The organism is Fundidesulfovibrio agrisoli, from assembly GCF_022808715.1.
GTDB classification, from domain to species: Bacteria; Desulfobacterota; Desulfovibrionia; order Desulfovibrionales; family Desulfovibrionaceae; genus Fundidesulfovibrio; species Fundidesulfovibrio agrisoli.
This window is the reverse complement of the sequence record NZ_JAKZKX010000002.1, coordinates 248,586-293,898: the sequence shown is the minus strand read 5'-3', so window position 1 is coordinate 293,898 and position 45,313 is coordinate 248,586. Positions and strand designations below refer to the sequence as shown.

Here is a 45,313-nt window from a genome sequence, read left to right as displayed (position 1 = left end):
CCCCCCCCGCGCCCCCCCCCCCCCCCCCCCCCCCCCCCCCCCCCCCCCCCCCCCCCCCCCCCCCCCCCCCCCCCCCCCCCCCCCCCCCCCCCCCCCCCCCCCCCGCCGGAGGCCTCTTTCTCTTCCGCTTCCCGGCTTTAAGATGCCTCCGGCGGCCAAAGGGAGTTCCTCCCTTTGGAATCCCGTATAGCTTCGCGTCAGGGGCGCGGGAGTTCCGTTCTCTTGGGTCTGTCGGAAAACGAGCGGGCAAGGCGCAAGAAAAGGCCAAGCCCGATGCGCGGTCGTCCCGCGCGGAGGCTTGGCCTTCTCGAAGCAACGAAGCTGAGGCGTTGGCGGCGGGCCGCTAGGCCCTCTCCAGGCCCGCGTCCAGGAAGGTCTTGGCGTAGCGCTTGTCCTGCTTGCAGATGTGGGTGACGAGCCACTCCTTGAGGAACTCCATCAGTTCCATGGAGACGTTGGCCTGGCCGGACTTCACCTTGCCGATGTAGTCCACCACCTGGCCGGTCAGTTCCGCGTGCATCTTCTTGTGCGCGGCCGTCTCGGCGTAGCGGAACTGGTCGAAGTACTTCTCCTCGGTGCCGAAGTGGTAGACCGTGTACTCCGCCAGGCCGTCCAGCAGCTTCTCCAGCACCGAGCGGCCCTTGCCCGCCTTCATGGCGGCGTAGAGGTCGTTGATGAGATCCAGAAGCTTGCGGTGCTGCTCGTCGATGATCTTCACCCCGGTGGCCAGGTCGCTGGTCCAGGCCATGAGCACGCCGGTCTGCATGCCGCTCTTGAGGTCCTCGATGAGCACGGAGAGCTCGCGGGAGAGGTCGGAGAGCTCGATCACGGACTGCGCGGAGTCGTGGATGCCGTCGGCGATCTCGCCGGCCACCTGTTCCACCTCGTCGATGGCCCTGTTGATGTGCTGGGAGCTGGCCGACTGCTCCTCGGAGGCCGCCGCGATGGAGAGGATCATGCTGGTGTTGGCCTCGGTGTGCGTCAGGATGGCCCCGGCGGACTGCCCGGCGCGCTGGGCCATGTCCGAGGCTTCGTCGGCCCGGGAGACGGCAAGGTCCATGTGCTCCACGTTCTGGTGGATGGCGCTCTGGATGGACTTGATGGAATCGCCCACCTCCTTGGTGGCGTGCATGGTCTTCTCGGCCAGCTTGCGCACCTCGTCGGCCACCACCGCGAAGCCGCGCCCGGCCTCGCCCGCGCGTGCGGCCTCGATGGCGGCGTTCAAGGCCAGGAGGTTGGTCTGGTCGGCGATGTCGTTGATGACGTTGATGATGCGGTCGATGCTGCGGGCCTGCTCGCCCAGGCTGCCCATGTTCTCCTTGAGCACCCCGGTGGCCTCGTTGACCTTGGCGATGGCCGAGAGCGTCTCCGCGGCTATGCGCGCGCTGGCCGCGGCCTCCTCCTTGGAGTTCTCCACGCGCACGGATGCGTCGGAGGAGCTGCGGGAGATGTCGGTGATGGCCATGTTCATCTCGCCCATGGCCGTGGCCGTCTCCATCATGCGCTGCTTCTGCAGGTCGGCTCCCTCTGAGATGCGCTCCATCCGGTTGGAGAGCGCCCCGGCCGAGGCCATGACGCGGCGCACCACGTTCTCCAGCTTGCCCGCCGCGCCCATGAGGTTGGCCGCGCGGGATTCCTCGGCCAGGCGGGAGGCCTCCTGGGCCTGGCGGATGGCGTCCTCGCAGGAGACGTTCTTGACGGCCATCTCTTCCTCCAGGCGGGCGTGGGTGGCCTGGGCGTCCTTGAGGCAGCGGGAAAGTTCACGGAAAGCGTTGGCGAAAATCTTGAACTCGCCATGGAGGTTGATGTGCTCCATGGCGGGGAGCTTCATGTCCATGGCCTGCTTGGCCAGGTTTTCCAGTTCGCTGAGAGGGCCGGCCATCAGGGCCATGTGGATGGCCGCCGCGACGATCACAGCCAGGGCCGCAAATACGGCGAGCCACGTGGAGACGCCCCCCCCGGAAACCGATATGGCCGCCAGGGAGGCGGCCAGCAGGGACGCAACGATCAACAAGCAAGACTGGAGCGTTCTTACAGACATACATGCACCTCATCGCATTGATGCTTTCACCTGTATTCAATGTCAATGCGGGCTGCAAGTCTGACACTTTACAATTTGGCAATAATTCTACAAAAAACAACGCCACGCGATGCCTGGTTGGACGGGCATCCGATTCGTCAGGGACACGAACAATATTCAATCCTATTCATAAGCAGGAATTACAATGGAAAAGCAGGAAGCGCCCCGCGGGGCTATCCTTCAGCGTGACGGCCAGACCTGGGCGATCGTGCCCCGCACCCCCGTGGGCCTCATCACCCCCGAGGTGCTCGACGCCCTGAACACGGTGGTGAAGAAGTACTCAATCCCCATCGTCAAGATCACCTCGGGCCAGCGCATCGCCCTGGTGGGCATGAAGGCCGAGCAGGTGGAGCCCATCTGGGCGGACCTGGGCACCCTGGTGGGCCAGGCCATCGAGCTGTGCGTCCACTTCGTGCAGGCCTGCCCCGGCACCAGCGTCTGCCGTTTCGGCGTGCAGAACTCGCTGGGCCTGGGCCTGGAGCTGGAGAAGCTCTACGTGGGCATGGAGCTGCCCGCCAAGGTCAAGATGGGCGTCTCGGGCTGCCCGCTGTGCTGCGCCAGCTCCCTGGTGCGCGACATCGGCGTGATCGGCAAGAAGGACGGCTTCACCGTGGCCTTCGGCGGCCACTCCGGCGGCAAGCCCCGCGCGGCCGACATCGTGGCCGAAGGCCTGGATCAGGACCATGTCGTGGCCCTGGTGAAGAAGCTCCTGGACTTCTACCGCGACAACGCCAAGAAGAAGGAACGCTGCGCGCGCTTCGCGGAGCGCGTGGGCATCGAGGCCATCAAGGCCGCGGTGTTGTAAGCCGAAGGGCCGCTCCGTACGGGGCGGCCCTTTTTCATTCCCTCCATGATGATATCCGTGCTGCTCCCCGTGCGCGACGCCGCCGCGCACCTCCCCGCCTGCCTGGACAGCCTCCTGGCCCAGACCTTGCCCGATTTCGAGATCATCGCCGTGGACGACGGCTCCCGGGACCAGGGCCGCACACTGGGCCTTCTTCACGCCTATGCCGCCAGAGACGGCAGAGTGCGCGTGCTGGCCGGGGAGCACCAGGGCATCGCCTCCGCGCTCAACCTCGCGGCCTCGCAGGCCGGCGGGCGCTTTCTGGCGCGCATGGACGCGGACGACGTATGCCACCCGGAGCGCTTCGTCAGACAGGCCGCGGCCCTGGACGCCAGCCCGGAACTGGACGCAGTGGGCTGCCTGGTGCGCTACGGGGGCGACCCCCAGGCCTGCGGCGGCTACGCCCGGCACGTGGACTGGCTCAACACCCTGCACAGCCATGAGCAGATGCGCCTGGGCGTCTTCCGGGACGCCCCCCTGGCCCATCCTTCGGCCATGTTCCGGGCCTCGTCCTTCCTCCGCCTGGGCGGCTACAGGCAAGGCCCGTTCCCCGAGGACTACGAGCTCTGGCTGCGCTGGCTGGAGGCCGGGGCGCGCCTGGGCAAGGTGCCCGAAACCCTGCTGACCTGGAACGATCCGCCCCTCAGGCTCTCACGCACGGACCCGCGCTACGGGCAGGACAGCTTCCACCGGCTCAAGGCCGAATACCTGGCCCGCTGGCTGGCGCGGCACAACCCGCACCACCCGGAGGTCTGGGTGGTGGGGGCGGGCAGGGTGACCCGGCGCAGGGTGGAGCACCTGCAGGCCCAGGGCGTTCGCGTGCGGGCTTTCCTGGATATCGATCCCCGCAAGATCGGCAACCGGATCGGGGGGATACCAGTGTTGCACCACAGGGATCTGCCCTCCGTGGGGCAGGCTTTCGCGCTCAGCTATGTGAGCAATCCGGGCGCGCCCGAACTGATTGCGGATTTCCTCAATTCCAGGGGCTACCGGAAGGGGCGGGACTATCTCCAGGCAGGTTGAGGGTTTGGGTGTATGTGCCGAAAAAACGCCGAAAATAAGGAAAAACGACCATTTTGGTCTTGACTCGCCTTCGGGGTGGCTCGGGTTACGTTCGCGTGGCAATTCTTTGCCATAATTTTTAATGCAATGTTATCAAGGTGTTGTTTCTGTATTGAACGGAGGGCTCCGAAGCGGGGATGTCTCGGGAAGGCCCGCAGCAAGCGACAATCCGAGAAAATGGCGCGAAACCAAAAAAGAAAGCGGGTGAAAAAGAAATTAAACTTGGAAAATCGCGCAAAAATCGATTCAGTGCCTGTGGAAAACTTTTTTAACACATGTTGATAAAAATGCGGCCTCCAGGTCGCCAAGCCTTGTCCTCCGGTGCTTCCCGACCTGTTTCCCGTCGTGGTCCCTGAAGCGGCTTTTTGCAAACTGGATAGTGAAATCAAGAGGTTATGTTTTGGATAACCCCTGGCGGCCGTGAAGAGCACAGGGCGTTTATCCGGGTTGAGAAAAAAAGCCAGGAGAAGCATCAACTTCTCCATGACGCATCCGACCTGGAACCACATCCTCCATCTACTCGAACGCAGCCTGAATCCCGGTCTGTATCAAGTGTGGATCAAGCCCCTCTCGGCCGCCGTGGCCGACGGGCGCATATGTCTTACGGCCCCCAACGAGTTCGTGGCGGCCTGGGTGCGCGACCGCCTCTCAGGGCAGATCGCGGAAGCCGCGGCCCAGGTCATGGGCGGGGCTCCCGCCATCACCGTGACGGCCCGCGACGCATCCGTCACACCCCTGATCGAAACCGCTGCCGTCCTGCCAGCGCCCAAGCCTGAAGCGCCCGCTCCCGCCAACGACTGCGTTGACCCGGCGTTCCGCTTCTCCTTCGACCAGTTCGTGGTGGGGCCTTCCAACGCCCTGGCCTACGAGGCCTCCCTGGGCCTGTGCAGGCGCAACCTGCCCGCCAACCAGCTGTTCATCAGCGCGGGGCCGGGCCTGGGCAAGACCCACCTGAGCCAGGCCATCGGCCGCATGATGCTGGCGGACATGAAGCAGGCCAAGCCCAAGGTGCGCTATCTTTCGGCCGAGGAGTTCTCCTCCCGGCTGATCCTGTCCATCAAGATGCGCGAGATGGACCGCTTCAAGGCCAGGTTCCGCGAGAATGTGGACATCCTGATCCTCGAAGACATCCATTTCTTCCAGGGCAAGCTCAAGTTGCAGGATGAACTGCTCAACACAATCAACACACTGGAGTCCCGGGGCTGCCGGGTGGTGTTCACCAGCTCCTTCCTGCCCAAGGAGCTCTCCGGGCTGGACAGCCAGCTCGCCTCCAGGCTCGGCGCGGGCTTCCTGGCCACCATCGACCAGCCCGACTACGCCACGCGCCTGAACATCCTGCGCCGCAAGGCCGGGCTGCACCAGGTGCTGCTCCCCGAGGACGTGGCCGGGCTGCTGGCCGACAAGCTGCGCACGGACATCCGCCAGCTCGAATCCTGCCTGCAGAACCTGGCGCTCAAGGCCCGCATCCTGGGGCAGGGCATCTGCATGGACATGGCCTGGGACGTGCTGCGCAACTACGACCTGGAGCAGCCCAACATCAACCTGGACCAGATCGTGGATTACGTGTGCACGGTCTACAACATCCAGCGCGAGCACCTCGTCTCCAAGAGCCGCAAGCGCCAGCACGTGATCGCCCGCAACACCGCCTTCTTCCTGGCGCGCAAGCACACGCCCCTCTCCCTGCAGGACATCGGGCAGCGCTTCAACCGCAGGCACTCCACCGTGGTCAAGGGCATCACGGCCGTTGAGCGGCAGCTGACCCTGCAGACCCCGCTGGGCAGGCAGCTCGAGACCGCCATCGACCGGCTGGCCCAGTAGCTTCGGCCGGATAATTTGACAGAGACGCTTGGGGAGGCGCTGCCTCCCCAAACCCCTCCGGCAGGGGCGTGATGCCCCTGCACCCCCAATAGCTTCGCGTTTTCGGGGCGCGGGTTGTTATCGAAGGGTAAATGAATAAATCCGGGAAGGCGCAGCCTTCCCGGATTTTATTTGCGGGGTCCAGGGGGATCATCCCCCTGGCGGGGTGTGGGGCAGCGCCCCACTCTTACTCATGGCTCACAGCTCAGCCTCAATCCTGCCCATCCTCCAGCACGGCCAGCTCCATGTCGCCCCAGACGCCCACCTGGCCGGCCACCTGCGCGAACACGCCCAGCACGCCCACGGCGGCCATCCCCTGGGCGCGCTCCAGAACAAGGGGCAGGTGCTCCGGGCTGCGGGCCAGGTTGCCCAGGGTGGTGGCGGCCGCGTCGGCCAGGGCGCCTGAGCGGGCCTTGACCGTCACCAGGTCGGCGGCCCCGAAGGAGAGCGAATGCCCGATGGTGGCCGAGGAGCCGCACAGGGCCAGGGGGCTCTCCCCGGGCTCCACGCGCAGGGCCAGCCGCGCGCCCTGCACGGGCTTGGCCAGCAGGGCCACGAGCCTGGGCCGGGTGGTGTGGATGTAGATGTCGCCGCCGTTCTCCACCAGGATGTCGGGCGACAGGGGAGAGAACCTGTCCGCCACGGCCTGGGCCACGGCTCCGGCCACGGCGGCCATCGGCCCCACCTGGCAGAGCCTGGAGGCCTCCAGCATGGCCCGGACCACGGGTGGGAACAACTCCTCGCCGGGCTCCACCGGCAGCGGGGTGAGGGAGTGCCGGAATTCGGGGCGCAGCAGGATGTGGTTGGTGAGCCCGGCGCGCACCTCGGCCAGGTAGGCCCCGACCTCTATGGAAAGGTCGCGCCGGGCCGTGATGCGCAGGTCGGACTCCCCGGCGACGACCTGGAAGAATGTCTCGCCCGGGGCGGGGCGCAGGGCCTGCCGGTAGGCCCTGTTGGGGTCCGTGTGGATCATCCGCTCCCTCCGGTTGTGGCGTGAAATCGCGCGGGCCGTGGCCCGGCGGGGCGAGACTGCCACGGGCGCACGCGGCGGACAAGGCCTTTGCTTGCCCCAATCGCGCTTCGGGGGTAGCCCTGGCAAGGAGCCCTCAGCTTTCCCGGCCTAATGGAAATCACTGTTGCGGCCGATGTGACGGCAAGACCCGCGCGGTCCCCAAAGGAGAAGCAGCCCAGCATGCCCAGGTTGTCACAACTCGTCGACCAACTGCCCCAGATGGCCCATCCCCGGCTCGCGGCCCCGGGGATCGGGGTCTGGCTGGTCTGGGAGGGGCAGCTCTCAACCATTGTCGGCCAGATATTCAACGACTTCGGCGGGTTCCTGCAAGCCGAGGAGGATCACCAGAGCCTCTGGTTCTTCTTCGGGGACGAGTCGATCAAGGCTCTCGGCAGGCTCTCCGGCTTCGCCCGGGTCAACCGGCTGCCGCTGCTCATCCAGCTTTTCCCGGCCTCGCTGCTGATCGGCTACAAGTTCGAACGGAGCTTCACCTGCGCCGAGGAGTTCCTCAACCAGGAGGCGAACCCCCCGCAGGACCTGGAGATGCTGGTCCACCCCGCGTTCGAGGCCCTGGTGCGGCCCCTGCCGGGCATGAACCTCAAGCCCGCGCCCCCGGTGCCCGGCCTCTCGGCGACGCAGTACGGGCAGCTCACGGCGGACATCGCCCTGGCACAGGATTCGCCGCTGGGCTGGTACTTCATGCTGCGCCCGCTGGGCGACCCCCTGGACAAGAACTCGGCCGAGGGCTGGCGGTCCATCTTCTCCGAGCTTCAATCCCTGCTGGAGCGCATCGCCGCGAAGTATATCTCCAACGAGGGGTACCTGATCTTCGGCGTGGACAATGTGCGCTCGTTCCGCAACGTGGTGCGCGAGCTGCTCACCCTGGAGGAGAACATCCGGTCCGCGGAGTCCGGCAGGAAGTACTGGCCGTGCGTCATGGCCTGCACCCTCAAGCTGGGCCAGCACCTCAACAAGGATCTGCCCCGGCGCATCAACCTGGACTGGGCGGACATCTCGCCCGACTACCCGCACATGAGCTTCCGCTCGGCCCTGTATCTGGGGCCTGGTTTCAGGGTCAACGACGTGCGGCGGACGTCGAGCACCCCCTCCATCGACGACTGGTGCAGCATCTCCCTGGTCGAGGAGGACGGCGAGCCCGACATCCAGGACGAGGTCCCCTTCAAGCCCCCGGCGAACCTGCTGGCGGGCAGCCTGGCCCCGTGCTTCTACTGCGGGCTCGCCAGCCACGAGCCCATGGACTGCCCCTCCAAGACCTTGCAGGAGGCCGACCCGGGCGTGTGGGACCGGCTGGGCCTCATCGACATGGCCAAGCTGGAGGAAGCCGGGATGGGCATCAACCAGCTCATCGCCTCCGAAGGCCCCGGGGCGCTCCGAGGGCTGCTGGACGCCCAGGACGAGCGCGAGACCATCGTGCGGGGAATCTTCGAGATCGGCTATTTCAACCAGCTCCGCTGCGTGGACCGCATCTGGCGCAGCACCGGAAAGGAGCTGCCCGGCGGCCTGGATACGCTCAACGCCCCCACGGACGGCGTGTACCTCTGGGACGCCCTCAACCTGGCCAAGACCGGGGACCACGAGAATTTCGAGCAGGAGATCACGGCCAACTTGGCGGCCTACGGGCGGGGTTTCCAGCCGCGCAGCGTGCAGGGCTTCGTGGCCATGGAGCAGGCCGACTGGAGCCGGGCAGGCTATTTCTGGCAGGAGGCGGGCCGCAGCGCCTACACGCCCTTGCAGCGCGGCTGGCTCTATTTTCTCGAAGCGCGCGGGTTCGAGGTGCAGGGCGACTATTTTGCCGCAGCCGGGCTTTACCGCCAGGCCCGCTCGGAATGTCCGCGCTGGCTGGAGCCCGGCTACCGGTTGGGGGTCTGCCTGGTGAAACAGGGCTTCACCGACAGGGGCATGAACGAGATCGCCGACCTGCTCCGGCTGGAACCCAACATCTTCAACCGCGTGCTGATCGACCCCGAACTGGAGCGCGGGCGCATCCACATCCTCTCGGCCCTCAAGACCCCCTGGAGCGAGGCCAAGGCAGCCCGGGACGAGAAACTCGATGCGGTCAAATGCCTGCCGGACTACCTCAAGAGCTGGTTCCGGGAAGACCACCCCTTCCTGCAGGAGGGCATCCGCCACGCCGAGGAGCTCGGCGGCATGTGCGCCATCAGCAACTACGTCTGCTTCATCTGCGTGGTGCGCCAGTACGAAGCCCTTCAGCTCGACCTGCGTAAGGCCGTGGAGCAGGCCACCAAGGCGCTGGGCAAAACCCTGGACTCGCTCCACGAGGAGCTCAAGGCCATCCATCACGAGGCCGCCTGGTTCCCGTTCGGCAAGCTGCTGCGGGAATTCAACAAGGACTACAACTCCTGCGCGGCCAAGCTCAACTGGATGCGCACGGCCTCCATGCAGGTGGCCGCGAACTTCCGAAAAAGTCAGGACTACGTGGAGGAGATCGAATCCACCATCACCCTGCTCAAGGCCAGGCTGGTGACGCTACGCATCGTGCGCGACTCCACGCTGTTCGTGCTGCTGCTGGGCAAGAGCTTCATGTGGCTGGAGCTGGTTGGCATGGTGCTCTCCCTGATCGCTGTGCCGGGGATCATCTTCCTCTCGCAGAAGTTCGGCCAGGCCTGGATAGGGGACATGCTCTCCAGCCAGAAATGGCAGGTGCAGAAGGGGCTCATCATCATCGTGAGCATCGTGGCCATGGGGCTGGCCTCCGTGAAGACCGCCCTCACGTTCGAGAAAAAGCGCGCTGAGCTTTTCAAGGAGGGCGAAGCGCGGGAAGCCAAGGCTGCCGGGGGCAAAGGGAAGGGCGCGGCGAAATCCGCCCCGGCGAAAGGCTCCTCCAAGGCGTTGCCCCCAAGCAAGGGCGAGGCCAAGGGCGGCAAGAAGAAGTAGCAGGGATTTCACGGGCCAAACGGCCCCAGGCGCCAAATTCCGGGTGCCAAACAGCCGGGGCAACACGCGGGCCGGGACGCCGATTGGCCGCAGGCTCCGATAGGCCGGTGGCCCGGATGGCCACAGCCGCCAAACGGCTTCAGACACGAACGACCATGGCCGCGTCCCGGCGCAAGGGCGCAAAAAAAAAACGGGCCTCCGAAAGGAGGCCCGCTTCTACGTCAGTGAAGTCTGTAAGGACTACACGCAGCCGGTGGGCTTGGGCAGGCCGGCCATTTTGCAGGCGCCTTTGCCGGGGCCGGAGGGGAACAGCTCATAGATGTGCTTCAGCTTGTACCCGGTGACCTTCGAGAGGATGCGGACCATCGGAGCGATGCCGTTCTTCTTGTAGTAGTCCTGCAGGAACTCGATGACCTTGTTGTGCTCATCGTTGAGGTCCTTAATGCCCTCGGACTCCTTCACGTACTCGACCCAGTCAGGGTTCCAGTCCTCGAAGCGCTGCAGGAAACCGTCCTCGTCAACCTCGAAGGTCTTGCCCTTGAATTCAACAGTGGCCATTCTCCATCCTCCTTGGCGTTGCTTGAACAATCTATCGGTTGCCTTGAGTTGCCGTGGATGCCTCACAAGAGGAATCCGAACCGTAAACAGCTACCCGCTGTCTTGGTACCATCATGGACGCATGGCTCTTATCTGAAGACGGTGCTTCGCGCAAGGGCGGATGCGTCTGGGTGTGGTCCCCACCTGAATTCGTGACGTCTTAAAGGCGAATTCCGAGTGTTGTCAATTCATTTCGATAACAGATCATTCCGGTATGATTTGCGCGAGATGGGTCCGGGCGAATTCCAGGCTCGGGTCCATCTCCAGGGCCTTGCTGAGGAACGTGACGGCCGCGTCCGTATGACCTAGGAATTTATGGCAAAGCCCAAGATTGGCCAGATCCATGACCGAACCCGAATCCAGGGCGAGGGCGGCCTCGAAATCCCCGGCCGCGTCGGCGTAGTTGGCGGCCTTGAAACGGCAGACCCCGCGCAGGTTGTGGTATTCCTTCACCTCGGGGCTGATGCCGATGGCCCTGGTCAGGATGGGCGCGGCCTCGGCCCACTGCTCGAGCTGGGTCAGGGAATAGGCCTGGTAGAACAAGGCCAGGGCCTCGTCCTCCTGCTCGGGCTGGAGCCCGGAAGCCTGCTCGAACAGTTCGACCGCCTCCAGCACGTCGCCCTGGCGCAGGGCCAGCAGGCCCCGGAAGAAGGGCAGGCAGGGCGCGTCCGGGCAGGCCCCGGCCAGCACGTCCAGGCCCGCGGCGGCCTCGCCCTCGGGGCTCTCCTCGGCCAGGATGCGCCCCACGAACAGGGCCACGCTGGCCCTGGGGGTGCGTTCACGGAAGAGGAAACCCGGCACGAAGCTGTAGTTGGTGGAGACGCCCAGATCCTCCTGGGTGGTCTCCACGGTGTAGAGGGTGTAGCCCTGGGCGTTCAGGCCCTTGCAGAAGGCTTCGAGCTCGTCGAGCATGTCCTGGCGCTCCACGCCCGGCATGCGGTCGATGCTGGTGGAGGGGCCTTCGGCCAGCCAGCCCAGCTCGCCCAGGTCGGTGAACTTGCGCAGGCCCGAGGCCTCGTAGTTGCTGCCGGTCTCGAAATCGCCAGCCAGTTGCGCCACCTCGGTGATGGCCCGCACGGCCGCCTTCACCGGCGAGGTGGCCGTGCCCGCCGTGAACACGATCTCGCTCCTGATGCCCAGGGTGGAGGGGTCGTAGGCCAGGGCCCCGACCGTGGGCACGGGCATGTTCAGGCTGAAGTCCTTGAGCCAGAGCGTGACGCCGTTGCGTTTGAAGGCGTCAACAAGCCCGGCCAGCACGGGGTCTTCCAGATTGACCAGGTCGATGTTGGGCAGATGGGGCTGCTCCCTGTCGATGACGGCGCTCACGTGGCGCTCCACCAACTCGCAGGCCCCCTGGAGGATGGACTCCTCCAGGCAGTTGCCCGCCGAGGAGCCGTTGAACTCGTTGAGCTTCTTGAACCAGTCCAGGGGCACCATGACCTCCTGGCCGTCCTGCACGCGGGTGGCGGGGTGGAAGCGCCAGGGCACCAGGTCCATGAGGGAGGCGGCCTGGTCCGGGGTGATGGTGTCGTGCACGGAGTGGATGATCTCCTCGATGGGGATCACCTTTCCGGGCCACAAAGCCTGCGCCTGGGACCAGGTGGCCAGGGTGAAGTTGGATTCGTCGGCCCAGAAGCTGAAGTAGCTGTAGCGCTCGGCCAGCTCCATCAGGGCGGAGGCCTCGGCCTGCGCCGGGGAGGCGCCCTTGCCCATCTGCTTGCGGGTGGGCATCACGCCGCGGGCCTGGGCCCCGCAGATGCTCAGGTATACGGGAATGCCCAGCCGCCCGGTGTCGGTGCGGCGCAGCTCGGCCAGGATGCCGCCGTGTCCGGCGAAGAGGGCCTTGACGCGCTCCACGGTGCTCTCGGGGGAGCAGAGCTTGTCGGAATCGCAGGTGTACCCTTTGGGGGTTCTTTGCAGTTTACGCATCGGTACGTCTCGTCATGCGGTAGAGCACGCAGGTTTGTGAATCCCCCGAATCGTCGCGGCAGGTGGTCTGCGTGCGCTGGATGCGGAAGTTCTGTTGGGCTTGGGCGAAAAAGGTCGCGGCCTCGCGGCAGTGGTCGCAGGAGAGCAGAACCTGCGCGTCGGGCCGGGGGGCCATCCGGCGCAGCAGCAGCTCCAGCAGGGGGGCGTGCAGCGAGGGGATGTAGAGCGCCTCGGAGGCCAGGATGACGTCGAAGGCCTCATCCATGCTGTCCTTGCCGATGTCCAGGAGGGCGGCCCGGGCCTTTGCCTCCAGGCCATTCTTGAGGATGCTGGCCCGGATGAACAGCAGCGCCTCGGGCTCGATGTCGGTGATGGTGGCCTCGCAGCCGCTCACGGCGGCGGCCAGGCCGCACAGGCCAAGACCAGCGCCTACCTCCAGCACCTTGCGGCCCGGCCGGGCGGAAAGCCCGGCGGCGAGCATGGCCAAGGGCAGCGACGCCGGCCAGAGCTTGGCCCAGAAGGGCAGCACGAGCTTCTCCCCCGGGGCGGAGCGGGCTGCCAGGCGGTCGATGTAGGCGGGCAGGTCCGTAATCTGGAGGATGTCGATGGAGAGCGGCCCCAGGGCCACCGTCTCGAACCCTACGGGATAGAGCGAAGAAGCCAGGGCCAGGATGTCGTCCAGACGGGAGTCGGCGGACACGGCCAGTTCCAGGATGCGGGGATCGGTCATGGAGAGCGCTCCTCATGGGCATCCGAAGATGCAACAAAAAAGGCCGAACCCGCAGGTTCGGCCTTGTTCGATCCAGTGGAGCGGGAGACGGGATTTGAACCCGCGACTTCAACCTTGGCAAGGTTGCACTCTACCACTGAGTTACTCCCGCGATCTGGAGGCGGCATCCGGATTTGAACCGGAGAATGGAGGTTTTGCAGACCTCTGCCTTACCACTTGGCTATGCCGCCTCGCGCAAAGGGAAGCTGTGTCTAGGGAAAAACATCTACCTTGTCAACAGCTTCCAAAACATCCATTCCGAAAATTCCCCTGCCGGTGGGGAAGTGGAGCGGGAGACGGGATTTGAACCCGCGACTTCAACCTTGGCAAGGTTGCACTCTACCACTGAGTTACTCCCGCTCGGTGGCGAGAGGCGTGTTTAAAGAGATGGGGGGGCAAAGTCAAGCGCGAAAAACAGGAAAATCATCATGCTTTTCAATGTGCCAATGGTTCTGAGCGGATAGCGGCGCATATTTTTGCCCGCGCCGCCAGGCTCGTCCGGGCGGGGCGGCCGGAAAACCGCCCGAATGGGGTTTGTGGCTCCAAGAAAGCATGATTTCAGGCTGTTACGTGTGCTGGCGCTCCGTGCGACCCAGGCGGCCGCCTCCGCAGGGCGCCGGAAACAGCCCCTCCATGCGGCCCCAGGCAGGAACATGTGGCAAGCCTCTTTACCTCCGCCCGCAAATCCTTTAGAGGGACTCACTTCGTTGCCTTGGGTTTCAGTTACTTCGGAGGCTCCATATGGATCAGAAGGATCTCGATTTCTTCCGGACGTACCTCAACGACTCGCTACAAGATATCCTCAAGAAAGGTGAAGAGACCATTGAGGATATGACCGATACCGTCGAAGTCTACGCCGACCCGGCGGACAGGGCCACCGCCGAGTCCGACCGTGCCTTCACCCTTCGCCTGCGCGACCGCGAGCGCAAGCTGATCCGCAAGATCAAGGAGGCGCTGGAGCGCATCGACGACGGCACCTACGGCATCTGCGAGGAGTGCGGGGAGGACATCAGCGTACCCCGCCTGAAGGCCCGCCCCGTGACCACGTTGTGCATCAAGTGCAAGGCCCGCCAGGAAGCCGACGAGGATATCAGGGGCGAATAGCCCGCCGATGGACTCCTGCTTCTTCAGGTTTCTTGCGCCCGAGCTTGCCGACGCCCTCGCGGGCGTCCGCTTCGATACCGTCTACGGCCCGGCCCCGGGCTTCTGGACGTTCGCTTTCACGCCACCCGTCTCACCCACGGCGGCCCTTCAGGGCTGCCGTTTTCTTCTGTTGCGCGCCCACAGCCAGCACGGCGCCTTGCTGCTTTCCCCTGAGAAGCCGGTCAATCCGCCAAGCCCCCCGGCCAAGGCCATGTGGCTGCGCAAACGCCTGCGCGGCCGCAAGGTGACCGGCTTCCGGCAGGATTGGCCCCGCAGGCGGCTCGCCCTGGAGCTCACCTCCGGCGAGTGCGGCTGGCTGCTGCTCTCCATGGAGGAGGACCCGGTGGTGCTGGAGCGGCTGCCCGACGGCTTCGGCGACGCCCCCGGCTGGCCGGGCGCGGACGACGCCCTGGCCGATCCCGCCTGCCCGCGCAGCCTGCGCCGCGCCCTGGAGAAGGAGGACCCCGAGGACCGCGACGCCCTGCTGAGCCGCTTCCTGAAGGGTTCCGCCGCCGGTTTCTACACGGGGCGCGGCCCCAAGGGGCCGGAAGGTCCGCTGCCCTGGCCCGCCTGGAGGGAGTCGGAGCGCTTCGGGGCCGCGCTGGAGGCCGCCCTGGCCCATGGGCGCGGCGCGGTTTTCGAGGCGCTCGCGCCCAAGGCGGAGGACCCAAAGCGCCTGAACGTCCGGCGCGACAAGCGCCTGGAGACCCTGGAGAAGGACCGCAAACGGCTCCAGGCGTTGGAATCGCAGCACGCCTACGGCGAGGCCCTGGCCGCCAATCTTTCCGCCCTGGAGCCGCGCGCCAAGATCGGGCCGCTCACCCTGGAGCACCCGGAGCATGGCCCCATGGAGATACCCATGGACCCGGCGCTCACGGTGCTCGAGAACATGGAGCGCTTCTTCCGCAAGGCGGCCAAGGGGCGGCGCGGCCAGCAGCACGTGGAGCGGCTGCGCGCCCAGGCGGAGCGGGGGGAGCTGCCCCCGCCCAGGCCGCGCGGCCCGCAGGCGGCCCCCGAACCCGAGAGGAAAGGCCGCGTGCGCGACGCGGACCTGCACCGCTTCCGCTCCTCCGACGGCTTCGTCATCCTGCGGGGTCGCAACAGCGCCGCCAACCACCGCCTGGTGACCGAGGTGGCCAGCCCCTTCGACATCTGGCTCCACGCCGAGGGCGGGCCAGGCGCGCACGTGCTCATCAAGCGCGACCACCCCGGACAGCATATTCCCGAACGCACCCTGCTGGAGGCCGCGGCCATCGCGGGGCTGGCCAGCTGGCAGACTGGGGACGCCAAGGCCAGGGTGATGTACGCCCCGGCGGGCGAGGTCAGGAAAATCAAGGGCGCGGCCCTGGGCCGGGTGCGCCTGGACAGCGCGGCCAGCGTGGTGGTCGCCATGGACCCGGAAGTCGAAGACAGGCTGCGCATTTCCAGTTGACTTTTACAATTTTGTCTATCACTTAAAGGCACTCCTGCCTGCCTATCTCACTTTGAGGTGAAGTATGACCTTGATGCGGAAGATGCAGGTTTTTTCCCTCGTATCGGCTTTGTTCACGGTCGCGGTCTGGCTTGTAGCCTGGCTGGGCCTTTCCGGCGCAACCGAAGCCGCCTCCGGCTCCGGGCAAGCCTTCTCCCACGCGCTGTCCTCCCTCAAGGACACGGTCTTCTGGTGCGGCCTCGCGGCGGTGGCGCTCTCGCTCGGGCTTGGCGCGGCGTTCACCCTGGGCCTGGGCTCGCGCCTGCGCGCTCTTGGCGCGCTGCTCGGCGGCGCTGGCGAATCCCTGGACGGCGACGAACTGGCGGGCATGGAGCGCGCCCTGGGGAGGCTCTCGGCCGAACGCCGGGAGGGGCTCACGAGAATTTCGGCCCTGGAGGCCCAGGCCTCCGGCCTTTCCGAAGAGAGGGACATCGCCCTGGCGCAGGCCGCCCAGGCCAAACGCAGCGCGGAAAACTCCCGCAAGCACGGCATGTCCGGCGCGGCGGGCACCATCCGCTCCGTTGTCGGGGCCATCCAGGAGGTGGCTGGCAGCCTCTCCGGCGAGGTGGACAAGGCCGGGCGGGGTGCGCGCATCCAGGCGGACATGGTGGCGGAGGCCTCCAGCGCCGTGGAGCAGCTCGACGCCACCGTGCTGGACGCCGCCCGCAACGCGGCCCGCGCGGCCGACCTGGCCGCCCAGGCCCGGGGCCGGGCCGAAAACGGGGCGCAGGTGGTGGAGGGCGTCGTCTCCTCCATTTCCCACGCCTACGGCCGCACCCAGGAGCTCAAGGGCGTCGTGGAGGACCTGGGCGGGCAAGCCCAGGCCATCGGCCGGATCATGACCGTCATTTCCGACATCGCCGACCAAACCAACCTGCTGGCGCTCAACGCCGCCATCGAGGCCGCCCGCGCTGGCGAGGCCGGGCGCGGTTTCGCCGTGGTGGCCGACGAGGTGCGCAAGCTGGCCGAGAAGACCATGCTGGCCACCCGGGAGGTGGGCTCCGTCATCGACGCCATCCAGACCGGGGCCAAGGGCGCGGTCTCCGGCATGGAGGGCGCGGCCACCGAGGTGGAGAAGGCCACGCAGGAGGCCAAGCGCTCGGGCGCGGCCCTGGCGGACATCGTCTCCATAGTGGAGGAGACCGCCGACCAGGTCCGGGCCATCGCCACGGCCGCGGAGCAGCAGTCCGCCATGAGCACCCAGATCGGGCGCACCGTGAGCCACGTGCGCGAAACCTCCGCCGAAACCCTTGACGGCATGACCCGTTGCGAGCAAGGGATCGAAAGTCTGCTGGCGCAGGTGGGCGAACTTGCCAACCTCAACAGCGTGTTTACACTGCTCGGCCGAGGGGTGATCCAGGAGCTCGTGGAGCGGCTGGCCACCTCGGAGGAGATGGCCTCGCTGGAGAGGCCCCGCATGGAGGCCCTGCTGGCGCGGGCCATGCGCGAGCATCCCTTCCTGGAGCTGGCCTACATGACCGACGCCTCGGGCGTGCAAGTGGTGGCCAACATCGGGCAGGGGGGAGCCCTGGACGGCTCCGCCGTGGGCAAATCCTGGAGTACGCGGCCCTGGTACCTGGGGGCCATGCGCGACAAGGACATCAATATTTCCGAGGTGTACACGTCGTCGGCGTCCAACGCCCCGTGCATCACCGTGAGCCGCCCGGTGACAACCGCACGGGGGGAGATCGTCGGCGTCCTGGCTTTGGACGTCAATTTGAGGTGACGCCTTAACACATGAGCAAACCCAACGCAGTCGAGCGCAGGCTCGAATTCGACGACTCCGGCCTCGCCCGGGAGCTCTTCGGGCCGCACAACGCCCACCTGGACCTCGTGAGGGAGCTCACGGGCGTCCGGGCGGACTCCCGTGGCAACGCGCTCACGCTCCGCGGCGGCAGCGCCGAAGCCCTGGATCGGGTGGCCGAGGTCATGGTGGAGCTCTACGGCGCGCTGCGCAAGGGCGGCGGCGTCTCCCCCGAGAGCATCAAGCCGTTGCTCCTTGGCCTGGAGGGCGCTGTGCAGCCCACCTCCCGCAGGTATTTCGAGCAGGATGTCTTCGTCGTCTCCCCCAAGAAATCCATCACCCCGCGCACCCTGACCCAGCGCGAATACCTGGGCACCATCCGCGCCGGGGACATGGTCTTCGGCGTTGGCCCGGCTGGCACCGGCAAGACCTACCTGGCCGTGGCCGTGGCCGTGGCCGAACTGCTGGCCAGGCGCGTCAAGCGGATCGTGCTCACGCGCCCGGCCGTGGAGGCGGGCGAGAAGCTGGGCTTCCTGCCCGGGGACATGATGGAGAAGGTGAACCCCTACCTGCGCCCGCTCTACGACGCCCTGCACGACATGCTGGACTTCCAGCGCGTGAGCGAGATGATCGAGGAAGGCGTCATCGAGATCGCGCCCCTGGCCTTCATGCGCGGGCGCACCCTCAACGACGCCTTCATCATTCTGGACGAGGCCCAGAACACCACGCCCGAACAGATGAAGATGTTCTTGACGCGCCTGGGCTTCGGGTCCAAAGCGATAGTCACCGGCGACGTGACCCAGGTGGATCTTCCGCGCGGGGCTCCGTCCGGCCTGATTGATGCCGTCTCCGTCCTTGAGGGCGTGGAGGGCATCGGCATTGTCTATTTCAGCGAGGAGGACGTCATCCGCCACCCCCTGGTGGGGCGGATCGTGAAAGCCTATGAGCGGCATACTCAGCCGTCTTCGTAAAACCAGCCCGCCGCCCAAGGCCTCCGTGCCGTGCCAGCAGTGCGCCCAGCGCCCCATGCTGTGCTGGGGCCTCGGGGTGCTGCTGGCCGTTATTTTGGGCGCGAGCATCCTTTCGGCGGTGCGCTTCGAATCGGACGTGAAGGTCTTCCTGGCGGGCGACATCGCCAGCCAGGACGTCACCGCGGATCAGAACCTGCGCATCGAGGACCGCGAGGCCACCCTGCGCAAGCGCGACCAGGTCTCCGAAAACCAGCCCCCCGTCTTCGACCTGAGCCCCGCCCCCTACGAGGCCCTGAAGAAGCACGTGACCGACATCCTGGCCCTTTCCCGCAAGCCCGACGAGGACGCGGAGAAGGTGCGCGCCTCCCTCTCGGAGGACTTGAACGTCGAGATCAGCCGGGACATGCTCCAGCTGTGGCGCACCCAGGATTTCCAGGACATGATGCAGCTCCAGCTGCTGCCCTGGCTCAGGGAGGTCTACTCCCGGGGGGTGACGGCCCATCCCGGGGTGTTCACCACCTACAAGCAGGGCGTGCTGCTGCGCGAGCTGCCCTCGGGCATGGAGACCCTCTACCTCGACAGCCCCGGCACCATCGACTTGGACCGCTGCAAGGACGACCTGGACCAGCTCCTGCGCAAGGACCTCAAGAAGACCATCCGCACCCGCAAGGCCGTGTTCACCCTGCTGAGCCCGTACCTGCTGCCAAACCTCGTCTTCAACCAGGAGACCACCCTGGCACGCAAGCGCGAGATCGTGGGCGCCATGGAGCCGGTCTACACCAGCATCTACCGGGGCGAGGTCATCGTCCGCCAGGGCGAGCGCGTCACCCCCGAGCAGCAGACCAAGCTCCAGGCCCTCTACGCCCACCGCACCAGCTCGGTGCGGCCCCTGGCCATCCCGGGGATGTTCCTGCTCTCCTGCCTGTTCTTCGTGCTGCTGCACCTCTCCCAGGGCAAGAAATCCGGCATACGCTGCGTGGGCAACCGCGAGTGGCTGGCCCTGGCCCTGGTCACGGGCTTCTTCGTGCTGCTGGCCAAGTTCGTGGAGCTGGCCCGCCTCTCCGACGCGCACCTGCCGCTGTTCCTGAAATCGAGCCAGGTGGCCTTCGGGCTGCCCATCGCCGGGGCCGCCGGCGTGCTGGCCATGTTCCTGCCCCAGGCGCTGTGCTCCTTCGCGGTGCTGCTCATCTCCTACCTGGTGGCCAGCGAGGTGGGCGGCGGCCTGCAACTGTTCAGCTACTATCTGCTGGGCGGCTTCGTGTACGCCTCCATCATCAAGAACTGCGACACCCGGCAGGACGTGCTGCGCTCCATCCTGCCGCTGGCCGGGCTGTGCGTGGTCTCCTGGCTGGGCATCGTGCTGGTGCAGCAGGGCGGGGCGGAGATGACCCTGGCCGGCGGCGTGTACGCGGCCTTCAACGCCATCTTCTCGCTGCTCTTGGTGCTGGGCATGAGCCCGGTGCTGGAGCTGATGTTCGGCTTCACCTCCCGCTTCAGGATGATGGAGCTCATGAGCCTGGAGCAGCCCCTGCTCCAGGAGCTGATGGTCAAGGCGCCCGGCACCTACCACCACTCGCTCATCGTGGCCAACATGGCCGAGGCCGCGGCGCGCGCCGTCGGGGCCAACGCCCTGCTGGCCAAGGTGGCGGCCCTGTATCACGACATCGGCAAGCTCAAGAACCCCAGCTACTTCATCGAGAACCTCTTCGGGAAGGAGAACAAGCACAACAAGCTCTCCCCCTCCATGAGCGCGCTCATACTGATCTCCCACGTCAAGAAAGGCGTGGAGCTGGCCAACGAGCACAAGCTGGGCGAGGAGATCGCGGACCTCATCGGCCAGCATCACGGCATGACGCTCATCACCTACTTCTACCACAAAGCCCAGGAGCAGGCCGAGGCCAAAGGCGAGGAGCCCGTGCGCGAGGACGAGTTCCGCTACCCCGGCCCCAAGCCCCAGACCAAGGAGGCGGGCATCATCATGCTCGCCGACGCCATCGAGGCCTCCAGCCGCACCCTGGTGGACCCCACCCCCAGCCGCATCAAGGGGCACATCCAGTCCATCGTGCGCAAGCTCTACAACGAGGGCGAGCTGGACGGCTCCGAACTGACCCTCAGGGACCTGACGCAGGCCTCGGAGTCTTTCCACCGCATCCTCACGGGCATCTTCCACCACCGCATCGAGTACCCCAACCTGGACCGCGGCAAGGACAAGGCCAAAGAGGCCCCCGCTGCCGCCGCCAACGGGAACGGTTCGCCCGAGAAAGCGGCCTGAGTTCACCCCGAGGCGGAGCGGGGCAGGGCGCTGCCCTTGCCCCCGCCAAGGGGATGATCCCCGGAGAAGTCAGGCAGGACCGGGGAAATGCCAAGAGCAGGGCGCTGCCCTGCACCCGCCAGGGGGATGATCCCCCTGGACCCCGCGACGGCTTCGCTGGTGATCCGGCGGGCTGTTCGCCAACGGCGTTCCATGCGGACGCCAGAAAAAGGAGTGGCACATGCTCGTGGACTGGAAGAACCTGGTCAATAACTCCATGAAGGCTTTCGGGGAGCTTATCAAAGGCAACCCCAAGATCGGCGAGGCCATGAAGGCCCTGGACGAGGCGGGCTCCGCGCACGGCGCGCTGGACGCCAAGACCAGGGAGCTGATCGCGCTGGCCGTGGCGGCCTCCACCCGTTGCGACACCTGCATCGGAGTGCACGCCAAGGCCGCGGCCGCCGCCGGGGCCACCCGGGAGGAACTGCTGGAGGCCCTGGCCGTGGCCGTGGGGCTCAACGCCGGGGCGGCCTTCGTCTATTCGGCCCGCATCCTGGAAGCCTTCGACGCCGAGAAATAGCCCGCATTCCCCGGGGCCGGGCGCGCCCGGCCCCGTTTGACACCAGAACTGCCATCCTTCCGCGCCCGACGCGAAGCGGTAAAGGATTCCAAAGGAACGAAGTTCCTTTGGCCGCCGGAGGCATCTTCCCTCTTATGACTTCCTCTTCCCCGACCCTCTGGATAGAACCCGGCGCGGCCCTGGACCCGACCCTGCCGCTCTCCCGCCGCGAGGCCGAGCCCCTGCTGTTCGACCTGCTGGACGCCCTGGGCCTGACCGGCGGCGAACTGGAGGTCCGCTTCGTGGACGACGTGGAGATCGCCCGTCTGAACCGGGAGTTCCTGGGCCTCACCGGGCCGACCAACGTGCTCTCCTTCCCCTCGGAGGACGCGGAGCGCCCGGCCTACCTGGGCGAGATAGCGCTCTCAGTGGACGCCCTCAGGCGCGAGGCCGCGCTCTACGGCCAGAACCCTCGCGAACACCTGGTGCGGCTGCTGGCGCACGGCATCCTGCACCTGGCCGGGTACGACCACGGCGAGGCCATGGAGGCCATGACGGACCTCGCCGTGGAAACCCTGCGCTAGCCCGGCAGCATGCTGAAAAATCCTCGCTGGCTGCGTTGCTTCGAACAAGTCGAACCCTCACGTATGCCGAAATACGCATCGGGCTCGACGTGTTCTCGCGCCTTGCCCTCGAGTTTTTTGAGCAGGCTGCGAAAACAGGCTTTACCATTGGCTGCCTAGCCCGGCTGCCTCTTTACATCCTCCCTCTCTGCCGCTAGAAATCTTCTTTTCGCCGCATTCCATACTGGAGGCTCACATGCCCAGAAGATTCCTCGAAATACACGACATGACCCGCCAGGAAGCCCACGGCGTCGTCAACAGGGCCATCGAGATGAAGCAGTCGCGCTTCCGCTCCGAGTTGCTCGCGGGCAGAACCCTGGCGCTGATCTTCGAGAAGGCGTCCACGCGCACCCGCGTCTCCTTCGAGATGGCCGTGCGCCACCTGGGCGGCTCCACAATCTACATGACCCAGAACGACTCCCAGCTGGGCCGCTCCGAGCCCGTGGAGGACACCATCCGCGTGCTCTCCCGCTACGTGGACGGCGTGGTCATGCGCACCTTCGAGCACTCCAAGCTCACCCGCATGTGGGCCAAGACCTCCATCCCCATCGTCAACGCCCTCTCGGACGATTTCCACCCCTGCCAGGTCATGGGCGATGTGATGACCATGGTGGAGCGCGGCGCGGACCTGGCCAAGACCAAGGTCGCCTGGGTGGGCGACGGCAACAACATGGCCCACTCCTGGATCAACGCCGCCACCTATTTCCCGTTCGAGCTGGTGCTGGCCTGCCCCGAGGGCTACACCCCCAACAAGGACATCCTCGACGCCGGGATCAAGGCCGGGGGCAAGATCCGCCTGGTCACCGACCCGCTGGAGGCCATCCGGGGCGCGCACTTCGTCAACACCGACGTCTGGGCATCCATGGGGCAGGAGAGCGAAGCCGGGGAGCGCATGGGCGTTTTCCAGAACTACCAGGTGGACGCCAAGGCCATGGCCCTGGCCGCGCCCGGAGCCAAATTCATGCACTGCCTGCCCGCTCACCAGGGCGAGGAAGTGACCACCGAGGTCTTCGAGTCCGAGGCCTCCATCGTGTGGGACCAGGCGGAAAACCGCCTGCACATCCAGAAAGCCATCCTGGAATGGGTCTACTCCGGCGGAGAAGGCACCCTTCCGTACACCCTCGCGGAGATATAGCATGAGCAGCATCCAGAAAGTGGTCCTGGCCTATTCCGGCGGCCTGGACACCTCCGTCATCCTGAAGTGGATCAAGAAGACCTACGATTGCGAGGTCATCACCATGACCGCCGACCTGGGCCAAGACGAGGAGCTCGACGGCCTGGAGGAGAAGGCCCTGCGCACCGGCGCGACCAAGGCCTACATCGACGACCTGCGCGAGGAGTTCGCCAAGGATTTCGTGTTCCCCATCCTGCGCGCCGGGGCCGTGTACGAGGGCCGCTACCTGCTGGGCACCTCCATCGCCAGGCCGCTGATCGCCAAGCGCATGGTCGAAATCGCCCTGAAGGAGGGCGCGCAGGCCGTGTCCCACGGCGCCACGGGCAAGGGCAACGACCAGGTCCGCTTCGAGCTGGCCGCCATGTCCCTGGCCCCGCAGCTCAAGACCATCGCCCCCTGGCGCGAGTGGGACTTCAAGGGCCGCGCCGACCTGCTGGCCTTCGCCAAGGAGAACGGCATCCCCGTGCCCGTCACCAAGGAGAAGCCCTACAGCTGCGACCGCAACCTCATGCACCTCTCCTTCGAGGGCGGCGAACTGGAGGACCCGGCCAACGAGCCCGGCCCCCACAGCTACCTGCTCTGCGTGCGCCCCGAGGACGCCCCCAACGAACCCGAATACGTGACCATCGACTTCGAAGCGGGCAACCCCGTGGCCGTGGGCGGCGAAAAGATGAGCCCCGCCTCCATCATCCGCACCCTGAACAAGCTGGGCGGCAAGCACGGCGTGGGCAGGCTGGACATGGTGGAGAACCGCTTCGTGGGCATGAAGTCGCGCGGGGTGTACGAGACCCCGGGCTGCACCATCATCCACGCCGCGCACCGCGACCTGGAAGGCATCACCATGGACCGCGAGGTCATGCATCTGCGCGACAGCCTGATCCCGCGCTACGCCGAGATGGTCTACTACGGCTTCTGGTTCGCCCCCGAGCGCGAGGCCATCCAGGCCCTCATCGACAAGAGCCAGGAGCGCGTCACAGGCCAGGTGCGCGTGAAGCTGTACAAGGGCCAGGCCACCCCGGTGAGCCGCGTGTCGCCCAACAGCCTCTACAACATGGAGCTGGTGACCTTCGAGGAAGACTCCGTGTACGACCAGTCCGACGCCACCGGCTTCATCCGGCTGCAGGGGCTGCGCCTGCGCGGCTACAAGAAGATGTAGTTCGTTTTTTGATGGTCCGCCGTCCGACGGGACTTGCCCGGCGGGCGGCGGACCGTTTGCATTCGACCCGGGTGGAGACGGCCTTGGCGGTTTTCGCTCGAAGCAGTTTTTACCGGCTGCGCGCCGCGACACGGTAAGCCGGCATGTCCGGCCCTGCCCGCCAGCGCCCCCGGCACAACGATATTCTTCAAATATATCGGGGTGCCGGGGGCGCTGGCGGGCAGGGCTGGATGTGACGGCGGCCGGAGCAGCCCGCAATCCCACCCAGCCACCGGAGGCACTTCATGTCCGCATCGTCCAAGCCCTGGGGCGGCCGCTTCGCCGAACCCACCTCCAAGATAGTCGAGCGCTACACGGGCTCCGTCCGCTACGACAAGGCCCTCTACGCCCAGGACGTGGCCGGCTCCAAGGCCCACGCCCGCATGCTGGCCAAGCAGGGCGTCATCAGCGATGCCGAGGCCGCGCAGATCGTGGACGGCCTGGACGCCATCCTCAAGGACATCGAGTCCGGCGCGTTCGTCTGGAAGGACGAGCTTGAGGACGTGCACATGAACATCGAGGCCCGGCTCACCGAGATGATCGGCGACGCGGGCCGCAAGCTGCACACCGGGCGCAGCCGCAACGACCAGGTCTGCCTGGACTTCCGCCTCTTCGTCAGCGCCCGGCTGGAGGTCTGGTCCGAGCTGCTGGCCGCGCTGATCGGCGTGCTGGCCGACCGCGCCGCCGAGCACACCCGGACCATGCTGCCGGGCTACACCCACATGCAGCCCGCCCAGCCCGTGAGCCTGGGCCACCACCTGATGGCCTACGCCTGGATGTTCAAGCGCGACTTCGAGCGCTGCCGAGACGCCCTGAAGCGCTCCGCCGTGTCGCCCCTGGGCGCGGCTGCCCTGGCGGGCACCACCTTCCCGCTGGACCCGGCGGCCGTGGCCGGGGAGCTTGGCCTGAACGGCACCTTCAACAACAGCCTGGACGCCGTGTCGGACCGTGATTTCGCCCTGGAGGCCCTCTTCACCGGCTCCACGGCCATGATGCACCTCTCGCGCCTCTGCGAGGAGCTCATCATCTGGTCCAACCCCAATTTCGGCTACGTGGCCCTGCCGGACGCCTACGCCACCGGCTCCTCCATCATGCCCCAGAAGAAGAACCCGGACGTGGCCGAGCTCATGCGCGGCAAGACGGGCAGGGTCTACGGCTCGCTCTTCAACCTGCTGACCCTGATGAAGGGCCTGCCCCTGGCCTACAACCGGGACATGCAGGAGGACAAGGAGCCCTTCTTCGACGCCGACCGCACCGTGAGCGACTCCCTGGCCATCATGGCGGAGATGATGAAGGTCATGGGCTTCAGGCCGGAGCGCATGCGCCAGGCCCTGAAGCTGGGCTTCCTGAACGCCACGGAGCTGGCGGACTACCTGGCGGCCAAGGGAGTGCCCTTCCGCGAGGCGCACCATGTGGCCGGATCGGCGGTGGCCCTGGCCGAGCGCAAGGGCTGCGGCCTGGAGGACCTCACCCTGGCCGAACTGCAGGCCCTGAGCGCCTCCATCGGCCCGGATGTGGCCGAGATACTGACCTACGAGGCGGCCATGAACCGCCGCAACACCCACGGCGGCACCTCCCCCGCCCGCGTGGAGGACCAGATCGCCGCCATGCGCGCCTGGCTGGCCCAGACGGCGGGGTAGGCCGGTTGCGCCGGCAAAGAAAAAGGACGCCGCGAGGCGGCGTCCTTCGGAAATCCGGCGCTGGCGGAAGCGTATAGGGGTCGAACCTACCGACGGGGATGAGCCGTCCACTGGATTTGAAGTCCAGGCGCCACACCGGTGACGATACGCTTCCGAAGAGTGGGGCTTGTACACCTTCCAGCCGCCAACATCAACAGGCAGCGCATGGACAGCCCATGCCGGCTGTGTTACCTATCCCGCTGGAGGAAACCCTCCACGGAGGAATCCAATTGAATAATCTTACGAAGAACTTGGGTATCTGGGCGGTCATTTGTCTGGTCATGATCGTCCTTTTCAATCTTCTGAATCAGCAGCCCCCCCAGTCCAGCAAGCTGGCCTATTCGGAATTCCTGAAGAAGGCCACCGCGGGCCAGGTCGAGGCCGTGAAGATCCAGGGCCACCGCATCGAGGGCATCACCACCGACAATCAGCGCTTCGCCACCTACTCCCCCAACGACCCCACCCTGGTGCAGACGCTCATCGCCAACAAGGTCCAGGTGCGCGCCGAACCCGAGGAGGAGTCCCCCTGGTACGTTTCGCTGATGGTCTCGTGGTTCCCCATGCTCCTGCTCATCGGCGTGTGGATCTTCTTCATGCGCCAGATGCAGGGCGGCGGGGGCAAGGCCATGTCCTTCGGGCGCTCGCGGGCGCGGCTCATCAATCAGGACACGCAGCGCGTCACCTTCCAGGACGTGGCCGGTGTCGACGAGGCCAAGGAGGAGCTCAACGAGATCGTGCAGTTCCTCTCCGACCCCAAGAAGTTCACCCGCCTGGGCGGGCGCATCCCCAAGGGCGTGCTGCTCGTGGGCTCGCCCGGCACCGGCAAGACCCTGCTGGCCCGCGCCGTGGCGGGCGAGGCGGGCGTGCCCTTCTTCTCCATCTCCGGCTCCGACTTCGTTGAGATGTTCGTGGGCGTGGGCGCGGCCCGCGTGCGCGACCTGTTCGTGCAGGGCAAGAAGAACGCCCCCTGCCTCATCTTCATCGACGAGATCGACGCCGTGGGCCGCCAGCGCGGCGCCGGCCTGGGCGGCGGCCACGACGAACGCGAGCAGACCCTGAACCAGCTCCTGGTGGAGATGGACGGCTTCGAATCCAACGAGGGCGTCATCCTCATCGCGGCCACCAACCGCCCCGACGTGCTCGACCCGGCGCTCCTGCGCCCCGGCCGCTTCGACCGCCAGGTGGTGGTCCCCGCGCCGGACCTGCGCGGCCGCAGGCGCATCCTGGAGGTGCACACCCGGCGCACCCCCATCGACAGCTCGGTTGACCTGGACATCCTGGCCAAGGGCACGCCCGGCTTCTCCGGCGCCGACCTGGAGAACCTGGTCAACGAGGCGGCCCTCTCCGCGGCCAAGCTCAACCGCGACCGCGTGACCATGGACGACTTCGAGATGGCCAAGGACAAGGTGCTCATGGGCAAGGAGCGGCGCAGCCTGATACTCTCCGACGAGGAGAAGCGCACCACCGCCTACCACGAGGCCGGCCACGCCCTGGTGGCCAAGCTCATGAAGGACTCCGACCCGGTGCACAAGGTCTCCATCATTCCGCGCGGCCGCGCCCTGGGCATCACCATGCAGCTGCCCGAGGACGACCGCCATACCTACTCCAAGACCTACCTGACCACCAGGATCGTCATGCTCTTGGGCGGGCGCGTGGCCGAGGAGGTCGTGCTGGACCAGCTGACCACCGGCGCCGGCAACGACATCGAGCGCGCCACGGACATGGCCCGCAAGATGGTCTGCAAGTGGGGCATGAGCGAGAAGCTGGGCCCGCTCTCCTACGGCGAAAAGGACGAGGAGATCTTCCTTGGCCGCGAGCTGATGCACCACAAGAACTTCAGCGAGGACACCTCCCGCCAGATCGACGCCGAGGTGCGCAACATCGTGGAAGGCTGCCACGCCAAGGCCAAGGAACTGCTCACCGCCAACATCAAGTACCTGCACTCCATCGCCAAGGCGCTTCTGGACCGCGAGACCATCAGCGGGGCCGACATCGACCTGCTGCTCAAGGATCAGGAACTGCCTCCCCTGGAGCCCGCCGCCAAGGCCGATCCCGGCAAGGACGAAGCGAAACCCGAGGCCGAGCCCGCTCCTTCGGCATCCGTCCAGGCTGAATCCGGGCAGGCCGCGAAATCCGGCAGCGAGGCCGGAGAGGGCTCAGCCCAAGAATCCGAAAAGAAAGCCTCCGGGGGCGACTGATTCCTTCCCCGAGTAAATCCAGCAAGGATCCGGGCGCGTATGCGCCCGGGTCCGCCAACCTTCTGAGCGGAGCGGCCCACCGGTGAACCACGCAGACGTATCTCCCGGCATTGCCGCGTGGACGGTGACACAGGGGCGGGTGTTGAAGCCTGCCCCTTTTCTCGTGATGGGCATCGTCAACGTCACCCCTGACTCCTTCTCCGACGGCGGCCGCAACTTCGAGGCCACCGCCGCCTGCGGGCACGCCTCCCGGCTGCTGTCCGAGGGCGCGGCCATCGTGGACGTGGGCGGCGAATCCACGCGCCCCTTCGCCGAGGAAGTGGACCAGGACGAGGAGCTGCGCCGGGTGATCCCCGTGATCCGGGGCATCCTGGAGCGCCACCCCGAGGCGATCGTCTCGGTGGACACCTACAAGGCCGAGGTGGCCCGCCAGGCCCTGGAGGCCGGGGCGGCCATCGTCAACGACGTCTCCGCCTGCTCCTTCGAGCCCGCCCTGCTGGAGGTGGTGGCGAGCCGCAAGCCCGGCTACGTGCTCATGCACTCCCTGGGCAAGCCCGGAACCATGCAGGTGGCCCCCCGCTACGACGACGTGCTCTCCGAGGTGCGGGCCTTCTTCGAACGGGGGCTGGAAACCCTTACCCGGGCCGGGCTGCCCGAGGACAGGGTCGCGCTGGACCCGGGCATCGGCTTCGGCAAGACCCTGGAGCACAACCTGACCCTGCTGCGCGGCCTGGGAACCTTCCTGGGCCTGGGCAGGCCCATCCTCATGGGGCTCTCCAACAAATCGTTTCTGGGCAAGCTCCTGGGGCTGGATGTGCACGAGCGCGGCCCCGCCACCCAGGTGGCCACGGCCCTGGCCCAGCTCGCTGGGGCGCGCATCCACCGGGTGCACCAGGCCGCCCAGGCGGTGCAGGCCCTGACACTCGCGGAGGCCATGCGTCCATGACACCCTGGCTCGACAACATCCACGTGGGCTGGCGCGAAGCCCTGGACGTCACCCTGGTGGGGCTGCTGTTCTACCGCATGATCCTCTTGGTGCGCGGCACGCGGGCCGTATCCGTGATCCACGGGGTCATCGTGGTGCTGGTGGCCAACTACCTCTCCGGGGAATTCGGCCTCTACACCCTGCATTGGCTGCTGACCAACTTCCTGAACTCCTTCTTCCTGGTCATGGTCATCCTTTTCCAGGCGGACATCCGCAAGGCCCTGGCCCAGGTGGGCCTGCGCTGGTTCGGCGGCCGCAAACACACCACGCGCGGGCGCGAGGCGGCGGCCCAATTGGCTGCCAGCCTGCTGGGGCTGGCCGAACGCAAGGTCGGCGCGCTGGTGGTGCTGGAGCGCGGCGTGCCCCTGGGCGACATCATGGACAGGGGCATCGCCCTGGCCACGGACATCCGCCCGGAGGTGCTCCAGGCGGTGTTCCACCATGAGAGCCCCCTGCACGACGGGGCCGTGATCGTGCGCGGGGCCAAGGTGGCGGCGGTGGGCTGCATCCTGCCCCTGGCCTCGCACAGCGCCCTCTCCACGGCCTTCGGCACGCGCCACCGGGCTGCCGTCGGCGTCACCGAGGAGACCGACGCCCTGGCCCTGGTGGTCTCGGAGGAGCGCGGCGAGATCCGCGCGGCCCAGGCGGGCACGCTCTCCGGCGTGCTGGAACCCGCCGCCCTGGAGGAACTGCTGCTGACGCAGTGGGCGGAGCGCCGATGAACTCCCTGTGGTACTCCAGAATACTCGCGCTTTTGCTCGCGGTGCTTTCATGGTATCTCGTGACCGGCAGGGAGCGGGTGGACTCCTGGGTGCGCGTGCGCGTCGAGATGTCCGGCCTGGCCGACGGCCTGGTGCTGCTGGGGGCCCCCCGCGACCACCTGGACGTGCTGGTGCGCGGCCCCAAGGGGCTGGTGCGCAGCGTGGACCCGGCCGAGCTCGTCTACACCCTGGACGCCTCCAAGCTCGTGCCCGGGCGCAACACCGTGGTGGTGGGGCCGGACGCCGTGGCCCTCTCCCGGCTGTTCGAGGTGGTCGAGGTCAGGCCCGCAAACCTGGAATTCTTCGTCGAGCGTCGCGTCACCCGGACGGTGCCGGTGCTCGGGGCCTTCAAGGACGCCTCCGCCCGGGACTACACCATCGTCAGCCAGCTCGACCCGCCGAAGGTGGCGCTCTCAGGGCCTGAATCCGTATTGCAGGACGTGGACGAGGTGCTGGTGGAGCCCATGGCCCTGCCCGATGCGCCCTCCGGCGCCTTCGAGGCCTATGTCCGGCTGGTCCTGCCCGACCAGGTGGAGGCCAATCCCCGGACCGTGAAGGCCAGGGTGCAGTTCCGGCAGAACGTGCGCGAAGCAGTTGCCGAAGCGCCTGTGCGCGTGGCCTACCAGGGCCCGGCCTCCATCCGCGTCGCGCCCGAGAACGTGACCCTGCGCCTGCGCGTGCCCGTGCCCCTGCTGCGCGAGGGCGGCTGGCGCGGGCTGGTGGACGCCTACGTGGAGGTGCCCCCCGCGACGCCGCCGGGACGCCACGAATATGCCTACAAAGTGACGCTGCCCCAGGGCTGCGAGCTGATACAGGCGAAGCCGGAGCGCGTCTCCGTTTTCGTCAAATGACAGGAGTATCGATGAACAAGCGCCTCTTCGGAACCGACGGCCTGCGCGGCCAGGTGAACATCCATCCCATGACCCCCGAAGTGGCCCTGCGCCTGGGCCTGGCGGCCGGCGTGCACTTCCGCAACGGCAAGGGCAGGCACAAGGTCGTCATCGGCAAGGATACGCGGCTCTCCGGCTATATCTTCGAATACGCGCTGGCCTCGGGTTTTTGCGCCTCGGGCATGGACGTCTTCCTGGTGGGTCCGCTGCCCACCCCGGCCATCGCCTTCCTGACGCGCTCCATGCGGGCGGACGTGGGCGTGGTGATCTCCGCCTCCCACAACCCCTACATGGACAACGGCATCAAGTTCTTCGACCGCCAGGGCTGCAAGCTGCCCGACGACGCCGAAGACCGCATCGCCGAGCGCGTGACCGGCTGCGACGAGTCCTGCTGGGAGTTCCCCGCCCCCGAGGACGTGGGCCGGGCCTTCAAGATCGAGGACAGCCCCGGGCGATACAACGTCTACCTCAAGTCCACCATCCCCTCGGAGCTGACCTTCGACGGCCTCAAGGTGGTCATCGACTGCGCCAACGGCGCGGCCTACCGCGTCTCGCCCCTGATCCTGGAGGAGCTGGGGGCCAAGGTGATCCGCGCGGGCGTGGAGCCCGACGGCAAGAACATCAACCGCCAGGTGGGCTCGCTCTATCCCTCCGTGGCGGCCCAGATGGTCCGGGAGACGGGGGCCGACATCGGCATCGCCCTGGACGGCGACGCGGACCGCGTGATCGTGGTGGACGAGAAGGGAACCGTGCTCGACGGCGACCAGATCATGGCCATCTGCGCCCTGGACATGATGGAGCGGGGCGAACTGCCCGGCAACCTGCTGGTGGCCACCGTGATGAGCAACATGGCCCTGGAGGTGTTCATGAACGAGCGCGGCGGCAGGCTGCTGCGCACCCCCGTGGGCGACCGCTACGTCTTCGAGGCCATGCAGCGCGAAGGCGCCACCCTGGGCGGGGAGCAGTCCGGCCACATTATCTTCAGGCGCCACGCCACCACCGGCGACGGCACCCTGGCCGCCCTGCAGCTGATCCGCATCATGCTGGAGCGGGGCAAGCCCCTCTCCGAGCTGGCCAACCTGCTCAGGCCCTACCCGCAATTGCTCATCAACGTGCACGTGGAGCGCAAGATCCCCTTCGACCGCGTCCCGGCGGTAACCAAGGCCGTGGCCGAGTGCGAGGCCGCCCTGGCGGGCAAGGGCCGCGTGCTCCTGCGCTATTCCGGCACGGAGTCGGTGGCCAGGGTCATGGTGGAGGGGTCGGACGACGCCCTGGTGCGCTCCCTGGCGGAGGGCCTGGCGGGCACCCTCAAGGAGCACCTGCGCTGAGCAGGCCGTTTTCACTGGACTTTCTAGGCGATTCCCATAGAAAATCGCTAGAGGAATAAAGGCGCGAGCCTGGAGGTTGAGTCCGATGGAGATCAAGAAAGTCGTCGTTCCCGTGGCGGGCTGGGGCACGCGCTCACTGCCGGCCACCAAGAACGTTCCCAAGGAGATGCTGCCCATCTTCAAGAAGCCGGTGGTGCAGTACGTGGTGGAGGAGGCCCAGGCGGCCGGGCTCACGGACGTGGTGTTCATCACCAACCGCAACAAGACCATCATCGAGGACCACTTCGACTACAACCTGGCCTTGGAGAACATCCTGGAGCGCTCCGGCAAGCTCGACCTGCTGGAGACCGTGCGCCAGACCGCCGAGATGGCCAACATCATCACCGTGCGCCAGAAGAAGCAGCTGGGCCTTGGCCACGCCGTGCTCTGCGCCAAGGAAGTGGTCAAGAACGAGCCCTTCGCGGTCATGGTGGGCGACGACCTGATGTTCAGCATGGAGCCGGGCATCAAGCAGCTCATGGCCGTGGCCCAGTCCGAGCACATGTCCGTGGTGGGCGTGATGGAGGTCCCGGCGGACAAGGTCTCCAGCTACGGCATCATCGAGGCCGACGAGTTCTCCTCCGGCCTGTACCGCGTGCGCGACCTGGTGGAGAAGCCCAAGCCCAGCGAGGCCCCCTCCAAGCTGGCCATGGTGGGCCGCTACGTGCTCTTCCCCGAGATCTTCGAGCACCTGGAAGCCCTGACCCCCAACAAGGAGGGCGAGTACCAGCTCACCGACGCCCTGCGCGGCCAGGCCAAGAAGGGCCGCCTGCTGGCGGTGAAGCTTCGGGGCCAGCGCTTCGACGCGGGCGACTGGGTGGACTACCTGGCCGCCAACATCTACTTCGCCCTGCAGGACGAGGAGCTGCGCTACCCGCTCATCTCCAAGCTGCGGGACTTCATGCCCGTTTAACCGCACCCCCGGCCGGGCCGCCCTGCGCGGCCCGGCCTTTCCCACCGCCATGTCCACCCTTGTGCGCGTAGCGCTGCTCTCACCGCCGTTCGCCTCGCTGACCTACGGCGTCCCCCCGCATTTCGCGGGCTGGGATCTGCCGCCCGGCCTGCGCGTGGCCGTGCCCATGGGCCGTTCCCTGCGCGCCGGGGTGGTGCTCGGCCCGGGCGAACCCCTGCCCGAGGGCGTGGCCCTGCGCGATTTCGTCTGGCCCCTGGAGCTGTCGCCCCTGCTTGCGCCGGGCTATGTGACCCTGGTGGAGAACCTGGCCGCCCGCCAGATGGCCCACCCCGGCCAGGTGCTGGCCACGCTGCTTCCGGCGGGGCTGCGTTCGGCCAAGGCCAGCCTGACCGTGCGCCAGGGCGGGCGCAGACAGAAGGTGCCGCTCTCCAAGGTTGAAGACTGCCCTGTGCCTCTGGCGGATTTGGCCGTGGCCTGGCGCGGGGGCGAGGCCGTGCTCTCCGTCTCCGCCGCCGAGCCGGAGCCCGCCTACCGCCTGCTGGTGGACCCGCCCTGGCCCGTGCGCCCGGCGGCCTCCGTGCAGATCGCCGTGCTGGAGATGCTCTTCGCCAGGGGCCAGGCCACCCCGTCGCAGCTGCGCGATTCCCTGGGGCCGGGCGTGGGTGCCGCGCTCAAGACTTTGGAGGGCAAGGGCTGCATCGTGCTCGGCCCGCCGCCGGAGGAGCCCGACGAACCCTGCGACCCCTGCGAACCCGAAGACCGCCCCCCCCTGACCGCCGAGCAGGCCGCCGCGCTTGAGGAGCTTGCGCCCCAGCTGCCCCCCGGCCCCGGCGGGGAGCGGCTGGTGCACGGGGTCACGGGCAGCGGCAAGACGCGCCTGTATTTCGAGCTGGCCCTGGAGACGCTTCGCCGGGGCAGGTCCGTAATGCTGCTCGCGCCCGAGGTGGCCCTGGCCTCGGCACTGCGAGCAAGAGCTCGGGCCTGGTTCGGGTTCGAGCCGGTGTTCTCACACGGCTACCAGACCCCGGTGCGCCGCGAGCGCGTCTTCCGCGAGGCGGCCCAGGCCCGCTCCCCCCATCTGTACGTGGGGACGCGCTCCGCGTTGTTCCTGCCCGTTGCGGACCTTGGCCTGATCGTCCTCGACGAGGAGCACGACGCCTCTTTCAAGCAGGACGAGCGCCTGCCCTACCAGGCCAAGGAAGTGGCCTTCTTCCGCGCCCGCCAGGCCGGGGCCTTGCTGCTGCTGGGCTCGGCCACGCCGGACGTGAAGACCTACCAGTCCGCGCTGGACGGCGCGACGCCCAAGGTGGTCATGGCCGGGCGCGCCGGGGCGGGGCGGCTCCCGGATGTGGAGCTGGTGGACATGTCCACCCGGGACAAGGCCGTGCACCTGGACGCCTGCCTGGGCCGGGAGGGCGCGGGCCTGCTGGCCCCGCAGACGCTCGCGGCCCTGGCCGAGACGGTGGAGAAGGGCGAGCAGGCCATGATCCTGCTGAACAGGCGCGGCTACGCCCCGCTGATCTTCTGCCTGGATTGCGAGCAGGTGCAGCGCTGCCCCAGTTGCGAGGTCTCCCTGACCTACCACAAGGGCCGGGAGCGCCTGGTCTGCCATTACTGCGGCCTGAGCCTGGGCTTTCCGCGCCCGTGCTCCGCGTGCGGGGGGTGCAACTTCCTGCCCATGGGCGAGGGCACGGAGATGCTGGCCGAGCAGCTCCAGGCCGTGCTGCCCGCGGACGCCGCGGTGGCCCGGCTGGACCGCGACGTGGCCCGCCGCGCGGGCAGGGCCGAGGCCATCCTGGATGATTTCGGGCAGGGCCGCTCCCAGGTGCTGGTGGGCACGCAGATGCTCTCCAAGGGGCACGATTTCCCGGATGTGACCTTGGTGGTGGTGGCCGACGGGGACATGGGGCGCAACATGCCCGACTACCGCGCCGAGGAGCGCAGCTTCCAGATGCTGGTGCAGGTGGCGGGGCGCGCCGGGCGCGGCGGCAAGGCGGGCAGGGTGCTCATCCAGACGCGCACCCCCGGCGACCCCTTCTGGGAGCTGGTGCGCAACGCCGATTACGAGGGCTTCTTCGCCCAGCAGATCGAGAAGCGCCGCAAGTACGGCTATCCGCCGTTCGTGAAGCTGGGCCTTGTGCGGGCCAGCTACCCACGGGACTGGGAGCAGGGGCCGGAGGCCATCACGGAGCTTTCGCGCGCGCTGCGGGGCGTGGCCGGGGTGCGCGTGCTCGGGCCGTCGCCCGCGCCCATCGCCGTGCTGCGCGACCGCAGGCGCTTCAACTGCCTGCTCAAGGCGCAGGACTGGCCGTCCATCCGCCAGAGCTACGCCCAGGCCCTGCGGGCCATGACCGGCAACGGGAAGCTCAGGCTACAGCTGGATCTGGATCCGGTGGATATGATGTAACACTCACTTCCTGGAAAATCACTCCCGGCTGGACAACCTGCCCGAAAGCGCTATGATACCCCCATGACTCAACATCCCGGGGGTTCCATGTCCGTATTTTTGAAGAACGACGACAACGTCCTGCTGGCCACCTCCGAGGCCATCATCCAGGAGCGTCGCAAGCTTGGCCTGGAGGGCCTGGTGGGCGGCCTGGAGGCCGTGGTGATCTCCACCGAGCAGGATCATTTCCAGCCAGCCGTCCTGCAACTGCTCTCCACCACGGGGCACCAGCTCAAGTACGCCTTCTCCGACGGTGACCGCGACGTGGCCGTGCTGGCCCTGGAAGGCTCAGCCGACCTCATCGTGCAGACCCGCACCGGCGCCGACAACCCCTTCCGCGAGGCCAACCGCGGGGCCAAGACCGCCGCCATGCCCAACACCCGGCTGGAGACGTTCGTCTTCAAGTGCCGGGACGTTCGTGAATACACTCGAATCCAGCGCGAACGCGGGGTGTTCTTCCTGAAGGACCACGTGTTCGACAACTCCCGCTATCGCTACGCCCAGACCATGCCTTCGCGCTTCACCGGCAACGCCATCGGCCTGGTGGAGTGGAAAACCCGTGAGTCCGACTACCTGACGGACGACTGCAGGCCCCTGGCCCTGCCCGTGACCAAACCCGCCAAAGCCTACCTGGCCAACATCGGCGAACTGGACCACGTGGCCACCCGCGTGCGCGCCGAGGAGCGCGACGCCGCCATCCTGGAGTTCATGCAGCTCACCGGCTACAATTTCACCTTCTCGGTCTACGTGGAGCCGCTCAACTCCATCACCAACGTGGCCCGGCTCACCCCGGAAGACTACGCCCAGGTGTTCACCTCGGGCATCGAGCCCTTCCAGAGCGTGGAGACCTCCGGCCCCACGGAGCTGTTCATCCACAACTACGGGCCGCGCAGCCACCACATGGCCTTCAACACCGCCAACATCGAGAGCACGGTGGAGGCCCTGCGCGCCGACGGGCTGGGCTTCCTTTCCGAGCTGGTCGGCTCCCGCGAGGAGGGGCTCAAGCAGATTTTCAGCAAGATGAGCCCGCACACGTTGCTGGTGAACGAATACATCCAGCGCTACGACGGGTTCGACGGATTCTTCACCAAGTCCAACGTAACGTTGCTTACCGAATCAACTAGAAATCAGTAACCAAGGAGGTACGGTGTGGCGATTTGCAGGACGATCCTACTGACGGCGATGGTCGCCGTCGTCGCTCTGTTCGCATGCGGCGCGGCCCAGGCCCAGGCCATGGCCCAGGACAAGACCACCTTCCCGGTCATCACGGGCGAGAACTGGGTCAACGCCACCGACGGCGAGCGCCTGGCCTTCATCGCCGGGCTCACGACCATGGTGGAGCTGGAAAAGGAAGTCCAGGGCGACAGTCTCCCCCCTGTCCAGAAGAGCCTTGTCCCGAGTTGGGTGCGCGGCCTGTCGCGCTACACCCTCAAGGAGATCGTCGCGGCCATGGACAAGGCCTTCGCCACAAAGCCCGAGCTCAAGTCCAAGCCGGTGGTCGAGGTTCTGTGGTACGAAGTGGCCATCCCTGAGACTCCAGCCAAATAGCGGGTGAAACCATGAGCAGAACTCTCACCACGGGTGTCCTTGTCCTTTCGTTGTTGTTGGGCGCCGGATGCACCAACATGACCAAAACCCAGCAGGGCGCGTTGAGCGGCGGCGTCATCGGCGCTGGCGCCGGCGCTGGCATCGCGGCCATCGCCGGCGGCTATGTGGGCGTGGGCGCGGCCGTGGGCGGCGCGCTCGGCGCGGTGGCGGGCGGCCTCTACGGCCACGAGCAGGAGAAAAAGGCCGCGCCCAGCACCTACAAGAAGAAAAAGCAAGCTCCCCCCCCTCCGGCCGAAACCTATTGAGTGCCGAAGTTGCGGGATGATCCCTCCCGGGCCTTCGTGACCGGCGGGCGCGCCAAGCGCGGCGGCCGTCTGACGGAGGCCTCCCGGGCCTGATGCAGCTAAAAGCCCCCGCGCATCGCCGATGCGCGGGGGCTTTGTCATTGCGGTATGGCCGCCTGGAGTGTTCCAGGGCGGCTAGCGCCGCTCGGCGAAGTCCTTCTCCAGGTAGTTCATGATGGCCTCGGCCGGCTGCGGCCTGGAGAACAGGAACCCCTGGGCCATCTGGCAGCCCAGCGTCCTGATGACGGCGAGTTGGGCTTCGGTCTCCACGCCTTCGGCGATGAGGCCCAGGCCCAGGTTGCGCCCCAGGCCCACGATGGCCCGCACGATCTCCGCGTGGCCGCCGGTGGCGTCGATCTCCCGGATGAAGGAGCGGTCGATCTTGAGCATGTCGATGGGGAAGCGGTGCAGGTACGACAGCGAGGAGTAGCCCGTGCCGAAGTCGTCCACGAAAAGGCGCAGGCCCAGGGCCTTGAGCTCCTCCAGGCGTTCGATGGAAGCTTCGCCGCGATCCATGATGACGCTCTCGGTGATCTCCAGTTCCAGGCTGCCCGGAGCGATCTCCGCCGTCTGGAGCAGGCCCGCCAGCTTCTGGCCCAGGTCCGTCTGGGAGAACTGCTTGGCCGAAATGTTGACGGTCATGGAGAGGGGCGTGGGCAGCGGGAAGCGCTTCTGGATGAGGGCCAGCATGCGGCAGGCCTCTTCCAGTACCCACCAGCCCAGCGGCACGATGAGCCCGTTCTCCTCGGCCAGGGGAATGAACTCAAGGGGCGGGATGTAGCCCCGCTCGGGGTGCTTCCAGCGCAGCAGGGCCTCCAGGCTCACTGTCGCGCCGGTGTTCACGTCCACGATGGGCTGGTAGTGCAGCTCGAATTCGTTCTTGGCCAGGGCCCTGCGGAACTCGTTCTCCATGGTGAGCAGGCGGATGGTCTGCTCGTGCAGGGCGTTGTCGAACACCTCGTAGCGCGACTTGCCCATGCTCTTGGCGCGGTACATGGTCAGGTCCGCGTCGCGCAGCACTTCCTCGGCGGTGCCGCAGTAGCCCGTGCAGCAGATGATGCCGATGGAGACGGTGCTGTAGATCTCCTGCCCGTCGATGTTGAAGGGCGCGCTCAATTCCTCGAGGATGCGCTCCGCCACCAGCGTGGCCCCGGAGAGGCTGCGCACCTGCTCCGAGATGACGGCGAACTCGTCGCCGCCCATGCGGGCCAGGGTGTCGGCCTCGCGGGTGACGGTCTTCAGGCGCTCGGCCAGCTTGATGAGGAACTGGTCGCCCAGGGCGTGGCCGAGGCTGTCGTTGATGACCTTGAAGCGGTCCACGTCAAGGTAGAGCAGGGCGAAGAAGCTGTTGTGCCGGGCGCAGCGCGTGATGGCCTGGGAGAGGCGGTCCATGAACAGGGCGCGGTTGGGCAGGCCGGTGAGGGCGTCGTGCAGCGACTGGTGCAGCAGCTGCTCCTCGAAGCGCTTGTGCTCGCTGATGTCCTCCAGGGTTCCCTCGTAGCGCACGTTCTCGCCGGTGGGGCCGTGCACGAGGTGGGCGTTGATGGAGGCCCACAGGGGGCTGCCGTCCTGGCGCACGGTCTGCACCTCGAAGGCCTGGATGCTGCCGTGGTCGCTCATGACGCGCTGGAATATCTCGCGCTTGCTGGGGTCGCTGCAGATGCGCTCCGCCAGGTCGCTGACCGAACCGGCCATCTCCTCCAGGGAGGCGTAGCCCAGGATGCGGGCCATGGCCGGGTTGGCGCTCACCATGCGGCCCTGGTGGTCCACCTGGAAGATGCCCTCGATGGCGTTCTCGAAGATGGAGCGGTATTTGGCCTCGGCGGCGTTGCGCTCGTTGATCTCGGTCTGGAGGCGCTTGTTGGTCTCCTCCAGTTGGAGGGTGCGGTCGTGGAGCTCGACGGTCCTGCGGCGGACCTGTTTTTCCAGGTTCTCGCGGTGGGCCTTGTTCTCCTTGAGGAGCTTGGCCCGCTCCAGGGCGCGGCGCACGCAGTGCTCCAGGATGCCCAGGTCCTCCACGGGCTTGAGCACGTAGTCCCAGGCGCCGAGGCGCAGGGCCTCGATGGCGTCCTGGATCATGCCGGTGCCGGAGACCACGATGATGGGCACGTCCGGGGCCTCGCGAACCACGGTGGCCAGCACTTCGAGGCCGTCCATCTCGGGCATGCGCAGGTCAACAAGGATGATGTCGGGGTGTTCGGCGCGGAAGACTTCAAGGCCGAGGCGGCCGTTGGAGGCCTGGAGCACCTTGAAACCGCTGTCTTCGAGGTAGGCCTGGAAGGAGCGCCGGATGACATCTTCATCGTCGATGGTCAGCAGCGTGGCCAAGGGCTCATATGTCATGGGGTCATTCCTGGAGGAGAGTCGTGATTTTGCGCACCATTTCCCCCATGTCCAGCACGGGCTTGAAGAAGACGTGGCTGTCGTCGAGCCCTGCGGACTTGAGGTCCTCCGAGAGGCTGAACTTGGTGGAGCCGGTGTGGATGAGGAACTTCATGCCCGGATGGTCGCGGGCAAGCTCGAGAATCAGGGCCGCGCCGTCCATTCCGGGCAGGCGCAGGTCCACGACGGCCAGATGCGGCGGGTTCGAGCGCGCGACGTCGATCGCCTGTTCGGCTGAATCGGCGGTGCGGACCATGAAGCCTTCGTCCTCGAGGTATGCGGCCAGACTGAGCCGCACGGGGGCTTCGTCGTCAACTACCAGAAGTTCGGCTTCATCGGTGCGCATTGTGTGTCGCTTGCAAACGTTGGACGTCGTAACTCCACGGCATAAGTCACGTCATCGATACGCGAAAACAAGGCTCAGGCCAATTCATTTTTATCTCGGAGCGCCACGGTAGGGATTGTTCTGGCGACGGACGGTGCGAAATGCCCGCCCGTCCCCCCGCGGAGGGGCCGGGCGGGCAAAAATCGTCCGCAGGCGGCTGGTGCGGGGCCTAGTGCGTTATGGCCCTGCGGATGGCGGTCCTGGCCTGGGCGGTCTTGTCCAGGGTGATGGCGGTGCCGTAGCAGCTGAAGAACTTGGAGCCGTCGGGATGGAAGGCCACGGCCTCCTGATAGCCCACGATGGCTTCCGCGCCGATCTCCATGGCGGATGCGGCCAGGGAGAGCATGGCGCACTCGGCGTCGTAGCCGCGCCCGTGGACCAGGCCCAGCACGCTTTTGGCGCGGCGGCCCTTGATGCTCGGTGTGGTGACCATCAGGAACTTGCCGGAGTAGAACATCTCCTTGGCGTGCTGGAGGCGCTTGCCCTGCTTGAGTTCCTCGTTGGGATCCTTCGCTTTGCGGTCCGAACCGGTGAAGATCGAGAGCATGGCTCCTCCTTGCGGCTTAGAGAGTATGTCGCTCCGGCCTGGGCCGGTGTGTGTCGTCCCAAAAGCATAGCAGTATCCATGCCATGTGGGCCTGGTATGTTATTCCGAGGTGTTGGCGCGAAGGGTTGCCGCATGTGTCGGAAATCCGGCGGCAAAAAAAGCCCGGAGGCGGGGGGCCTCCGGGCTTGCATGTGCGATTTCAGGGAGCGTCAGCAGATGCGGGGCAGCTGCTCGCCTTCGAGCATGCCGAGCATCCTGTGCCCGCCCATGCCGGTGCGCAGCACCACCTTGCCAGGCCTGTCGGCCACCACAGAGCCGATCACCCTGGCCTGGCGGCCCAGCGGGTCGCGGCGCATGATGGTCAGGGCCTGCTGGGCGTACTTCTGGGGCAGCACGCAGATGAGCTTGCCCTCGTTGGCGAGGTAGAGCGGGTCCAGCCCGAGGATGTCGCAGCCGGCGCGCACCACGTCGCTCACGGGGATGGCGGGCTCGTCCAGCACGATGCCCACGGAGGACTGCTGGGCGATCTCGTTGAGCGAGGTGGCCAGGCCGCCGCGGGTGGGGTCGCGCAGCACGTGGACCTTGGGCAGGGCCTCGATGAGCTTGAGCGTCAGATGATTGAGCGAGGCGCAGTCGCTCTGCACCGGAGCCTCGAAGGAGAGGCCCTGGCGGTGGGAGAGCACGGTGAGGCCATGGTCGCCCAGGGTGCCGGAGATGATGACCGCGTCGCCGGGCTTGGCCCTGTGCCCGCTGGGGGCGGGGTTGGCCAGCACCTGGCCGATGCCGGTGGTGTTGATGAAGATCTTGTCCGCCGTGCCGCGCGGCACCACCTTGGTGTCGCCCGCCACGATGCGGACCTTGGCCTTTCTCGCGGCCTGCCCCATGGAGGCCACGATGCGCTCCAGGTCGGCCACGGCGAAGCCTTCCTCGATGATGAAGCCGCAGGTCAGGTAGAGCGGCCTGGCCCCGAGCATGGCCACGTCGTTGACGGTGCCGTGCACGGCCAGGGCGCCGATGTCACCTCCGGGGAAGAAGATGGGGTCCACCGTGAAGGAGTCGGTGCTGACGGCCAGAGGCCCGGAGGCGTTGAGCAGGGCCGCGTCGTCCATGCGGTTGAGGATGGGGTTGCCCAGGTGCTTGAAGAACACGTCGGCCACCAACCGGTGGGAGGCCAGGCCCCCGCTGCCTTGATCCAGAAGAATCTTGTCGCTCATGGAGCCCTACCGGTCGGAGTTGAGGTCGATCTGGTATTTGAAGTACGCGGCGCAACTGCCCTCGGTGGAGACCATGCACGGGCCCACGGGCTGGGCCGGGGTGCAGGCCTTGCCGAACAGCGGGCACTCGTCGGGGCGCATGATGCCCTTGAGCACCTCGCCGCAACGGCAGCCGGGCAGCGGCTTGGAGGCCTTGAGCTCCACGCCGAGCACCTCGAAGGCGTCGTAGGCGCGGTAGGCGTCCGTGAAGCCCAGGCCGGAGAGCGGGATGGTGCCGATGCCGCGCCAGAGGGCGTCCACGGGCTTGTAGACCTCGGCCACGATGGCCCGGGCCTTGGGGTTGCCCTCGTCGGCCACCACGCGCTTGTAGTTGTTGATGACCTTGGGTTTGCCCTGGCGCTTCATCTCCGCCATGAGCAGGATGGCCTGGAGCAGGTCCACCGGCTCGAAACCGGCCACCACGGCGGGGATGCGGTAGCGCTCGGCCAGGGGCCTGTAGGGCTCCATGCCGATGATGGCGGAGACGTGGCCGGGCAGCATGAAGCCCTCCACGGCCATGTCCGGGTCGGAGAGCAGGGCGTCCAGGGCCGGGGGAACCAGCTTGTGGAAGGGCATGACCAGGAAGTTCTTGAGCCCCTCCTGGCGGGCGATCCGCACGGTGGCGGCCACGGTGGGGGTGGTGGTCTCGAAGCCGATGCCCAGGAAGACCACCTTGTCGCCGGGGTTGTCGCGGGCGATGGCCAGGGCGTCGAAGGGCGAATAGACCACCTCCACGCGGGCTCCCTCGGCGTGGGCCTTTTTCAGGCTGGCGCCGCCGGGGCCGGGCACGCGCATCAGGTCGCCGAAGGTGGCGATGATGACGCCCTCCTTGCCTGCGAGCTCGAGATAGGCGGCCACCTCGGATTCGTGCGTCACGCACACGGGGCAGCCAGGGCCGGTGAGGTGCACCACGGATTTCGGCAGCAGCGAATGCACGCCGCTGCGGAACAGGGCCACGGTGTGGGTGCCGCAGACTTCCATGAAGCGAAGGGTGGAGCCTTTGACGGATTCTTCGATCTGAGCCAGGAGCTCCTTGCAACGCGCCGGGTCGCGGAGGGGATCAGATGAGGTCAAGATTCCATCCCTCCTGGAAAATCTTCAACGTTTCCAGCGCTTCTTCGCGGTTGAGAATCCTGATCGCGAATCCTGCGTGGATGATGACGAATTCGCCCACGGCGGGTTTGTCTTCGATGAGGTCGAGACGGATCTGCTTGCGGACGCCGCCGATTTCAACGTCGGCGACCTCTCCTTCGATGTGCTTCACTTCCATGGGGACTGCCAGGCACATGGGTGAACCTCCCAAAATGATGCGGCGTTGTGAAATGGAAGCGCCGCGACTGGATGCACGGGTATATGGTGGCTCCAAGCGGGCAAGTCAAGGCCGGGAGGCGGAAGATGAACCTCCTTACATGGTTCTGACATCTGGAATTCATACCCGGGGGGTACATAATTCTGCCGGGAGCCCCCTCATGGCGGAGACTGTCGTCTCTCTTGGGCGGATTGTTGCCCGGATGCAGTATATCGGCTCCCAGGCATTCCATGCCGCCAGATTTGGCTTGCAAAAGCCTCGCGTGGCGTGGTAATGGCTCTTAAGTCAGGTAATCCGGCCGATGTGGCCTTCAGACGGTGTCGTATGAGCGAGCTGGAACCCCAGGACATCATTGTCCAGGCGCGAAAACATTTGTTGAACATCGTTTCCATCCTCAAGGATGGCTCGGTGGAAGACGCCATAAAGGCGGCTGTCTACGGCCTGTACGCCTACATAAAGCACGGCGGAGTCCTGATCCGTCAGGAAAAGAAGGAATACCAGGATCTGCTCACCAAGGCGGTGCACCTCATCAGCCTTGATCCAGTGGTGAAGCAGATGTGCCCGGAGCCGTTGGAATACGTGCCCCGCAACGAGCTCCAGCTCCTCTCGCGTCTGCGGGAGCTGCCCGAAAAGATGCGCTCCCTGCGCCAGGACCGGCAGCGCGAGGCCGAGGAGGCCCGGCTGCAATCCCGCACGGACCGCATGGAAAAGGGCCGCCAGCTCATCGCCCAGAGGTACTTCGACGGGGCCGTGCAGCACCTTGGCCGCCTGAGCGCCGACTTCCCCGGCGATGCGCCGCTCCAGGCCGAGATCGGCAAGATGCTCTTCGACATCAATCACATCGAGTGCATCACCTTTCTTGAGAAGGCCGTGGCCATCGACCGGCAGGATCACAAGAGCATGGCCATGATGGGCGTGGCCTTCCGGAAGATCCGCCAGTTCGACAACGCCGAGCGCGCCTACCGCTCCGCGCTGGAGAAGGACGAGAACAACGTGAACTATCTGTTCAACCTGTCGCGGGTCTACATCGACGCGGGGAAATGGAACCACGCCCAGGAGACGCTGCGCCGCGTACTGGAGATCGACCCCACGCTCGGCCCGGCGCGAAAGGCCCTGGAATTTGCCACCCGCCATTGCAGGGACCTGCTGTGAAGCCCGCATCCGCCCAGCCCCTCGCGCCCTGGCAGGTTTACGGCGGGCTGGAGGCTCCGTGCCTGCCCAGCCCCGCCGACATGCCCCCCGCGCCCACGGACATGCAGTGCTACGAATTCTGGGACCGCTACTGCATGCTGCCCCACATCCGCCAGCACAGCCTGGGCGTGGCCCGGGTGGCCACCCGGCTGGCCCTGCTGGGCAAGCGGGCCGGGCTGGATGTGGACGTGCAGACGGTGCGCGCCTCGGCCCTGCTGCACGACATCGCCAAGACCTACACCATCCGCCACGGAGGCAACCACAGCCAGCTGGGCGGAGCCTGGATGGAGCAGGCCACGGGCAATCCGCTGCTCTCCATGGGCATCGTGCACCACGTGCACTGGCCCTGGCATGTAGACGTGCGGGCCTTCTTCCTGCCGCTGGCCATCATCTACGGGGACAAGCGGGTCCGCCACGACACGGTAGTCACGCTTGACGAACGCTTCGAGGACCTCTACTCCCGCTACGGCAGCACGCAATACGTGCGCGACAGGCTGGCCGAATCGCGGCAGCAGTCCGCGATGATAGAAGAGGCCTTCGGAAACCTACTCGGGGTGGACCTCCATGAAGATACTTTTGATAGCGGGCGGATGGTCGAGTGAACGCGACGTCTCGCTGAGCGGGGCGCGCAACATCGACGCCGCCCTGCGCGCCCTGGGGCACGCGGTCACCTTCCTCGACCCGCTGCACAGCTTCGATTCCCTCACCGCCGAGGCCCGGCGGCACGACTTCGCCTTCCTGAACCTGCACGGCTCCCCCGGCGAGGACGGCCTGATCCAGGCCATCCTGGACGCGGCCGGCTGCCCCTACCAGGGCAGCGGCCCGGCTGCCTCCTTCCTGGCCCTGAACAAGGCCGCCGCCAAGCAGGTGTTCCGCGCCTGCGGCCTCGAAACGGCCGACTGGGAACTGCTGGTGGCC

General features: G+C 66.8%; 39 protein-coding genes and 4 tRNA genes (1 of these 43 running past the window's edge). 27 read left to right on the top strand and 16 right to left on the bottom strand.

The window, feature by feature from the left end:
• Positions 1-343: 343 nt before the first annotated feature.
• Positions 344-2,041, bottom strand: coding sequence for a bacteriohemerythrin (locus tag MLE27_RS02750; RefSeq protein WP_243310349.1), 1,698 nt, complete (start codon positions 2,039-2,041; stop codon positions 344-346).
• A 184-nt stretch (positions 2,042-2,225) separates the two neighbouring features.
• On the opposite strand from MLE27_RS02750, the gene MLE27_RS02745 reads away from it, so the two are divergent.
• Together MLE27_RS02745 and MLE27_RS02740 are read left to right on the top strand one after the other, a co-directional pair.
• A complete protein-coding gene (locus tag MLE27_RS02745; RefSeq protein ID WP_243310348.1) occupies positions 2,226-2,885 on the top strand; it encodes a nitrite/sulfite reductase domain-containing protein in 660 nt (219 codons plus the stop codon).
• Between the two features lie 48 nt (positions 2,886-2,933).
• Positions 2,934-3,947, top strand: coding sequence for a glycosyltransferase (locus MLE27_RS02740; protein WP_243310356.1), 1,014 nt, complete (start codon positions 2,934-2,936; stop codon positions 3,945-3,947).
• On the opposite strand, the gene MLE27_RS02735 is transcribed toward MLE27_RS02740, so the two are convergent.
• On the bottom strand, positions 3,929-4,471 hold the full coding sequence (locus MLE27_RS02735) for a hypothetical protein (RefSeq protein ID WP_243310347.1): 543 nt from the start codon (positions 4,469-4,471) through the stop codon (positions 3,929-3,931). The genes MLE27_RS02740 and MLE27_RS02735 overlap by 19 nt on opposite strands.
• Between MLE27_RS02735 and dnaA the strand changes: the two genes are divergently transcribed.
• Positions 4,470-5,804, top strand: a complete 1,335-nt coding sequence (gene dnaA, locus MLE27_RS02730) for a chromosomal replication initiator protein DnaA (protein WP_243310346.1) — start codon at positions 4,470-4,472, stop codon at positions 5,802-5,804. The genes MLE27_RS02735 and dnaA overlap by 2 nt on opposite strands.
• A gap of 250 nt (positions 5,805-6,054) precedes the next feature.
• Here dnaA and MLE27_RS02725 read toward each other — a convergent pair whose 3' ends face one another.
• Complete coding sequence (locus tag MLE27_RS02725) at positions 6,055-6,816, bottom strand: UPF0280 family protein (RefSeq protein ID WP_243310345.1); 762 nt, start codon at positions 6,814-6,816, stop codon at positions 6,055-6,057.
• A gap of 219 nt (positions 6,817-7,035) precedes the next feature.
• Here MLE27_RS02725 and MLE27_RS02720 point away from each other — a divergent pair, with 219 nt between their 5' ends.
• Entirely contained in the window at positions 7,036-9,771 is a 2,736-nt protein-coding gene (locus MLE27_RS02720) for a tetratricopeptide repeat protein (RefSeq protein WP_243310344.1), read from the top strand.
• Between the two features lie 240 nt (positions 9,772-10,011).
• Here the strand turns inward: MLE27_RS02720 and MLE27_RS02715 are convergent, their stop codons facing one another.
• The 6 genes from MLE27_RS02715 to MLE27_RS02690 all read right to left on the bottom strand — a co-directional run bounded on the left by MLE27_RS02715 (position 10,012) and on the right by MLE27_RS02690 (position 13,426).
• Positions 10,012-10,329, bottom strand: a complete 318-nt coding sequence (locus tag MLE27_RS02715; RefSeq protein WP_243310343.1) for a TusE/DsrC/DsvC family sulfur relay protein — start codon at positions 10,327-10,329, stop codon at positions 10,012-10,014.
• A gap of 243 nt (positions 10,330-10,572) precedes the next feature.
• Complete coding sequence (locus MLE27_RS02710) at positions 10,573-12,297, bottom strand: YcaO-like family protein (RefSeq protein WP_243310342.1); 1,725 nt, start codon at positions 12,295-12,297, stop codon at positions 10,573-10,575.
• Positions 12,290-13,027, bottom strand: a complete 738-nt coding sequence (locus MLE27_RS02705) for a class I SAM-dependent methyltransferase (protein WP_243310341.1) — start codon at positions 13,025-13,027, stop codon at positions 12,290-12,292. Before MLE27_RS02705 ends, MLE27_RS02710 begins: the two co-directional genes overlap by 8 nt.
• Positions 13,028-13,103: 76 nt before the next feature.
• A tRNA-Gly gene (locus tag MLE27_RS02700) sits at positions 13,104-13,178 on the bottom strand.
• A gap of 4 nt (positions 13,179-13,182) precedes the next feature.
• Positions 13,183-13,257, bottom strand: a tRNA-Cys gene (locus tag MLE27_RS02695).
• A gap of 94 nt (positions 13,258-13,351) precedes the next feature.
• A tRNA-Gly gene (locus MLE27_RS02690) sits at positions 13,352-13,426 on the bottom strand.
• 381 nt (positions 13,427-13,807) lie between these two features.
• Between MLE27_RS02690 and dksA the strand changes: the two genes are divergently transcribed.
• The 10 genes from dksA to argH all read left to right on the top strand — a co-directional run bounded on the left by dksA (position 13,808) and on the right by argH (position 25,837).
• Complete coding sequence (dksA, locus tag MLE27_RS02685) at positions 13,808-14,170, top strand: RNA polymerase-binding protein DksA (RefSeq protein ID WP_243310340.1); 363 nt, start codon at positions 13,808-13,810, stop codon at positions 14,168-14,170.
• Positions 14,171-14,177: 7 nt separating this feature from the next.
• Complete coding sequence (locus tag MLE27_RS02680) at positions 14,178-15,641, top strand: NFACT RNA binding domain-containing protein (RefSeq protein WP_243310339.1); 1,464 nt, start codon at positions 14,178-14,180, stop codon at positions 15,639-15,641.
• Positions 15,642-15,705: 64 nt separating this feature from the next.
• Complete coding sequence (locus tag MLE27_RS02675; protein WP_243310338.1) at positions 15,706-17,406, top strand: methyl-accepting chemotaxis protein; 1,701 nt, start codon at positions 15,706-15,708, stop codon at positions 17,404-17,406.
• An 11-nt stretch (positions 17,407-17,417) separates the two neighbouring features.
• On the top strand, positions 17,418-18,395 hold the full coding sequence (locus tag MLE27_RS02670; protein ID WP_243310337.1) for a PhoH family protein: 978 nt from the start codon (positions 17,418-17,420) through the stop codon (positions 18,393-18,395).
• Entirely contained in the window at positions 18,367-20,667 is a 2,301-nt protein-coding gene (locus MLE27_RS02665) for an HD family phosphohydrolase (RefSeq protein ID WP_243310336.1), read from the top strand. Before MLE27_RS02670 ends, MLE27_RS02665 begins: the two co-directional genes overlap by 29 nt.
• Before the next feature lie 220 nt (positions 20,668-20,887).
• On the top strand, positions 20,888-21,226 hold the full coding sequence (locus MLE27_RS02660; RefSeq protein ID WP_243310335.1) for a carboxymuconolactone decarboxylase family protein: 339 nt from the start codon (positions 20,888-20,890) through the stop codon (positions 21,224-21,226).
• A 134-nt stretch (positions 21,227-21,360) separates the two neighbouring features.
• The gene (ybeY, locus tag MLE27_RS02655; protein WP_243310334.1) at positions 21,361-21,789 is read left to right on the top strand and encodes an rRNA maturation RNase YbeY; all 429 of its coding nucleotides are present in this window, start codon (positions 21,361-21,363) and stop codon (positions 21,787-21,789) included.
• 235 nt (positions 21,790-22,024) lie between these two features.
• Complete coding sequence (gene argF / locus MLE27_RS02650) at positions 22,025-22,963, top strand: ornithine carbamoyltransferase (protein ID WP_243310333.1); 939 nt, start codon at positions 22,025-22,027, stop codon at positions 22,961-22,963.
• Between the two features lies 1 nt (position 22,964).
• Entirely contained in the window at positions 22,965-24,158 is a 1,194-nt protein-coding gene (locus MLE27_RS02645) for an argininosuccinate synthase (RefSeq protein WP_243310332.1), read from the top strand.
• Between the two features lie 284 nt (positions 24,159-24,442).
• Positions 24,443-25,837, top strand: a complete 1,395-nt coding sequence (argH, locus tag MLE27_RS02640; protein WP_243310331.1) for an argininosuccinate lyase — start codon at positions 24,443-24,445, stop codon at positions 25,835-25,837.
• 61 nt (positions 25,838-25,898) lie between these two features.
• Here the strand turns inward: argH and MLE27_RS02635 are convergent.
• Positions 25,899-25,991: transfer RNA gene (locus MLE27_RS02635), tRNA-Sec, on the bottom strand.
• A gap of 115 nt (positions 25,992-26,106) precedes the next feature.
• Here MLE27_RS02635 and ftsH point away from each other — a divergent pair.
• The 10 genes from ftsH (at position 26,107) to MLE27_RS02585 (ending at position 37,289) form a co-directional block, all read left to right on the top strand.
• Positions 26,107-28,074, top strand: a complete 1,968-nt coding sequence (ftsH, locus tag MLE27_RS02630; protein WP_243310330.1) for an ATP-dependent zinc metalloprotease FtsH — start codon at positions 26,107-26,109, stop codon at positions 28,072-28,074.
• A gap of 142 nt (positions 28,075-28,216) precedes the next feature.
• Complete coding sequence (folP, locus tag MLE27_RS02625) at positions 28,217-29,020, top strand: dihydropteroate synthase (RefSeq protein ID WP_423747957.1); 804 nt, start codon at positions 28,217-28,219, stop codon at positions 29,018-29,020.
• Complete coding sequence (gene cdaA / locus MLE27_RS02620; protein WP_243310329.1) at positions 29,017-29,781, top strand: diadenylate cyclase CdaA; 765 nt, start codon at positions 29,017-29,019, stop codon at positions 29,779-29,781. The genes folP and cdaA overlap by 4 nt, the downstream gene beginning before the upstream one ends.
• Positions 29,778-30,671: a hypothetical protein gene (locus MLE27_RS02615; RefSeq protein ID WP_243310328.1), complete on the top strand. Its 894-nt coding sequence runs from the start codon at positions 29,778-29,780 to the stop codon at positions 30,669-30,671. Before cdaA ends, MLE27_RS02615 begins: the two co-directional genes overlap by 4 nt.
• A gap of 11 nt (positions 30,672-30,682) precedes the next feature.
• Entirely contained in the window at positions 30,683-32,038 is a 1,356-nt protein-coding gene (gene glmM / locus MLE27_RS02610; protein WP_243310327.1) for a phosphoglucosamine mutase, read from the top strand.
• An 85-nt stretch (positions 32,039-32,123) separates the two neighbouring features.
• A complete protein-coding gene (gene galU / locus MLE27_RS02605) occupies positions 32,124-32,990 on the top strand; it encodes a UTP--glucose-1-phosphate uridylyltransferase GalU (RefSeq protein ID WP_243310326.1) in 867 nt (288 codons plus the stop codon).
• Between the two features lie 49 nt (positions 32,991-33,039).
• On the top strand, positions 33,040-35,397 hold the full coding sequence (gene priA, locus MLE27_RS02600; RefSeq protein WP_243310325.1) for a replication restart helicase PriA: 2,358 nt from the start codon (positions 33,040-33,042) through the stop codon (positions 35,395-35,397).
• An 87-nt stretch (positions 35,398-35,484) separates the two neighbouring features.
• Positions 35,485-36,570, top strand: a complete 1,086-nt coding sequence (locus MLE27_RS02595) for a VOC family protein (protein WP_243310324.1) — start codon at positions 35,485-35,487, stop codon at positions 36,568-36,570.
• A gap of 15 nt (positions 36,571-36,585) precedes the next feature.
• Entirely contained in the window at positions 36,586-36,984 is a 399-nt protein-coding gene (locus tag MLE27_RS02590) for a hypothetical protein (protein WP_243310323.1), read from the top strand.
• 77 nt (positions 36,985-37,061) lie between these two features.
• Positions 37,062-37,289 (top strand): glycine zipper domain-containing protein, encoded by a 228-nt coding sequence (locus MLE27_RS02585; protein ID WP_243310322.1) that lies wholly within the window; start codon positions 37,062-37,064, stop codon positions 37,287-37,289.
• A 174-nt stretch (positions 37,290-37,463) separates the two neighbouring features.
• On the opposite strand, the gene MLE27_RS02580 is transcribed toward MLE27_RS02585, so the two are convergent.
• The 6 genes from MLE27_RS02580 to MLE27_RS02555 form a co-directional block, all read right to left on the bottom strand.
• Entirely contained in the window at positions 37,464-39,671 is a 2,208-nt protein-coding gene (locus MLE27_RS02580; RefSeq protein ID WP_243310321.1) for an EAL domain-containing response regulator, read from the bottom strand.
• A 4-nt stretch (positions 39,672-39,675) separates the two neighbouring features.
• A complete protein-coding gene (locus MLE27_RS02575; protein ID WP_243310320.1) occupies positions 39,676-40,056 on the bottom strand; it encodes a response regulator in 381 nt (126 codons plus the stop codon).
• Positions 40,057-40,264: 208 nt separating this feature from the next.
• Positions 40,265-40,642: a YbjQ family protein gene (locus MLE27_RS02570; RefSeq protein WP_243310319.1), complete on the bottom strand. Its 378-nt coding sequence runs from the start codon at positions 40,640-40,642 to the stop codon at positions 40,265-40,267.
• A gap of 209 nt (positions 40,643-40,851) precedes the next feature.
• Entirely contained in the window at positions 40,852-41,856 is a 1,005-nt protein-coding gene (gene hypE, locus MLE27_RS02565) for a hydrogenase expression/formation protein HypE (protein ID WP_243310318.1), read from the bottom strand.
• A 6-nt stretch (positions 41,857-41,862) separates the two neighbouring features.
• The gene (gene hypD, locus MLE27_RS02560; RefSeq protein ID WP_243310317.1) at positions 41,863-42,969 is read right to left on the bottom strand and encodes a hydrogenase formation protein HypD; all 1,107 of its coding nucleotides are present in this window, start codon (positions 42,967-42,969) and stop codon (positions 41,863-41,865) included.
• Positions 42,956-43,183, bottom strand: coding sequence for a HypC/HybG/HupF family hydrogenase formation chaperone (locus MLE27_RS02555; protein WP_243310316.1), 228 nt, complete (start codon positions 43,181-43,183; stop codon positions 42,956-42,958). Before MLE27_RS02555 ends, hypD begins: the two co-directional genes overlap by 14 nt.
• A 429-nt stretch (positions 43,184-43,612) precedes the next feature.
• Between MLE27_RS02555 and MLE27_RS18110 the strand changes: the two genes are divergently transcribed.
• The 3 genes in view from MLE27_RS18110 to MLE27_RS02540 are tightly spaced (each overlapping or abutting the next) and all read left to right on the top strand, a layout consistent with a single transcriptional unit that may run on beyond the window.
• Positions 43,613-44,356 carry a tetratricopeptide repeat protein gene (locus tag MLE27_RS18110; RefSeq protein ID WP_243310315.1) on the top strand — a complete coding sequence of 248 codons (744 nt, stop codon included), beginning with the start codon at positions 43,613-43,615 and terminating at the stop codon, positions 44,354-44,356.
• The gene (locus MLE27_RS02545; RefSeq protein WP_243310314.1) at positions 44,353-44,997 is read left to right on the top strand and encodes an HDIG domain-containing metalloprotein; all 645 of its coding nucleotides are present in this window, start codon (positions 44,353-44,355) and stop codon (positions 44,995-44,997) included. The genes MLE27_RS18110 and MLE27_RS02545 overlap by 4 nt, the downstream gene beginning before the upstream one ends.
• Positions 44,960-45,313: the 5' end (the start) of a D-alanine--D-alanine ligase family protein gene (locus MLE27_RS02540; RefSeq protein ID WP_243310313.1), read on the top strand. The gene runs 552 nt beyond the window's last position; only the first 354 of its 906 coding nucleotides appear in the window; the start codon lies at positions 44,960-44,962; the stop codon falls past the right edge of the window. The genes MLE27_RS02545 and MLE27_RS02540 overlap by 38 nt, the downstream gene beginning before the upstream one ends.

Excerpts from the sequence above, each read along its gene's own strand:
- galU (WP_243310326.1), top strand. The coding sequence starts at position 32,124 with ATGGAGATCAAGAAAGTCGTCGTTCCCGTGGCGGGCTGGGGCACGCGC.
- MLE27_RS02570 (WP_243310319.1), bottom strand. The coding sequence starts at position 40,642 with ATGCTCTCGATCTTCACCGGTTCGGACCGCAAAGCGAAGGATCCCAAC.
- MLE27_RS02665 (WP_243310336.1), top strand. The coding sequence starts at position 18,367 with ATGAGCGGCATACTCAGCCGTCTTCGTAAAACCAGCCCGCCGCCCAAG.
- MLE27_RS02720 (WP_243310344.1), top strand. The coding sequence starts at position 7,036 with ATGCCCAGGTTGTCACAACTCGTCGACCAACTGCCCCAGATGGCCCAT.
- argH (WP_243310331.1), top strand. The coding sequence starts at position 24,443 with ATGTCCGCATCGTCCAAGCCCTGGGGCGGCCGCTTCGCCGAACCCACC.
- ybeY (WP_243310334.1), top strand. The coding sequence starts at position 21,361 with ATGACTTCCTCTTCCCCGACCCTCTGGATAGAACCCGGCGCGGCCCTG.
- cdaA (WP_243310329.1), top strand. The coding sequence starts at position 29,017 with ATGACACCCTGGCTCGACAACATCCACGTGGGCTGGCGCGAAGCCCTG.
- MLE27_RS02680 (WP_243310339.1), top strand. The coding sequence starts at position 14,178 with ATGGACTCCTGCTTCTTCAGGTTTCTTGCGCCCGAGCTTGCCGACGCC.
- hypE (WP_243310318.1), bottom strand. The coding sequence starts at position 41,856 with ATGAGCGACAAGATTCTTCTGGATCAAGGCAGCGGGGGCCTGGCCTCC.
- glmM (WP_243310327.1), top strand. The coding sequence starts at position 30,683 with ATGAACAAGCGCCTCTTCGGAACCGACGGCCTGCGCGGCCAGGTGAAC.
- MLE27_RS02585 (WP_243310322.1), top strand. The coding sequence starts at position 37,062 with ATGACCAAAACCCAGCAGGGCGCGTTGAGCGGCGGCGTCATCGGCGCT.
- MLE27_RS02555 (WP_243310316.1), bottom strand. The coding sequence starts at position 43,183 with ATGTGCCTGGCAGTCCCCATGGAAGTGAAGCACATCGAAGGAGAGGTC.
- MLE27_RS02715 (WP_243310343.1), bottom strand. The coding sequence starts at position 10,329 with ATGGCCACTGTTGAATTCAAGGGCAAGACCTTCGAGGTTGACGAGGAC.
- MLE27_RS02670 (WP_243310337.1), top strand. The coding sequence starts at position 17,418 with ATGAGCAAACCCAACGCAGTCGAGCGCAGGCTCGAATTCGACGACTCC.
- MLE27_RS02735 (WP_243310347.1), bottom strand. The coding sequence starts at position 4,471 with ATGGAGAAGTTGATGCTTCTCCTGGCTTTTTTTCTCAACCCGGATAAA.
- argF (WP_243310333.1), top strand. The coding sequence starts at position 22,025 with ATGCCCAGAAGATTCCTCGAAATACACGACATGACCCGCCAGGAAGCC.
- dksA (WP_243310340.1), top strand. The coding sequence starts at position 13,808 with ATGGATCAGAAGGATCTCGATTTCTTCCGGACGTACCTCAACGACTCG.
- MLE27_RS02660 (WP_243310335.1), top strand. The coding sequence starts at position 20,888 with ATGCTCGTGGACTGGAAGAACCTGGTCAATAACTCCATGAAGGCTTTC.
- MLE27_RS02750 (WP_243310349.1), bottom strand. The coding sequence starts at position 2,041 with ATGTCTGTAAGAACGCTCCAGTCTTGCTTGTTGATCGTTGCGTCCCTG.
- dnaA (WP_243310346.1), top strand. The coding sequence starts at position 4,470 with ATGACGCATCCGACCTGGAACCACATCCTCCATCTACTCGAACGCAGC.
- priA (WP_243310325.1), top strand. The coding sequence starts at position 33,040 with ATGTCCACCCTTGTGCGCGTAGCGCTGCTCTCACCGCCGTTCGCCTCG.
- MLE27_RS02710 (WP_243310342.1), bottom strand. The coding sequence starts at position 12,297 with ATGCGTAAACTGCAAAGAACCCCCAAAGGGTACACCTGCGATTCCGAC.
- MLE27_RS02740 (WP_243310356.1), top strand. The coding sequence starts at position 2,934 with ATGATATCCGTGCTGCTCCCCGTGCGCGACGCCGCCGCGCACCTCCCC.
- MLE27_RS02645 (WP_243310332.1), top strand. The coding sequence starts at position 22,965 with ATGAGCAGCATCCAGAAAGTGGTCCTGGCCTATTCCGGCGGCCTGGAC.
- MLE27_RS02745 (WP_243310348.1), top strand. The coding sequence starts at position 2,226 with ATGGAAAAGCAGGAAGCGCCCCGCGGGGCTATCCTTCAGCGTGACGGC.
- MLE27_RS02580 (WP_243310321.1), bottom strand. The coding sequence starts at position 39,671 with ATGACATATGAGCCCTTGGCCACGCTGCTGACCATCGACGATGAAGAT.
- MLE27_RS02615 (WP_243310328.1), top strand. The coding sequence starts at position 29,778 with ATGAACTCCCTGTGGTACTCCAGAATACTCGCGCTTTTGCTCGCGGTG.
- MLE27_RS02675 (WP_243310338.1), top strand. The coding sequence starts at position 15,706 with ATGACCTTGATGCGGAAGATGCAGGTTTTTTCCCTCGTATCGGCTTTG.
- MLE27_RS02705 (WP_243310341.1), bottom strand. The coding sequence starts at position 13,027 with ATGACCGATCCCCGCATCCTGGAACTGGCCGTGTCCGCCGACTCCCGT.
- MLE27_RS02595 (WP_243310324.1), top strand. The coding sequence starts at position 35,485 with ATGTCCGTATTTTTGAAGAACGACGACAACGTCCTGCTGGCCACCTCC.
- MLE27_RS02575 (WP_243310320.1), bottom strand. The coding sequence starts at position 40,056 with ATGCGCACCGATGAAGCCGAACTTCTGGTAGTTGACGACGAAGCCCCC.
- MLE27_RS02725 (WP_243310345.1), bottom strand. The coding sequence starts at position 6,816 with ATGATCCACACGGACCCCAACAGGGCCTACCGGCAGGCCCTGCGCCCC.